Below are 57671 nucleotides of genomic sequence, written 5' to 3'. Positions count from 1 at the left end.
ACTTAGCCCCGTTACATCTTCCGCGCAGGCCGACTCGACCAGTGAGCTATTACGCTTTCTTTAAATGATGGCTGCTTCTAAGCCAACATCCTGGCTGTCTGAGCCTTCCCACATCGTTTCCCACTTAGTAGTAATTTGGGACCTTAGCTGGCGGTCTGGGTTGTTTCCCTCTCCACGACGGACGTTAGCACCCGCCGTGTGTCTCCCGGATAGTACTTACTGGTATTCGGAGTTTGCAAAGGGTTGGTAAGTCGGGATGACCCCCTAGCCTTAACAGTGCTCTACCCCCAGTAGTATTCGTCCGAGGCGCTACCTAAATAGCTTTCGGGGAGAACCAGCTATCTCCAGGTTTGATTGGCCTTTCACCCCTAGCCACAAGTCATCCGCTAATTTTTCAACATTAGTCGGTTCGGTCCTCCAGTTGATGTTACTCAACCTTCAACCTGCCCATGGCTAGATCACCTGGTTTCGGGTCTATATCCAGAGACTGAACGCCCAGTTAAGACTCGGTTTCCCTACGGCTCCCCTAGATGGTTAACCTTGCCACTGAATATAAGTCGCTGACCCATTATACAAAAGGTACGCAGTCACAGGACAAAGCCTGCTCCTACTGCTTGTACGTACACGGTTTCAGGTTCTATTTCACTCCCCTCACAGGGGTTCTTTTCGCCTTTCCCTCACGGTACTGGTTCACTATCGGTCAGTCAGTAGTATTTAGCCTTGGAGGATGGTCCCCCCATATTCAGACAGGATATCACGTGTCCCGCCCTACTCGATTTCACTGAATATGCGTCGTCAGTTACGGGGCTATCACCCTGTATCGCCAAGCTTTCCAGCTTGTTCACCTAACGCCTATAAAGCTTAAGGGCTAGTCCAATTTCGCTCGCCGCTACTTTCGGAATCTCGGTTGATTTCTTTTCCTCGGGGTACTTAGATGTTTCAGTTCCCCCGGTTCGCCTCGCTGCGCTATGTATTCACGCAGCGATACTTACTTATGTAAGTGGGTTTCCCCATTCGGAAATCCCAGACTCAAGTGGTTTTTACTACCTAATCTGGGCTTATCGCAAGTTAATACGTCCTTCATCGCCTCTGACTGCCAAGGCATCCACCGTGTACGCTTAGTCACTTAACCATACAACCCGAAGGAGTTTCGAATTGATGTTAAACAACCAAAGTTGTCTCTCATTATTTGAATGAGCGAGAGACATTCGATTTTGCCGGACTCAAATTCCAAGAACACTTGAATGTGTTTTTAGTTGTATTCCATAAAGAATACTTTGAGAACTTTACAAACAACAATAAATTGTTGTTTTGTCAGCTTTCCAAATTGTTAAAGAGCTAGATTTTCTGATGAAAACCATTTTTAAAGATTCTTTTTCAAGAACACTTAAAGATGGTGGAGCTATGCGGGATCGAACCGCAGACCTCCTGCGTGCAAGGCAGGCGCTCTCCCAGCTGAGCTATAGCCCCATCAAGGTGTGTCGATACTGTATGCCAATTCCTTGGGAAGGAAATTGGTGGGTCTGAGTGGACTCGAACCACCGACCTCTCGCTTATCAGGCGAACGCTCTAACCACCTGAGCTACAGACCCAGTATCGTCTCTTTACTTTATAAACCGTATCAATCTGTGTGAACACTCATCGCAATAATCATCGTATAAGGAGGTGATCCAGCGCCAGGTTCCCCTAGCGCTACCTTGTTACGACTTCACCCCAGTCATGAACCACAAAGTGGTAAGCGTCCCCCCGAAGGTTAAACTACCTACTTCTTTTGCAGCCCACTCCCATGGTGTGACGGGCGGTGTGTACAAGGCCCGGGAACGTATTCACCGTGGCATTCTGATCCACGATTACTAGCGATTCCGACTTCATGGAGTCGAGTTGCAGACTCCAATCCGGACTACGACGCACTTTTTGGGATTCGCTCACTTTCGCAAGTTGGCCGCCCTCTGTATGCGCCATTGTAGCACGTGTGTAGCCCTACTCGTAAGGGCCATGATGACTTGACGTCGTCCCCACCTTCCTCCGGTTTATCACCGGCAGTCTCCCTGGAGTTCCCGACATTACTCGCTGGCAAACAAGGATAAGGGTTGCGCTCGTTGCGGGACTTAACCCAACATTTCACAACACGAGCTGACGACAGCCATGCAGCACCTGTCTCAGAGTTCCCGAAGGCACCAATCCATCTCTGGAAAGTTCTCTGGATGTCAAGAGTAGGTAAGGTTCTTCGCGTTGCATCGAATTAAACCACATGCTCCACCGCTTGTGCGGGCCCCCGTCAATTCATTTGAGTTTTAATCTTGCGACCGTACTCCCCAGGCGGTCTACTTAACGCGTTAGCTCCGAAAGCCACGGCTCAAGGCCACAACCTCCAAGTAGACATCGTTTACGGCGTGGACTACCAGGGTATCTAATCCTGTTTGCTCCCCACGCTTTCGCATCTGAGTGTCAGTATCTGTCCAGGGGGCCGCCTTCGCCACCGGTATTCCTTCAGATCTCTACGCATTTCACCGCTACACCTGAAATTCTACCCCCCTCTACAGTACTCTAGTCTGCCAGTTTCAAATGCTATTCCGAGGTTGAGCCCCGGGCTTTCACATCTGACTTAACAAACCACCTGCATGCGCTTTACGCCCAGTAATTCCGATTAACGCTCGCACCCTCCGTATTACCGCGGCTGCTGGCACGGAGTTAGCCGGTGCTTCTTCTGCAGCTAACGTCAAATGAATACGCTATTAACGCATCCACCTTCCTCACTGCTGAAAGTACTTTACAACCCGAAGGCCTTCTTCATACACGCGGCATGGCTGCATCAGGCTTGCGCCCATTGTGCAATATTCCCCACTGCTGCCTCCCGTAGGAGTCTGGACCGTGTCTCAGTTCCAGTGTGGCTGATCATCCTCTCAGACCAGCTAGGGATCGTCGCCTTGGTGAGCCCTTACCTCACCAACTAGCTAATCCCACCTAGGCATATCCTGACGCGAGAGGCCCGAAGGTCCCCCTCTTTGGCCCGTAGGCATCATGCGGTATTAGCCATCGTTTCCAATGGTTATCCCCCACATCAGGGCAATTTCCTAGGCATTACTCACCCGTCCGCCGCTCGACGCCGTTATCGTTCCCCGAAGGTTCAGATAACTCGTTTCCGCTCGACTTGCATGTGTTAGGCCTGCCGCCAGCGTTCAATCTGAGCCATGATCAAACTCTTCAATTTAAGATTTTGTTCGGCTCAATGAATACTGAACATTACATAAAGTAATGTTTGAATTGACTGTGCTGAATCCGAAGATTCAATGGTCACTTCGTTTCATTGAAACCTAATTTGAAACCCCTCTTTATTAAGAGAAATTTCTAATTGGATTATCATCAACGAGTGCCCACACAGATTGATAGGTCTATATTGTTAAAGAACTTGCTTTGCGAGAAGTTTTCTCTCAAAGCGGAGGTGCATTCTAGCGATTTGGTTGTTAGTGTCAAACACTTTTTTCAACTAATTTTTCGTAGAAGCTTTTTACCTCTCCGACCCTGCTGAAGCCTTGTGGCGTCTGCCGTGTCGATGGATGCGCATTATAGGGAGAAGATTTTCTTTGGCAAGACTAAAAATACATTTTTTCTAAAAAAGCATGCCAAGTGGATACTTTCCATCCAACCTCAAAATTACCCCGAAATAACACTCAAGATTTCTACAGCTTACCCACAAAAATCTGTGGATAACTACTCATCACTATCGAAGAAGTAAGAAATGCGTGAACGCGGATTAAGATACTCTTTGATTTTCTCCGGCAATTTAGACGGATGAATCGCGTTAACTATCTTTATATCCTTTGATGCAAGATCAATGATTGGCGCCTGCGTCCTTGGCACTGATGGGTCGTAAACCAATACATTTGGGAATAATAGATGCGATGCATTCACTGAGATAACCAAGCCCACCATATTATTGGAAAGCTGAACCACAGTTCCTGGAGGAAACACGCCCATAAACTTAATCAGGATATTCAGGTTTTCTTCTTTATATAGGTGTTTACAGTTCTTATATAAATGAGAGAGTGCGGTATAAGGAATTTTTTGCTCTGAGACTATAGGTGTATGACACAAGTTATCAAATGCGTTAGCTACAGCAATAATTTGAGCAAACTCGTTGATCTCATCTCCTTTCAGACCTTTGGGATAGCCAGACCCATCTCTTAGTTCATGGTGCTGTGCAATCACAACTCTTGCAACTTCGGGAAAACCTTCTATTTGGCTCGCAAGGTCTACTCCATATTTGGTGTGCAACTTTAAGTAGTTAGTTTCTGGTTCCGTCAGCGGTGCTTGCTTTCTTAATATTGCGGTAGGAATTTTTATTTTCCCGATATCGTGGAATAGCGCTGAGAATGAAAGCTCTTTCAACTGCGCAGCTGAGTACCCCTTAGCACGGCCAATCATCATGGCGATAACAGCAACGTTCAACGAATGGAAATAAATATCTTCAAACTCATTTTTACCGTTCATCAGGTGTAGAGTGACATTATCATCACACATTAACTTCTCGACGATATCTTCAATAAGAAGCTTCGCTTCATCAACGGCAGCTGTTGGACGATTACGAATTTTCGTCATGACCGAGCGCATACGCGCAAGAGAGCGCTCAAACTCTTTTTCGCACTGGATAACGCGTCGACGATACGCACTTAACTTTTCTATGCGGTTTTGTTTTTCTTGCCAAAGTTTTTGAGTTTCATGATCTAGCGACGCTTCATTCGTTACTCTATCAGCTTGTATCTGGTCGACTGGAAGTGGTGCGGCATCACTTTGCTCTGGATTAAAGTAAACGAACTTTACACCGAGGTGACGGATCATCTCGACTTGTTCTTGATCTTTAATCTTAAAACTATTGAGTAGAAAAGGGTGATCGTTCCACTTTAGCGGAAGACGGATATGTAATCCGGGTTGAATACGATCGACCGTAAGTTTAATGGCTGCCACTTATTCACTACTGATTTACGTTGCCTAAGAGAGTTAGAATACTAGTAAATTTTGTGAATAAATTCATCAGTAAGTATCAAAACATCAGATGGTCATTTCTAATGACTCATTTAATGAGCAAAAGCAAGCTACTTTAAGGTTCGATCTGCTTTGCGTATTTTAAGCTGAGCCTCGAACGTTGGCTTATCTATTATTTCTTGATCTTTGACTAATCCCATTAATGTTTGTACCGCTACACGGGCCATATCACTGATAGGAAAGTGCACTGCCGACACTGTAGGATAAAGGCTTTCACAAAGGTCGACACTGTCAAAGCTAGTTAAAGAGATTTGCTCCGGTACTGAAATATTGTGCTCGTGTAAGTACTGCATTGCACCGACCGTCATTTCCTCACTGCAAGAAAAGACTGCAGTAACTTCAGGGTGTCGTTGTAAAATTGCAGCCATTGCATCATAACCACTTTGCCGACCATAATTCCCTTCTTCACACCAGCTTTCGTCAATATCGATACCTGCGTCCTTCATCGCATCAACGTACCCAAGCTTTCTTAATAAACTATTATGACGTTGGGATGGACCGGTAATACAGGCGATTTTTCTATGACCACCAGCTAAAAGATGCTCGACGGCAATACGGCTTGCATGATGATGATTAAAAGTAACGCAACGCTCTTCTATTCCTTCAACATAGCGATCCAGAAGAACGAAAGGCGTTGGCTGTTTTGCTAATTCACGTAAATCATCATCTGACAAATAACGACTATGGAGGACATAGCCATCACAACGCAGATCATTAAAACGCTGAATGGCTTCCTTTTCACCTTCTGCAGAATGATGTCCTTGAGCGGTAATCAGAAACTTTTTATGAATATCCAGCTCAGTCTGAACCTGCTCCATCATCTCGCCAAAGAAGCCCCCCGTATAGTAAGTCACCAATAAGCCAACCATATTACTGGATGAGGTTGCGAGTGAACGAGCAATCGCACTCGGGCGATAATTCAGTTGCGCCATAGCTTGCTCTACTTTTTTTCGAGTTTCTTCGCGAAACTTCCCCTCCCCATTAATGATTCGAGAAACGGTAGAGCGATTTACACCGGCGAGTTCGGCGACATCTTTAATCCTTGCCATAATGCTATTGAGTCCAACTGCAATTGTTATTAAATATCCGTTTGTGTAGAACGGCTGCCAGCAATTCGTAAGGTGCTCATAGGGGGCGAAGCTGGCAGCCTTTAATCATACACCGACCATTTGATTGGTAGAAACGAGCTCAGAGTAATCCGTGACAGCTATACCATGTTGAGCTAACTGTTCTTTTAAAATGGGAGAGGTAAGAACTTGTAACTCTAGCTCTCGCTGAAGCGCATAACCACTCTTTAAAATCAGCGCTTGATCGGCCTCTGCCGGGTGGCACATCACCTCAACCAAATCATAGTCTGTCTTTAGACTCAATAAATGCGCCATCAAACCATCTAAACTTACTTTTTGATCGTAAAATTCGTCACTAAAGACATACCTTGTTGTCATCGATTCTTGACACAAGCCAGTGCCCCGCAGTGGCACTCGGTATTCACTCGCTACCTCTTTAATAACGGGCAAAATTTGAGGGTGAGTATGCGCGTGATGATGGCTATCTAAGTGGCTTAGCTCTAACCCAAGCGATAAAAAATGTTCCACCTGAGCTTTTGCTTCGTCATAAATGACCTGAGTTTCGAAGTCCTGCTTACCCCACAGTTCGTCGTATTTGATAAAATGCGCTCGACCGTTGGTCAAATTAGGGTGCCCAGTTAGAGGCACTCCCGCTGTAAACCTAAGATGAACGCCAATTCTCAAGTCTGGATTATGGCGAGCCAACTCTAAAGCATGTTTCTCAGCATCCATACCGACCATCATGGTGGTTGAATGAACAACACCTTGCTGATGAGCTTTTACGATGCCGTTATTTACACCTCTCGTTAAACCAAAATCATCAGCATTAAAAATGACTTTCATTGGCGCCCTTCCTTAGTACTACAACGTCGTTAGTTTAAATTGAGGTAAATACGGAGCGTTCACCGCTAGGATATCATCCAGAATTGACTTGGCACGACCAATGTCTGGCACCAATGGGTTGTTGGTTAATGCCATGAGCGCTTTGTCATAATTACCTTCAACAGCAGCGTCTATTGTCAACTGTTCATATGCTTTGACTTGATAGAGTAATCCTTTGATATTGTTTGACAGCTCACCAACCGCAAGAGGTTTCGCGCCCCAACTACCAATCACCGCGCTACACTCAATCACAGCATCGTCGGGGAGGCCGTTAATCGCTCCGTTATTTAAGACGTTAACAACATGAATACTATTACGATTGTTATAAATTGAATCAACCAAGTTTAGTGATGCATCTGAATAATAAGCCCCACCCCGCTCTTCTAACTCTTTCGGCTTATGATCGAGATTAGGATCTTGATAGAGCTTGAATAGCGCATTTTCTGTTTCCATTACCTGCTCAGCACGAGTGCCCTTTTCACCCGCGCTTTGTTTCTCTTCAGCGAGCATAGCATCGGTTTGATAGAAATAACGATGGTAAGGACATGGTATCGCCCCCAGCGCTTTTAGAAATGCTGGATCCCACGGTTCTTCCCAGATGTTCTTCATGCTGAAGTTAGCACCATCACCGACTTTCTCTAATACTGTTTGAGTAATATCTTCTCCATTGAGCCATGCTTTGTGCACCCAAACGAGATGGTTTAATCCGGCAAACTCAAGTTGTAGCTCTTTTGGCTCGCACTCCATCATTTCTGCGATCATCATTTCCATCGAAACCGGCACATTACATAAACCAATGCTCTTTACTTTGGTGTACTTACTGACGGCTTCAGAGACCAAACCCGCAGGGTTGGTGAAATTGAGCATCCATGCATTGGGTGCCAACTCTTCAATATCTTTACATATATCAAGAATAACCGGGATGGTTCGCAGTGCTTTAGCAAACCCACCAGGGCCTGTTGTTTCTTGGCCGATGACGTCGTATTTAATTGGAATTCGCTCGTCATTAGCACGAGCAGCAAGGCCACCCACACGGAACTGCGTCATCACAAAGTCCGCATCTTTTATCGCAGCACGACGATCAAAGTCTGCTTTTATCTCAATCTTTGCACCTGCTTTATCAACCATTCGCTGCGCTAGACCTTTGATAATCTCAAGCTTCTCAGCTCCTGACTCAATGTCCACAAAATGAATCTTCTTAACGGGTAAATATTCTAAGCGCTTAATAACCCCTTCAACCAGTTCAGGGGTATAGCTACTACCACCGCCAATAATGGCAAGTTTGATCGCCTCTCTAGACATTTTTCTCCCCTTATTTGTTCGAGATTTTTTTGTTCAGTGCAACGATTTCTACAGCCATTTCTTGAGCCAAAATCGTGGTCATTAAGTGATCTTGAGCATGTACCATCACTAACGTCATCGGGACTTTCCCTTCCCCCTGATCTTCCTCAATCAACTGAGTCTGAATTAAGTGGGCTTTGTTAATGCACTCTCTTGCTTGAGAGAGCTTCTCCTCAGCCGCATCAAAATCTTGTTCTCTAGATAAACGCAATGCCTCGTAGCTCAAACTTCTAGCTTCGCCAGCATTGCAGATGATCTCCATTACAACCAATTCTTGTTCCATCATTTTCTCTCCGAGAATCGGGCCGCGGCAATTACGGCCCATTAAGCACCGTTAAGCAGTAACACCTTCGCCTGAAGGTTGCGCCTCATCTTTAGTTTCTTTCGTCGTTGGTAGTTCTTGCTCCAACATTTGCTTCTCAAACATTTTGAAGAATGGAAAGTAGATAATTAGATCAAGAATCAATAAACCAATGACGAGCAATACTGGAGCAAAGGTCCAACCGCTACCCCACGAAGCACCTATCAGTGCTGGTGTTGTCCAAGGCGTTGTAGCGACACCCATACCCACAAAGCCAACATGCACAGCAAAGTACGCAATCGTAGCGTTGATGACTGGAGCGAAGACGAACGGGATAAACAAAGTCGGGTTCATCACAACTGGGCTACCGAAGATCACAGGTTCATTGATTTGGAAGAAGCCAGGCACCGCACTCATTCGACCAATACTCTTAAGGTGAACAGAACGGCTAAATGACATCAGCATAACAAGAGCAAGTGTTGCACCAGAGCCACCGATAAAGATGTAAAAATCCCAGAAAGGCTGAGTAAATACGTTTGGAATCGGTTCACCTGCAACAAAGGCTTCGATGTTGGCACCAATGTTGGTCAAGAAAATTGGAGAAAGCAGCCCCACAACAATTGCAGCACCATGGATACCCGCAAACCAAAGTAGTTGGCAAAGCAATAGAGCGCCAATAATGGCAGGCAATGAGTTAGACGCACTAATTAAAGGCTTAAAGACTGCCATGACCGCATCTGGAATCAGCATGTCGTACTGGGTTTGCACGAAAAGGCTAAGTGGGTATAAGGTAATGAATATCGCTAAGACTGGTAACAGCACTTCAAATGATCGTGCAATCGCCGGTGGAACTTGCTCTGGCATGCGAATCGTAATGTTGTGCTTTTTCATAAAACGGTAGAGCTCTACCGAGAAGAATGCACACATCACTGCGGTGAAGATCCCGGTTCCTCCCATGTGTGACATAGACAACGCGCCATCTTTAGCAGGGGCCGCGATGAGTAAAAAAGACATCAGCGACAATACAGCACTCGTGATCCCATCCATCTTGTAAGCCTTAGCTAAGCTATAAGCAACGCCGAGCGAAACAAAAATGGTCATGATCCCCATCGACATGTTGTAGGGCATCATTATGGTATCAAAATGTGTGGTGGCGAAATCGAGCCAAATTCGACCAAAAGTAAAGGTCGTGTCTTCGGCAAATGGTGGGAATGCAAAAATCAAAATGAAACTACCGACAATAATAAACGGCATTGCAACTATAAAACCGTCTCTCATTGCTCGAACATGGGGCTGATTCCCCACTTTTGCTGCTATAGGGGCTATATGCTTTTCGACTGCGCCTATAATTGCGTCATAAAGCTTCATAGAATCCATCCTTATTTTAGGCAAAAGAATCCCGCATCAAATATTTATATTTGATGTACAGTTATCTTTTTTAAATTTAAAACTATGGTTTAGTTAATTAATTCTAATGCTTGCTCTAGTACTTCTTCTCCCTTCATCATTCCATAATGCTGAGGAGAAATCGCATCAATGTTTTTACCATGCTCTTGCGCCGTTTTTCTTAGCTCTTCTAGCTGAAAACGTACTTGAGGCCCGAGAAGACAAACATCGTACTCTTTAATTGCATCTTCAAATTCATTCACTGACATCGCATCAATTTTGCACTCAATTCCTTTATTTTCAGCAGCTTGCTCCATTTTTTTAACAAGCATACTGGTTGACATCCCTGCGCTACAGCATAAAAGGATCTTTTTCATAGCCTTACTCCCGTTGTGTAAATTTCAACCTGCAAAAACTGTAGCAAAAATAACCAAGACAAAAAAGCGCAACCGGTTGCATTATTCGTGAACACAATCCCAATTTAGAAAATACGACCTGTTTTTTAGTAATTATTTAGGTCTAGGATAAAAGTCAGGAAATAAATTAAGACACCACATTAGGTTTCAAATTATCAATATATTACTACTGACAACGTCGTTATTAATTTCTAAAAAGGAATAGAGAATGAAATTTAATAAATTGGCTATTGCAACGCTTGTAAGTGCTGCACTATCACAATACTCATTTGCTCAAACCGACTCTAAAGGCACCATTTATCTAACGTTTGATGATGGACCAATCAATGCTTCTATTGACGTTATTCAAGTACTTAACCAAGAAGATATCAAAGCGACGTTTTACTTTAATGCTTGGCACTTAGACGGAATTGGTGATGAGAATGAAGACCGTTCGCTAGAAGCCTTAAAGCTCGCATTAGACACTGGTCATATTGTCGCGAACCATAGTTACGATCATATGGTTCATAACTGCGTTGATGAGTTTGGACCTAATAGCTCAGCAGAATGTAATGCTACCGGCGACCACCAGCTTAACTCGTACCAAGATCCTGTTTACGATGCCTCAATGTTTACAGAAAACTTATCTGTTTTAGAAAAGTATCTGCCTAACATTACAAGCTACCCAAATTATAAGGCGACAGAGTTTGCAAGACTGCCCTACACCAACGGCTGGCGCGTGACTAAAGACTTCAAAGCCGATGGGTTGTGTGCAACGTCTGATGACTTTAAACCTTGGGAACCAGGCTACGTTTGTAATATCAACGACCCATCAAACAGTGTGAAAGCCTCAATTGCGGTACAAAACATTCTGGCTAATAAAGGCTATCAAACACATGGTTGGGATGTGGATTGGGCACCTGAAAACTGGGGGATAGCAATGCCAGCCAACAGTCTAACAGAGGCAGAACCTTTCCTAGGTTACGTAGATGCAGCATTGAACAACTGTGCTCCTACCACCATCAACCCTATCAATTCAAAAGCACAAGAGTTTCCATGTGGTACACCACTCCACGCAGACAAGGTCATTATTCTAACGCATGAGTTTTTGTTTGAAGACGGTAAGCGAGGAATGGGCGCAACCAAGAATTTACCTAAATTAGCGGAATTTATCCGACTAGCAAAACAAGCTGGCTATGTATTCGATACGATGGATAACTACACACCAAACTGGCAAGTTGGTCATAGCTACAACGCTGGCGACTACGTCCTACATTTAGGCACCGTTTACCAAGCAGTGACCAGCCATAACGCACAGCAGGACTGGGCACCTTCCCCAACCTCTAGCCTTTGGACCAATGCTGATCCGGCAACAAATTGGGAAGTGAATGTTTCATATAAAGAGGGAGATGTTGTGACGTACTCTGGCAAACGTTATCTCGTCAACGTCCCACACGTCTCTCAAGCCGATTGGACACCTGACTCACAGAACACCTTGTTCACAGCTCTATAAGCTGTTCCCTACTATTATCATGTAGTAGCTTGCGCGAGGTAATACCTCGCGCTTTTTTATTTTTAGAAAAGTAAAAATGGAAAGCAGTAAAGAGTGGACTGACTGGGCCTGGCATTCCTGACGCCACGCTGGATTTGAATTCACAAACCCTAGATACAACAAAGCCCCGACTTACGTCGAGGCTTTATCATATGAATTATGGTACCGGTGGGCGGACTTGAACCGCCACGCCCGAAGGCAACGGATTTTGAATCCGTCGTGTATACCAATTTCACCACACCGGCATCTTTGGGCTATTGCCCTTTGATGGTTGGCATTATACGGAAGCTTTTGACCTGCGCAAGCAGAAATACCTTAAATAACTATCGTTTGCTGATAATTTCGCCACAAAGTGTGACAAAGCCGTACTGATAAGAAACGTACACTCCATTTCCTACTACTGTTCCAGGTGGAAATGAGTATACGTAACTCTTTTTAAATTCTATTCACTGTAATATCAGAAACATAACCATTCCCGATGCTCGACAAAGCTGTATGGAGCATCTCGGCAGCATCTTCCGCTTGCATGAAGTGACTCGTGTCCATCGTGTTGCCGCTTGTTTTCCAGAATTCCGTATCCATTCCACCAGGATAAACCGCGATAATTTTCATTGGCTTTCCTTTTAACTCCAAACGAACCGACTCGATTAATCCTTTGACAGCCCACTTCACAGCACAATACGTAGACTCTTGCGCTTTAGGCTGTTGCGCAGCAGTAGACATAACCATGACCACTTTTATCGGTTGATCTTTGTAACGCTTTACTAACTCTCTTAATACATGAATGGCGGAATTCAGGTTATTATCAATCAGTTTTTGAATCTCTTCCGGCTCCTGCTCTTCCAGTTCGCCAAAATAACCACTTCCTGCACTATGAATGACCATTTCAGGCGGCTGTTTCATCCCATCAAATAGGTGTTTCACATCTTGATGCAGTGAGAGGTTGCAAGCTTGATATCCGACGTTATGAGAGAGTTGTTTAGCTAATGCGGATAGTTTTTCTGTGTTTCTTCCTATGATATACGTCTCTTTGTCTTCCGCATCATAACGCTTTGCCAGCTCTGCCCCTAAACCGCTACTTGCACCTGTAATTACAATCATGGCTACCTCTTTTCTATCACATACTTTTAATGTATCTATCAATTAAGGTAACAGAATCTTGGTAATTCACACCTCAAGAACACCGTTCTTTGAAGCAAGCGGCTTTCTTACTCTCATGATGCATGAAATTCCAAGTAGAACGAGGAAGATTTAACCTATGCTTAAGCAAGAATAACTTTCTGAATTTTCTATCGACTTTCGAGTAAGAACTGAATAGGAGCATGCGAATGACTGGGTCAAAATGGCAATGGTTACTGAAGCAAATGACGCGCAAATTGTGGGTTCGCACATCACTTTATGCCTTACTTGCTGTCGCCACCGCCCTAATATCCATTGTTTTAAACCAGTTCATTACTCTGCCTCCTGCAATCAACGTCAGTAAGGATTTGCTTAACAACATATTAAATATCCTCGCGACTTCCATGCTTGCGGTGACCACATTCTCGCTCAATATAATGGTCTCAGCGTACAGTGCCGCTAGTGCAGGGGTAACGCCGCGAGCGACAAAACTGTTGATGGAAGACAGCACAACACAAAATGCTTTGGCGACCTTTCTTGGCTCTTTTCTATTTAGTTTGGTAGGCATTATCGCGCTAGGCATTGGCGCCTATCATCAACAAGCACAAATTTACCTATTCATCGTTACCATCGCCGTGATCGTGATGATCATACTCACCTTGCTACGTTGGATTCAGCACCTTTCCGTACTAGGGAGAGTCAGTGAAACTACCTCCTACGTGGAACAAGCTTTGTTAGATGCGATAAGAAAACGTGGTCGGGAACGCTGGCTAGGCGCTCACCCATGGAGCCATCCAGAACATAAACCCAGAGGAAGCAAGCCTATTTTCAGCCAAGAAATTGGCTACTTACAGCATGTTGATATGCATCATCTCGATAGTATTGCTGAAGCAAACCAATGCACCATCTATCTTGAACGACAACCAGGAAGTTTTGTGTATGTGAGCCAACCATTGGCTTGGGTTTGTGGAGCGTTGCCAGACGAAAACGAAATAACTGCGGCCTTCACGATTCGAACGGAGCGTTCCTATGATCAAGATCCTCGTTTTGGATTAGTCGTCATGGCGGAGATCGCCTCACGAGCTCTCTCCCCCGCCGTGAATGATAACGGTACCGCGATTGATGTTCTTGGGCGTTCTGTACGAGCGCTTTCATTATGGGGAGAGTTACTCAGCGAGCCGCCTACCAAAACTCGATACCCTAGGCTATTTGTGCCCGCATTGAGCTGCCAGGATTTGTTTGATGATGTCTTTTTGCCAATCGCGCACGATGGTGCAGCGCAACTCCAAATACAGATTCGCCTACAAAAAGCCTTGCTGGCTCTTTCTAGTATGCACCCCAAGTTGTTTTTATCACCTGCAACCAAGCTATCAGAAAAAGCTTTAGAGCTCTCCTTGAGCCAGCATTATACCGAAGATGAGAAACACCAACTCTCTCATCTGTCTAATCTAGTTACAGACCAAAAAGCTAATGGTTAGGCAAGTAAAATTCAGTTGAAATAGGTTACCGAAAGGCCTTGTACATCATGGTATATATTCATAACACACAGCAGAAAAGTCACTTCGTTTATGCATAATTAAAGACTCTGTGCGTTAGGTCTCTTTTCTCTTGGTGAGGGAATCTATATTCTGACGCACAATTTTTAAGGTAAGTGATGGAATAATGACAACGTCTACAACTCTTCCACCTGCTGGTCTCTTTCGTCGACTTGCAGCGTTGATTTACGACACATTGATTATTATCGCAATTGAAATGATGGCCGCAGGTATTGTTATGGCCGTTGTATTTGCACTAAATGCAGCAGGGCTGTTGAGCTATGGCGAGTACGCAGATGCCGCTGATATGCTCGGAAAGCACCCTGTATTAAGCCCTCTATTTACACTGTATCTTGCGGTTGTGTGGATATACTTCTTTGTCTTCTTCTGGACGCGAGCAGGGCAAACACTTGGGATGCGCGCTTGGAAACTTCGAGTTCGCAATGCCAAAGACGGTGCGCCGATTACAGTCACTCAAGCCCTGATTCGCATTGCAACATCTGGCTTTGGTTTGGCAAACCTGACTGTGCCGATTGATCCCAAGAAACGTGGTTTCCACGACATTTGGGCAAAAACAGAGGTTGTTGTGTTGCCTAAAGCAAACTAACTTATCCGGGAATACAAAAAAGGAAGGCATAATGCCTTCCTTTTACATTTAGTCCGATGAAACATGGTTTATTCGGTGATACTTCAGCTACAGCTTTCTTCTCAGCAGCGCAATCGCAATGGCTAAGAACACCAGACTCGGAGCCAATGCACCAAACACTGGGGATATGCCATATACCAAGCTTAATGGGCCAAAGAACTCACTGGATATATAAAAAGTAAACCCGGCAACCACGCCCGACAATACCCTTGCCCCCATGGTCACACTTCTGAGTGGACCGAAAACAAAAGATAGCGCCATCAACATCATCACGGCAATTGAAAGCGGCTGTGTCAACTTACGCCAAAACGCCAATTCATAGCGAGACGCATCTTGCTCTGATGCTTTCAGATAGGTCACGTAATCATACAAACCGCTCAGTGATAACTCTTCAGGCTTTACCGTCACCACAGCTAGCTTATCTGGAGCCAATGACGTATGCCATTCCATCTGTTCGATGTCTTGCTTCGAAATCACGTTTTCATTTTTCATATCCGTGATTTGTACGTCTCGCATCAACCAATTGTTATCTTGTTGATAGTCGACCTCTTCAGCAAAGATAACCTTTTGTAGATTCTTATCATCATCAAAACGCCACATATTTAAAGCATAAAGCTTGTCGTCTTCGACTTTACCTATAAAGATAAAGTCGTTTGCGTCACGAGCCCAAACTCCAGAACGAACTGAGACAATACTACCTCCAGATATCGCAAAGGATCGTAGGTCACGAGCCATCTTTTGTGCTTCTGGAGCGCCCCATTGCCCTAACGTCATAACGATAAGCATAAGTGGCACCGCCGTTTTGAGCACGGATAACCCGATATCCAACTTTGAGAAACCAGCAGCTTGCATCACCACCAGCTCAGAGCTTGACGCCAACATACCCAAACCAATAAGGGCACCGAGTAATGCTGCCATTGGGAAGAACATTTCGATATCACGCGGCACACTGAGCAACACAAAGTACAACGCATGAGTGAGGTCATACACGCCTCGCCCTACTTTACGTAGCTGTTCTACATATTTAATGATGCCCGATAAGCCAACAAACGTCGCTAAAACCAAGGCAGTGGTAGAGATGATGGTTCTACCGATGTAAAGGTCTAAGATTTTGAACACAGCTTACGCGAGCCTCTTCTTACGGAATTTGTCTTTTATTCGTCGAGCAGCAACGCTGTCCATCATATTGGCCATGATTGCGACAATCAGTAACATCGCATTAATTGGCCACATGCCGATTGCCGCCGGAATGTCACCATCTTCTAATGCAGATTTTGTTGCACTAATCGCCAGGAAATACGCTAGATAAATAAGAATCGCGGGCCCCATTTTGGCAAATCGTCCCTGACGCGGATTCACCGCCGACAAAGGAATAACCAGCATCGTTAAGAGTGGAATACACACAAATAACGAAATTCGCCATTGCAGCTCTGCTTGCGCTTCTGGGTCTGGGTGTCCGATCAAATCAACCGTTGGGTACGCTTCCCAATCTCGCCCTTTCTTTTTGACCTCACGCTGGCCGATAACGCCTTCGTATTCATCGAATTTTGTGATCATATATTCAACGCGAGTAGGCACACCTTCATAACGCGTGCCTTCTTTCATGGTGATGACCTGACGGCCGTCCGACAGTTCTTTTACTTCACCAGAGGACGAGAACATCACACTCGGCAATACTGAATCTCTCGGGCGCATCTGCGCGACAAAAACGTTGCTCAATGTATTGTCTTTAATGTCATCAATGAAGACAACCGATGAACCATCTGGCGTGCCTTGGAATTGCCCTTTCTTTAGCAAGTCAACGCTGTTTTCTGCCGCCACTTGTTCATAAAGTTGCTCAACACGGTCTTGAGACCACGGCGATAACCACAATGCATTAAAAGCCGCCACAGCAGAAGTAATCAGTGCTAAGTACAAGGCCGCTTGTACCAGGAATTTGTTACCAATACCTGTCGCGTTCATCACGACAATTTCGCTCTCTGCATACAGGCGACCAAACGTGATCAATATGCCGATATACAGACTCAAAGGCAGCATTAACAACCCCATTGCTGGCATATTCAAACCAACAATCGAGAAAATCAATCCAGCAGGAATATCCCCATCAGAAGCATCAGCAAGAACACTTATGAATTTCTGGCTTACAAACACCAAAAAAAGTACGAAAAAAATCGCAAATTGGCTCTTGAGTGTTTCGCGGATCAAATATCTAACAATAATCACGCTGAAATTACCTATACAAAACTTGTTTTTTTGGTCGAATCACTATAGTTTCCCGTTGAACCATTTATTTTTTTAAAAATTATAAACTAGATGTTAGTCGCTTAATCAGCTCTGCATGTAAGCCTGGAGCTAAAATTCAACAAGTAAGCGATCATTATCTAACATTTAGAGCAATTTGTCTTCAGGATGTAGGAGTACGCATGGAGTTCAGTGTAAAAAGTGGCAGTCCAGAGAAACAACGTAGCGCATGTATCGTTGTTGGTGTGTTTGAACCACGTCGCCTTTCTCCAGTAGCCGAACAACTTGATAAAATCAGTGACGGTTACATCAGTTCACTACTTCGCCGTGGTGATCTAGAGGGTAAACCTGGTCAGATGCTGCTACTGCATCAAGTACCAGGTGTTTTGTCAGAGCGCGTTTTACTTGTCGGTTGCGGCAAAGAGCGTGAACTTGGCGAGCGCCAGTACAAGGAAATCATTCAAAAGACGATCAGCACACTTAACGAGACAGGCTCAATGGAAGCGGTATGTTTCCTAACTGAACTGCATGTTAAGGGTCGCGATACATACTGGAAAGTACGCCAGGCTGTAGAAGCGACTAAAGATGGTCTATACACATTTAATCAATTCAAGAGCGTTAAACCTGAAACTCGCCGCCCACTGCGCAAGCTTGTTTTCAACGTACCAACGCGTCGTGAATTAAACTTGGGTGAAAAAGCAATCACTCATGGTCTAGCTATCGCATCAGGTGTCAAAGCTTCAAAAGACCTTGGCAACATGCCGCCAAACGTAGCTAATCCAGCTTACCTTGCTTCTCAAGCTCGTCGTCTAGCGGACGATTACGAAACCGTAACCACCAAAATCATTGGTGAGCAAGAGATGGAAAAACTGGGTATGACCTCTTACCTAGCAGTAGGTCGTGGTTCTAAAAACGAATCTATGATGTCTATCATCGAGTACAAAGGTAACCCTGACTCAGATGCAAAACCTATTGTGCTAGTAGGTAAAGGTCTAACCTTCGATTCAGGCGGTATCTCTCTAAAACCGGGCGAAGGTATGGATGAGATGAAGTACGACATGTGTGGTGCGGCATCGGTATTCGGTACAATGAAAGCGCTAGCGAAGCTAAACCTACCAATTAACGTTATTGGTGTTCTAGCAGGCTGTGAAAACATGCCAGGCAGCAACGCTTACCGTCCAGGTGATATCCTAACGACCATGTCTGGTCAAACTGTAGAAGTTCTGAACACGGATGCGGAAGGTCGTCTTGTTCTTTGTGACGCACTGACTTACGTAGAGCGTTTCGAACCAGACTGCGTGGTTGACGTTGCAACCCTAACTGGTGCTTGTGTTATCGCACTAGGCCACCACATCAGTGGCGTTATCTCTAACCACAATCCTCTTTCTCATGAGCTAGTTAACGCTTCAGAGCAAGCGAGTGACCGTGCATGGCGTCTACCAATGGCAGATGAGTACCACGAGCAGTTAAAGAGCCCGTTTGCGGATATGGCAAACATTGGTGGCCGTCCTGCTGGTACTATCACTGCGGGTTGCTTCTTGTCTAAGTTTGCTAAAAAGTACAATTGGGCACACGTCGATATCGCAGGTACTGCGTGGAAATCAGGCGCAGCGAAAGGCTCAACGGGCCGTCCTGTCTCAATGCTTGTCCAATTCCTTTTGAACCGCAGCGGCCAAGAGACAGAAGAGTAATTTCTGAACAAAATCTAAAAGGGCCGCAAGGCCCTTTTTTATTATCCTAATTTTCTAAAATGAAAGTGGGACTTAAGATGGTCTTAGGAAGAGACCCAAGGCAAGTGAGAGAATGATGCAAACTGCAACCTTCTACATCATTAACGAAGAGAGCCCGCAAGCAACGGTGGCTGGCTTTGAAGAGTACATTGTGTTTTTGGCGCAGCACTTTGCCCGCCAAGGCGCTAAAGTGTATTTAAACTGCCAAGACAAACCACACGCCGAGCAGCTCGCTGAAGCCTTTTGGCAAGTTGATGCAGACAAGTTCATGGCACATAACCTCGTAGGCGAGGGACCGAAATACGCCACCAATATTGAGATCGGCCATAACGGTGTAAAGCCGTCTTGGAATCGTCAATTGGTAATTAATTTGGCGGAAAATGAGACAACCTTTGCGAACAAGTTTGCTCAAGTGGTAGACTTCGTGCCCTGCGAAGAAAAAGCTAAACAACTCGCAAGAGAAAGATATAAAATTTACCGTCAAGCAGGTTACCAGCTGCAAACGATCGAAATTCAATATCCTTAACGGTCAATCCTTATAGTTAAGGCGATCTTGTTAAGATCCCTCACTTATAAAGATTGACTAAGATTCAACCATCAACGTATCCATTAAAAGAGCGCTATGGAAAAGACATACAACCCAACTTCAATCGAACAAGCTCTGTATCAGACTTGGGAAGAGAAAGGCTACTTTAAGCCACACGGTGACACTACTAAAGAATCATACAGCATCATGATCCCGCCACCGAACGTCACTGGTAGCCTACACATGGGCCACGCGTTCCAAGATACGATCATGGATACGCTTATCCGTTGTGAACGTATGAAGGGTAAAAACACCCTTTGGCAAGTAGGTACTGACCACGCTGGTATCGCAACTCAGATGGTTGTTGAGCGTAAGATCGCTGCAGAAGAAGGCAAAACAAAACACGATTACGGTCGTGAAGCTTTCATCGACAAAATCTGGGAATGGAAAGGCGAATCTGGTGGCACTATCACTAAACAGCTTCGTCGTCTTGGCGCATCAGTAGACTGGGACCGTGAGCGCTTTACGATGGACGATGGTCTATCTAACGCCGTTCAAGAAGTGTTCGTACGTCTATACGAAGACGATCTAATCTACCGCGGTAAGCGTCTAGTTAACTGGGATCCAAAGCTACACACAGCGATTTCAGATCTAGAAGTAGAGAACAAAGATACTAAAGGCAACATGTGGCACTTCCGCTACCCATTAGCAGATGGCGCTAAAACAGCGGACGGCAAAGACTACATCGTTGTTGCAACGACTCGTCCAGAGACCATGCTAGGCGATACGGGTGTTGCAGTTAACCCAGAAGATCCACGTTACAAAGATCTTATCGGTAAAGAAATCATCCTTCCTATCGTTGATCGTCGCATCCCAATCGTGGGCGATGAGCACGCAGATATGGAAAAAGGTACTGGCTGTGTGAAAATCACACCTGCGCACGACTTCAACGACTACGAAGTTGGTAAGCGCCACCAGCTACCAATGATCAACATTCTGACTTTCGACGCGAACATCCGCGACGCAGCAGAAGTATTCAACACTAACGGCGAAGCAAGCGACGCTTACAGCACTGAGCTACCAGCTAAATACCACGGTATGGAGCGTTTTGCCGCTCGTAAAGCTATCGTTGCTGAATTCGACGAGCTAGGTCTACTTGAAGAAGTGAAAGATCACGATCTACAAGTTCCTTACGGCGACCGTGGTGGCGTGGTTATCGAACCAATGCTAACTGACCAATGGTACGTACGTACTGCGCCTCTAGCGAAAACCGCAGTTGAAGCAGTAGAAAACGGCGACATCCAATTCGTTCCTAAGCAATACGAAAACATGTACTTCTCTTGGATGCGTGACGTTCAAGACTGGTGTATCTCTCGTCAGCTATGGTGGGGTCACCGCATCCCAGCTTGGTACGACAACCAAGGTAATGTTTACGTAGGTCGCACTGAAGAAGAAGTTCGCAAGAACAACAACCTAGAGTCAGTAATTGAGCTGCACCAAGACGAAGACGTACTGGATACATGGTTCTCTTCTGCGCTATGGACGTTCGGTACTCAAGGTTGGCCAGAGCAAACTGACGATCTGAAAGTATTCCACCCTTCAGACGTTCTAGTAACTGGTTTCGACATCATCTTCTTCTGGGTTGCGCGCATGATCATGATGACCATGCACTTCGTGAAAGACGAAAATGGCAAACCACAAGTACCATTTAAGACAGTTTACGTTACCGGCCTAATCCGTGACGAAAACGGCGACAAGATGTCGAAGTCGAAAGGTAACGTACTTGACCCAATCGACATGATCGATGGTATCGATCTAGAGTCTCTAGTAGAGAAGCGTTGTGGCAACATGATGCAGCCTCAGCTAGCGAAGAAGATCGAGAAGAACACGCGTAAGACGTTTGAAAACGGTATCGAAGCATACGGTACAGACGCACTACGTTTCACTCTTGCAGCGATGGCATCAACAGGTCGCGATATCAACTGGGATATGAAGCGTCTTGAGGGTTACCGTAACTTCTGTAACAAACTATGGAACGCAAGCCGTTACGTAATGATGAACACAGAAGAGCAAGATTGTGGTTTTGGTGAAGGTGAGATCGAGTACTCTCTAGCAGACAAGTGGATCGAGTCTCAGTTTGAACTCGCAGCGAAAGCGTTCAACAACCATATCGACAACTTCCGTCTAGATATGGCTGCGAACACGCTATACGAATTCATCTGGAACCAATTCTGTGACTGGTACCTAGAGCTAACTAAACCCGTTCTATGGAAAGGAACTGAAGCACAACAGCGTGGTACTCGCCGTACACTAATCACGGTACTTGAGAAGACGCTACGTCTGGCTCACCCAGTGATTCCTTACATCACAGAAACTATCTGGCAAAGCATCAAGCCACTAGTTGACGGTGTTGAGGGCGAGACAATCATGCTACAAACTCTGCCTCAGTTTGACGAAGCGAACTTCCACCAAGAAGCGCTAGACGACATCGAGTGGGTGAAAGCGTTCATCACTAGCATCCGCAACCTACGTGCTGAGTACGACATCAACCCAGGCAAGCCTCTAGACGTTATGCTGAAAGCAGCGAATGAGAAAGACGCCTCTCGTCTAGAAGCAAGCAAACAAGTATTGATGTCTCTAGCGAAGCTAGAAGCAGTACGCGTGCTTGAAGCTGGCGAAGAAACCCCAGCGTGTGCAACGGCACTGGTTGGCAAGTCTGAGCTGATGATCCCAATGGCGGGTTTGATCGACAAAGATGCAGAGCTTGCTCGTCTAGATGGCGAAATCAAGAAGACGCACGGCGAAATCAAGCGTATCGAAGGCAAACTGGGCAACGAAGGCTTTGTAGCGAAAGCACCTGAAGCGGTTGTTGCTAAAGAGCGTGAGAAGCTTGAAGGCTACAAAGAGACACTAGCTAAGCTAGAAGAGCAGAAGACAACGATCGCTGCACTTTAAGCCTCAGTGAAAGAGAAGAACTAACACTTCTCACTTTGAATCCAAAGGTTGGCCATCATGGTCAACCTTTTTTGTATATCTTTCACCAAAAACTATCATCAATAGCTTTCCCCTATCGCAACAATACTCATCATCCATTAGCATTAATGAGAATTATTATCGACAATAAACTCATCGAAACAAACACGATTGAGTAATTATCATGAAAAAGACACTAACTTTCGCAGCACTGCATTTTACTATCGCATTTAGTGTCGCTTACGTACTCACAGGCGACATTTTAATTGGTAGTTTAATTGCCATGATTGAGCCTTCAGTGAACACCGTAGCCTTCTACTTTCATGAAAAGGCATGGGCAAAAGTCCCAGCACTTAAAGCTCGTCAGTGGATGACCAAATTAAAAACCGCAAGCTTTGCGACCGTGCACTTCAGCGTCGCTTTTACCGTGGTTTACTTACTAACAGGTGATGCATTTGTCGGCGGCGTAATGGCGATGCTAGAGCCGAGTTTGAATACGGTGGCTTACTACTTCCACGAGAAAGTATGGATGCGTAAATCATCAGCAAAAACTCCAGCACCGCAGTTTTGTTTACATCACCACGCTTAAACATGGAGGCTCACTACATCTCCTAACGAGCCAAATGACATTTATCATTGACAAAGTTGCGCACCGCAATTAATTTAATTGCGGTGCGCAACTTTATTTTTAGAGGTAAGTGATAATGAACGCTCGTCAACTCCGACACTACTCCCGTCAAGCCGTCCGATTGCTTGGTATGCTCGATAAACAATGCGGCGATGTCGCTCTTACCCCAGTACAAGCGCACGCGTTAGGTGAAATCCAATTGCAGCCATTGACCATCAACCAACTGGCGCAGCAGCTTAGTGTCGACAAGTCCAATGCAAGCCGCACCATTACTGGTTTGATTAAATTAGGTTTGGTTGAGAGCATCGAAAACCCGAAAGATAAACGAAGCCAACTCGTAGCACTCACAATTCAAGGACAGCAGGCGTTAGCGCAACTAGACCAACAACAAAACAGCTTTTTTGAGCAGTTACTTACACAACTTGATGACTGTGAGCAAGAACAACTCAAACTTGGTTTAGAGACTTACCTAAAAGGGCTAACAAAAGTGTGTCAGGCTGAGGAATACGTTCTTCGACCTCTGACTAAAGCAGACAACCCGCAAGTCGCAGATGTGATTCGTAAAGTCTCTGCTGAATACGGCTTAACCGCAGACAAAGGTTATGGTGTGGCCGATCCAACGCTTGATGATATGTATTCGGTTTACAATCAATGCGGCGCCGCCTATTGGGTCATTGAACATCGCGGAGAGATCGTTGGTGGCGGTGGCTTTGCCCCTTTAGCTGGTGAGCCAAATGTGTGTGAGCTGCAAAAGATGTACTTCTTACCTCAAACACGAGGACACGGTTTAGCCAAACGCATCGTCGCATTGAGCTTACAACTGGCGAAACAGTTTGGGTATCAGCAGTGCTATTTAGAAACAACCGAATGTCTAAGAGAGGCGGTAGGCTTGTATGAAAAGCTAGGCTTTGAGCACCTCAATGCCCCGCTTGGACAAACAGGGCATGATGCATGTGAAGTCGTAATGCTTAAGGTACTGTAATAAAAAATATTATCAGACGTTAAAGCACAACGTGGGTAACGCAAAGCTCCTGGCTCAATGCAACAGTGAAGTTTTGGCGTTGCCCATCCAATTCAACAGACAACTGATAGAGATCATTTGGATCAGGGTCATTAAGATCAGCATACTTTGGCGCTTCAATCTGGAATAAAGCGCTCGCATGCTCCGCTCGGACATCAATAGGAATATGGTAAGTCATGCCATTAAACTTTACCGCTGCTGACACTAGTCCTGGCGCAAATGTCTGGTAATACAAATCGACCTTAAATTCACACCCGCCACCATGGTGCCAAATCTGCTCGGTTGCCACGCGATCTAAACGCACGTTGCGAATAAACTGCAAGTACGGTTCTTGCCACACGCCCAGTCGCTCATCACTTTTCTTATATTGATGTTCAGAAAGCGGGCACAGCTCTGGCTTATCCTCATCGAATAAAAGATCTTCTTCTTCCTCTAGGAACAATATCTCAAAACGATTACGCCCCATTTGCATGTATGGGCGAATGTCTTTCTTATACACACTTTGCGAGCCATCACAATCAAACACAGCCACGCCGTTCAAACGTACCTCCGCATGGTAATCAACACCACCCATTACCATTTCCACTGCAGGAAATGCCATCATCGCCTCATCCACTTCAATGTCATGCATCAGGTGCCACTCTTGCTGACGAATTGCTTCTTCCGTCAATTCATCAGGCAGGACCAGACTTAAAGGGGCGGGAAAAGTGATGTCATCCTGTGGAATCGAGAGGTCCGTCAGTGGAGAGACTTGCCATAAACCGGCGAGTGAGAGTTGCATATACACCTTGCGCTAGATCAATTTTCACGCATTATAGGGAGAAATCCCCTATAAACTCAATGTGAATTATTTATCACCTCCACATACATCTGTTGTTGGATGCCATTTTCAAGGTATAAAAAACCAGCGTTAAACGCTGGTTTTTCTAAAAGAGGTGAGCTTTGATTACTCGTCGTCTTCATCTTCTTCAGGGTAAAGCGCATCTTCCCCTTCGTAGTACGTACCCCAACCGTCATAGATGATGTCGTATTTTTCTGCCAAGTGAATCAGTTTTTCAACTTGCGCATCAATGGCTTCTGCGTCTAATGCTGATTCCATGGTTGCGTCACAGCAAAGCAACTTGTTGCCATCTTCATCTTCAGTTTCTTCCGCTTCAAGCACTTCAAAGCCCATCTTGAATGCTTCAACTACCGCTTTTTCTAGCGTGTCAAAATCTTCTGCAAACAGGTGGTGCTCGATTTCGTATAGCGAATCTGGATCGCTGCCATCTTCTAGCAATGCTGCAATGATATCGCGAGTCTCTTCCTTTTGAATCTCAATTAATTCTTCTACTGATAGATATTCATCTTCGTGAGACATGTTTTGGCTCCAGATTAGTTACTTGATAGAAACACTATACCCGATACTGAGTATGCTGATCCGGTGAAATATGGCATGGATTGCGATGAAAAGCCACAAACAAACATCATACTACCGCGATTCTTATCGGTTATTTGAATATAAATATTAAACCGACCATGCAAAGAAACAAAAAATTAACAAAAAATGGCATTTTTTAATATTCAGAACATCCTAACTGACACTTAATGCGGTTATTTTCTCTTTCTGTGCGTGTTTATGGCGCTTTCTTGAATACACTCACGTGTAAAACGAAGAAGCATAACGAATAAATTTACTTCAATAATGCATAATTGAGAATAAAAATGCACGTTTTATGCACTGTGCATGTATTCTTTCTCAATGGGAAAATTAGAATAAAAACGCACGCTCTCCACATTTCACAAAATAGAATTTAAACCCAAACCAAAACTTCATTAGCAAAACAAACAAAACTAAAATCTAAAAAACAATAAAAAATCAGAATATAGGCAAAGCGTAGTAATTTGCATCTTTCTAGGAAGCTTGTCATAACTAACGGCTGGAAAATTTGTAAGGATACAAAATGAGCAAGCTGTACGTTGGATCAGAAGTTGGTCAACTTCGACGAGTTCTATTAAATCGCCCAGAGCGCGCCCTAACCCACTTAACTCCATCAAACTGTCATGAATTACTGTTTGATGATGTTCTTGCTGTAGAAGCGGCAGGTGAAGAGCACGATGCGTTCGCACGCACGCTACGCGATCAAGATGTAGAAGTGCTTCTCCTCCACGATTTACTGGTCGAAACCCTCGCCGTTCCAGAAGCAAAACAGTGGCTGCTAGATACTCAGATTTCTGACTTTCGTTACGGGCCAACCTTTGCGCGAGACCTACGCCAATATTTTTCAGAAATGGATGATGAACACCTTGCCAGCATATTTTTAGGTGGCTTAGCTTACTCAGAGCTGCCGATCACCTCATCTTCTATGCTGCCAAAAATGAAGCGTCCGCTGGATTTTGTTATTGAGCCACTACCTAACCACCTATTTACGCGTGATACCTCATGCTGGGTTTATGGTGGTGTATCGCTCAACCCAATGATGATGCCTGCACGCCAACGTGAGACAAACCACTTACGTGCGATTTATCGTTGGCACCCAATTTTTGCTGGCCAAGACTTTATCAAATACTTCGGTGATGATGATCTGCATTATGATAATGCGAATGTCGAAGGCGGTGATGTGTTGGTTATTGGTAAAGGTGCAGTTCTGATCGGTATGTCTGAGCGCACGACCGCGCAAGGTGTAGAAAACCTTGCAGCGAGCCTGTTTAAGGCAGGACAAGCAACCGAAGTGATTGCGATTGATCTGCCTAAACACCGTTCATGCATGCATTTAGACACCGTTATGACCCATATGGATGTGGACACGTTCTCTGTTTACCCAGAGATCATGCGCAAAGATCTCGACACATGGCGCTTAACACCAAAAGGCAATGGTGAAATGCATGTTGAAGCATCTCATAACTACCTGCATGCGATTGAATCTGCTCTTGGCTTAGATCAGCTGAAAATCATCACCACTGGTGGTGACAGTTATGAAGCTGAGCGCGAACAATGGAATGACGCCAATAACGTTCTTACCGTAAAACCGGGCGTTGTGATTGGTTACGAACGCAATGTATACACCAACGAAAAATACGACAAAGCTGGTATCAAAGTACTGACAGTCCCAGGTAACGAGCTTGGCCGTGGCCGTGGTGGCGCCCGCTGCATGAGCTGTCCGATAGAGCGAGACGATATATAACCAATTCGTCCTTTTACATTAAATGAATAAAAACTAAGGTTGATGTGAGTGCATCAACCTTTTTTAGTTTCACGCAAAAATAATTATTCACAAATAAAGCATTTATATGTTTTAATGCATTCTATTAATTCAATCACACGTACTAAGGGACGAGCTATGGCTTTCAATTTACGTAACCGCAACTTTTTGAAGCTATTGGATTTCTCAACCAAAGAAATCCTGTTCTTGCTCGAACTGTCTGCAGAGCTAAAAAAAGCAAAATATGCAGGAACAGAGCAGAAGACACTTCAAGGTAAAAACATTGCACTCATCTTTGAGAAATCTTCGACTCGTACCCGATGTGCGTTTGAAGTCGCAGCTTTTGATCAAGGCGCTCAAGTCTCTTACATCGGCCCTTCTGGTTCTCAGATTGGCCATAAAGAATCAATGAAAGACACCGCACGCGTCTTAGGTCGCATGTATGACGGCATCGAATATCGCGGCTTTGGCCAATCCATTGTTGAAGAGCTTGGCACTTATGCTGGTGTTCCAGTGTGGAATGGTTTGACTGATGAGTTCCACCCAACCCAAATCCTTGCCGATTTCCTTACCATGCAAGAGCACGGACGCGGTAAGCAGCTGCATGAAATGACCTTCGCTTACCTAGGCGATGCACGCAACAATATGGGCAACTCGCTCATGGTGGGTGCCGCTAAAATGGGCATGGATATTCGCCTTGTCGCGCCAAAAGCGTTCTGGCCTGAAGAAGATTTGGTGGCAACTTGCCAAACTATCGCGCAGCAAACTGGTGCAAAAATCACATTAACTGAAAGCGTGGAGGAAGGCGTGAAGGGTTGTGACTTCCTTTACACCGATGTTTGGGTATCTATGGGTGAATCCGCTGAGGCATGGGATGAACGTGTGGCTTTAATGACACCATATCAAATCAATATGGACGTGATTAAACAAACGGGTAATCCACATGTGAAGTTCATGCACTGTCTTCCGGCTTTCCACAATGATGAGACCACCGTCGGCAAAGAAGTCGCTGAAAAATACGGCATGAAAGGCCTTGAAGTAACAGAAGAGGTATTTGAGTCAGAATACTCCATCGTATTCGACGAAGCTGAAAACCGTATGCACACTATCAAAGCCGTGATGGTAGCAACATTAGGAAGCTAAACTAGCAAGCCAAAACAGCCGCTAAAAACCATGATGTAATCGCTTGCGCTCACGAAAGTTAAGCGTATAATGCTCGGCAATTTGTCTGAGGATTAAGAAATGACCAAGCTAATTGCCGACATGAAAACGCGATTTGCTCTAGCTAAGCGACTACGCTTACGTGGTGTTATTTTCGTTAATTCTATTGAATTTTAAAACCTCCCCATTTGGGGAGGTTTTTTTATGTCCAAAATTCCTTTCGGCAATTTGGATGTAGTCATCAATGTTATAGGGAAGAAGATCATGGCGAACTCGCTTTACCAGAAGCACATCATCTCTATTCCAGAGCTTTCACGTGAAGAACTGGAACTTATCGTAGAAACAGCAGGCAGCCTTAAAAAAGCACCTCGACCAGAACTGATTAAAAACAAAGTCGTTGCCAGTTGTTTCTTTGAACCATCAACACGTACACGTTTATCGTTTGAAACAGCGATTCAACGCATTGGTGGTGACGTGATTGGCTTTGATAATGATGGTAATACCTCTCTGGCGAAAAAAGGCGAAACACTCGCAGATTCAGTACAGGTCATCTCTTCTTACGTCGATGCCTTTGTGATGCGCCATCCACAAGAAGGCGCCGCTCGCTTGGCCTCTGAATTCTCAAATGGCGTGCCAGTGATCAACGCTGGTGACGGTGCAAACCAACACCCAACTCAAACGCTACTCGACCTATACACCATCGCGGAAACACAAGGTCGTCTAGACAACTTGAACGTCGCGTTCGTCGGTGACCTAAAATATGGCCGCACGGTGCACTCTCTGACTCAAGCCTTAGCGAAGTTTAATAACATCCGCTTCTTCTTTGTTGCACCAGAAGCATTGGCAATGCCAGATTACATCTGCGAAGAGCTAGATGAAGCTGGCATTCAATATAGTCTGCACACGGACATGGAGAGCGTGACTCCTGAACTAGATATTCTGTACATGACACGAGTACAGAAAGAACGTTTTGACGAATCGGAGTACGCGCACATTAAATCGGCGTATATTTTGACAGCTGCCTTACTCGAAGGGGCGCGCGAGAATCTAAAAGTACTCCACCCACTACCACGTGTGGATGAAATCACAACCGATGTTGATAAAACGCCTCATGCTTACTTCTTCCAGCAAGCTCAAAATGGCGTATACGCTCGCCAAGCACTGTTGGCGCTTGTTCTAAACGAAACACTGTAATCGAGGAGAAAACCCATGGCTAAAGAAACTCAATTGCAGGTAGAAGCAATCAAAAATGGCACGGTCATCGACCACATCCCTGCGCAAATCGGCATCAAAGTACTAAGACTGTTCGATATGCACAATTCATCACAGCGCGTTACGATTGGTCTGAACTTGCCATCATCAGCACTCGGTCATAAAGATCTACTCAAAATCGAAAATGTGTTTATTAATGAAGAGCAAGCGAGCAAGTTGGCGCTGTATGCTCCTCACGCGACCGTGAACCAAATCGAAAATTATGAAGTGGTGAAAAAGCTCGCATTAGAGCTTCCAGAGCGCATTAACGATGTCTTCGAATGCCCAAATTCAAACTGTATTTCTCACAATGAACCAGTAGAAAGCAGCTTTAGCGTATTCGAAAAGAAACAAGAAATCCGCCTAAAGTGTAAGTACTGCGAGAAAGTGTTCTCACGTGAGATCGTAACCGAACGATAAACACACCGTACGACTAGTTTAAAATACCCCGCAATGCCGGGGTATTTTACTCTTTACCTACCACGGGTTTAGAGGCAAACTGAGAATCTTTATTCCCTACAACTGATGGAAAAATCAAATGACGAAAGTACTTCACACTGAATCTGCACCAGCAGCAATCGGTCCTTACGTTCAAGGCGTAGATCTAGGTAACATGGTTCTTACTTCAGGCCAAATCCCAGTAAACCCAGCGACAGGTGAAGTGTCTGCTGATATCGCAGAACAAGCTCGTCAGTCTCTAGAAAACGTAAAGGCTGTAGTTGAATCTTCAGGTCTTAAAGTATCTGATATTGTAAAGCTAACGGTTTTTGTTAAAGACCTAAATGACTTTGGCACAGTGAACGAAGTTTACGGCAAGTTCTTTGATGAGCACGGCGTAGCAAACTACCCTGCACGCTCTTGTGTAGAAGTGGCTCGCCTACCAAAAGATGTTGGCATCGAGATTGAAGCAATCGCTGTTCGCAAATAATTGCACTTGCTGACAAACATAAAAAAACGGGTAGCTCAGGCTACCCGTTTTTTATTGTCTTTTCGTGATGATATCGCAGTAAAACTTAAGCAGCGTTGCGCTGTTTGACTTCTTCATCTAACGATTCAAGCTTCTCTTTCATCTGTTCACGACAGATATTCGCTAACTCGCGAATGCCCTCTTTACCATAGCCTTCAGTGCTGATTGGAGGTAGCATTTCAACAATCACATGACCATTGTTCCAACGGTTCAGCTTAATTTTATTCGTCGAGCTACATACGATAGGAATGATTGGCACACCTGCACCAATTGCCGCATGAAAAGCACCTGTTTTGAATGGCAGCAAACCACGCCCACGAGAACGCGTGCCTTCTGGGAACATCCACACCGAAACATCACTTTCTTTCATGCTGCTCACGACCTGATCGATAGTACCTTTTGCTTTAGAGCGATTCGCTCGGTCAATCAGGATGTTACCCGTAAGCCAGTAAAGCTGACCAAACAGTGGCATCCAAGCCAAGCTCTTTTTACCTACTGTCACAACTTTCGGGGTCACAGCAGCAGAAACAGTAAACATGTCCCAGTTGTTCTGGTGGTTAGCAATGTAAACATGTTGTCCGCGTGAATACGCATCTTCAGGGATACGCAGCTCTAACTTAATCCCAAATACACGAGACATCTTGGCAAACAAGCGGCCAAAAGTGAAAACGTGCTTAGGGTTTCGGGGGCTTAACAGGCAGTAACCACAACCACCAATAAACATAACAATCGCAAAGATAGCGACAGCAAATACACGTAACAGTGCAATCATTCTTGTTCTCCAGGAACCGGCTTTTGCCAGATACAGCTATTAATTTCTCTCTTTCCATAAAGGATAACTATGGTCATGAGAGTGATATAAAAAAGCCGAAACTCAGGTTTCGGCTCTCTTGATATCCAAGTTACCTGCGGTGCAGTTTAACTTGCCTCGCTCACTCGCTCAATATTTGCGCCAAGTGCAGCCAGTTTATTTTCGATTTTGTCGTAACCGCGGTCGATATGGTAAATACGATCAACGATGGTTTCGCCTTTAGCAATACAGCCCGCAATTACCAAACTAGCCGAAGCTCGTAGGTCGGTTGCCATCACTTGCGCACCACTTAATGACTCAACATCACCACAGATAACGGTGTTGCCTTCAATCTCGGCTTTCGCGCCCATACGCATCAATTCTGGTACGTGCATAAAGCGGTTTTCAAAGATAGTCTCAGTGATCACGCCGCCGCCTTTAGCCATCATGTTTAGTAGCGTAAATTGCGCTTGCATATCGGTCGGGAAGCCTGGATGCGGCGCTGTACGTACACTCACTGCTTTCAGCTCGCGATCAGTCATATCAACTGAAATCCAATCTTCACCCGTTTCGACAAGCGCGCCAGCTTCTTCTAGCTTGGCTAAAACCGCTTCAAGCAAATGAGCGTTAGTGTTACGACATACTACTTTACCGCCAGATACCGCGGCAGCGACAAGGAATGTTCCCGTCTCAATACGGTCGGCAACCACGTTGTGTTTACAACCACCTAGGCGCTCAACACCCTCAATCGTGATCGTATCTGTGCCTGCACCAGAAATTTTTGCACCAAGCTTATTTAGGAAATCCGCGGTGTCTACAATTTCAGGTTCACGCGCCGCGTTGTCTAGCGTTGTAGTGCCTTCAGCAAGTGCTGCAGCACACATGATGGTGATCGTCGCGCCTACGCTGACTTTATCCATCACGATGTGCGCACCTTTTAGACGACCATCAACCTCAGCTTTAACGTAACCATCTTCAAGCGTAATCGTTGCGCCAAGCTGCTCTAGGCCAGAAATATGCAGATCAACAGGACGAGCACCGATAGCACAACCGCCAGGTAGAGAAACCTGACCTTGACCAAATCGCGCTACGAGCGGACCCAAAGCCCAAATAGAAGCACGCATGGTTTTCACCAAATCATACGGTGCGCAGTATTCAGTAATGCTACTAGGATCGACGTGAACAGAACCATTACGGCTTACTTTCGCGCCTAAACGCTTAAGCAGTTCCATGGTTGTATCGATATCACGAAGGTGTGGCACGTTTGCCACTTCTACAGGCTCTTCCGCCAAGATAGACGCAAATAAAATCGGCAGTGCTGCGTTTTTTGCACCGGAAATGGTCACTTCACCAACGAGTGGTTTATCTGACCCAATAACTCGAAACTTTTCCATCAATAAACCTTAAAGCGACATCAGTTTCTTATCACGAGCCCACTCTTCTGGTGTGAACGCTTTAATTGATAATGCGTGAATGTCGTTACGCTGGATGTATTCCATCAGAGGACCATAAATTAACTGCTGCTTCTTAACGCGGCTCATTCCATCGAAACAAGCATCAACAGCAACCACCTCATAGTGGCTACCTTCACCTTTTACATGCACTTCTTGAAGGTTTAGTGCTTCTTCTAATAACTGTTGTACTTTTGCGCTATCCACAATTTACCCCTGATAATTCTGTATGTGTTTGGCCACTAAAGATTCAACATTGCTAAGTTGAAACAAAGTGCGCAGTTGCGCCGGCACGAAACTGAGCATTATATGACAGTTTTGCTTTTTTGCATGCTCTAATAAGTGGATTAACATCACCATTCCTGCAGAGTCGACGCGCTCTATCTCTTTTAACGAGCATTCCAGCTCAGCTTGAGCTGGTTGCCATTGCTGAGCATACGCCCACAATGAGGGTACTGTATCTCTATCAAGTGCCCCTGTTAGCTTAAGAATGTTTTGATCTAATTGCCACTGAGCGGGAGTCTGGGCCATTATTTCTTCGCCTCAAAGCGAATCGGTTCCGCAGCTAATTTCTCTAGATCTTTCGCGACAGATAGAATGCCTTCTTGACGAATTTTGCTATTCCATTCTGACTGTTTGCTAGAGAGTAAACTAATGCCTTCCGCAATCATATCGAACGCTTCCCACTCACCAGATTTGTTGTCTTTACGCAATTTGAACTCTAACTTGATGTTTGGACGCGGCGTATCGATGATATCAACTTTAATGCTGGTGATACGCTTAGAGTCATCAATGCTAGGCTCAGGACCAAATTCAATTTGTTGATCACTGTATTGCGTTAGCACTTGGGCATATGAAGCAATTAAATACGCGCGAAATGCATCGATAAACTCAAGTACATCCTCACGTTTCGCTCCTTTTAGGTTTGGACCTAGGAGCTTTAACCCAGCATAGCGGTAGTTGACGTAAGGCATTAGCTCTTCTTCGACAATCACCTTGAGTAAATCTGGGTCTTGTTTGATTTTCGGCTGCTCGGCTTTTAATCTTTCGAAAGTGACTTCAGCCACTTGCTTCATCATCTTATAAGGTTCAGTTTTATCCACTTCTGCTGCACTTGTACCAAACGCGCTAAACACAGCACAAACTGAAAGTAATAATCTCGCTAACATAGTTATTCCTTACTTGAATCGTCTGAACCACCTACGCTGTAAAGCACTTGACCAATTAAGTCTTCAAGCACGAGCGCTGATTTGGTGTCTTCGATGGTATCGCCATCGACCAGCATGACTTCATCGTCAAAAACAAAGCCTGGTACTAAACCAATGTATTGCTCACCAATCAAGCCAGACGTCAAAATTTGTACGCTTGACGTTTCTGGGAATTGATTGTATTTGCTATTGATCGATAGACTCACAACAGGTAATAAGTTATCTGGGTTAAGCGAAATATTGCTTACCCGGCCAATTACAACCCCACCCACTTTTACTGGCGAGCGAACTTTTAAACTACCAATATTATCGAACTCAGCTTTGAGGGTGTAAGTATCACCAGAGCCAATGCTTTTTACGTCAGCAACTTGAAAAATCATCACAAGAATCGCGCAAATTCCCGCTAATACAAAGCTGCCAACCCATAATTCAGTTTTACGTGTTTGTTGCATGATTAATTCCCAAACATCAATGCGGTCAGTACAAAGTCTAGTCCTAGTACTGCTAAAGAAGAATGCACAACAGTGCGCGTAGTTGCTCGGCTGATCCCTTCCGAAGTTGGAATAGCATCATAACCATTAAATAGAGCGACCCAAGTAACCGTAATTGCAAACGCAAAGCACTTGATCATACTGTTACCAATATCCTGTCCTAGTTCAACTGAGGACTGCATCGCTGACCAAAAACTGCCATGGTCAACACCTTTCCAGTCAACACCAACAAGCTGGGCGCCCCAAATACCCACCGCCATGAAAATCATAGCCAGTAATGGCATTGAAATAGCACCAGCCCAAAAACGTGGCGCGATCACTCTTTTCAAAGGATCTACCGCCATCATTTCAAGGCTAGAAAGTTGCTCCGTCGCTTTCATCAAGCCTATTTCTGCAGTTAACGCAGAGCCTGCACGACCAGCAAACAGAAGTGCAGTGACAACGGGCCCTAATTCACGTAGCAATGAGAGCGCCACCATTTGACCCAAACTGCCCTCTGCGCCGTAATCCACCAGCACAACATAGCCTTGTAGGCTCAAGACCATACCAATGAACAACCCAGATACGACGATAATCGCCAGAGACTGGACGCCTACGGAATAAAGTTGTTTAACGAGCAGAGGAAAGCTTTTGAGCGGTTGTGGCTTAGTAAACAGTGCCCCGATCAGCATGAAAGTCGCACGACCAAATGCTCCGCAGATGGAGAGCGTTCGTCTACCTAGTGAGGCGACAAAATGCATAAAGTTATCGACCATCAAATAAGTCCTTTTCGATACTTTGAGAAGGAAAGCGAAACGGTACCGGACCATCTGCATCACCTTGTAAGAACTGCTGAACGCGAGGGTCAGGATTCTGATTAAGCTCTTCTGGTGTGCCAAAAGCGATAATTTTGCCATCGGCCATCAGATAAACCCAATCGGCAATACTCATCACTTCAGGCACGTCGTGAGAAACGACTATAGAAGTTAAACCTAACGCATGATTTAGATTACTAATGAGCTCAACCAAGACACCCATGGTGATTGGGTCTTGTCCGACAAATGGTTCATCATACATGATTAAATCAGGATCCAGGGCGATCGCACGCGCCAACGCAGCGCGTCTAGCCATGCCACCCGATAGCTCGCTCGGCATCAATTGTGCCGCGCCGCGTAGACCGACGGCTTCAAGCTTAAGCAACACCATGGTACGAATCAGCTCTTCAGATAAATTCGTATGCTCTCGCAATGGGAAGGCGACGTTATCAAAGACATTCAAATCAGTGAATAAAGCTCCTGATTGAAACAACATGCTCATTTTCTTTCGAGCATGGTAGAGTTTTTTACGCGAGAGAGAGGGAATATTGTCGCCATCAAACCAGATCTCTCCTTGCTCGGGATACAACTGACCACCAATTAAACGCAGCAGTGTAGTTTTACCTATTCCCGATGGTCCCATAATGGCCGTCACTTTGCCCTCAGGAACATGCAGATCAATACCATCAAAGATCTTGCGCTCTCCCCGTGAAAAAGTGAGGTTGTTCACGGTGACTAAATCGTTGTTCGACATATCATCTCTTCTACTGTCGGAGCGTTGCAACTCACGGCATCATCAACCAGACACACAACGGAGTTGAATTTCACGTTTAATAAAGTAACGTCGGTACATTTATTAGGCTGCAATCATAAGCACATTGGCTTTGAATTTAAAGCACTGTTCAATTAAATAAAGTCGAGTATATACCTGCAATTTTTTGTGGATTACGATCAAATCAGCGCAAAGTGTTTAAATCCTAGACAAGAATTGCTGATTTAAATGAACGACATTTGCATACATTTTCGTTACTAACCTTTAATTTATTCGTCGTTTATCTTCCATTTTAGGCCGCAAAAGGTCAAAATTAGCGGTTATTCATTTTACTTATTTAATACTTAGGAATTCTCATGCTCGAAGCCGTAGCGTTGCTTATAGTCGGTCTTGTTTTGCTCGTATGGAGTGCAGATAAACTTGTTTTTGGTTCTGCAGCGATAGCCCGCAACGTCGGTATTTCACCTCTTGTCATCGGCATGACAATCCTTGCGATGGGCTCTTCTGCGCCAGAGATGATGGTTTCTGCAACCGCAGCCTGGGACGGAAAAACCGATACTGCAGTGGGTAACGTTTTAGGCTCAAACATCGCGAACATCGCGTTAATCCTAGGTATTACAGCACTCATAAAGCCTCTGTCGATTAGCTCCGCGGTCATCCGCCGGGAACTGCCATTAATGATTGCAGTAACAGTACTCGCCGGTATTCTGCTTTGGAATAGCCATCTCGGTTTTTATGAAGGTGTCTTATTGTTTGTACTCTTTGGGGCATTTTTATTTGCTATGTTGCAGATCAGCCGCAAAGAACAAAAATCAGGTGATGTTTTTCTTGATGACCAAGAGTCAGAGATCCCAGAAGGCGTCAGCAACCCTAAAGCGATCATGTGGGTGGTTATTGGCCTGATACTGCTTCCTTTGGCAGCAAGCATGCTAGTGGATAACGCGGTGATTATTGCAAAGTATTTTGGCATGAGCGATCTTGTCATCGGTCTGACTATCATTGCCATCGGCACTAGTCTACCTGAGCTCGCAGCATCGCTTGCTGGTGTTTTAAAAGGTGAAGACGACATGGCCGTCGGTAACATTATTGGCTCGAATGTGTTTAATATTCTGGCCGTAATGGGCATTCCCGGCATCATTAATCCATCGGTACTGAGTGAGTACGCGATGGGACGTGACTTCTGGGTCATGTTAGGCGTTTCACTGTTACTTGTCGCGATGTGTTTGGGTAAATCACGCAGTATTAACCGTATTGAAGGTGCAATCTTGTTTGCATGCTTCCTAGGTTATCAAGTGTACTTATTCGCAAACATGGCCGCTTAATTACCACGATAAATAAGTAGAGAACTGATATGTCCAATCAATTTGATTTTCGCGCTGCTGCTAAACAAGTTCTTGATATCGAAGTTGCTGCTCTGCAAGAGCTGGATACCTACTTTGATGATCAATTTGAGAAAGCGTGCGAACTGATCCTTTCCAACAGCGGCAAAGTAGTCGTTATGGGTATTGGCAAGTCAGGCCACATTGGTAACAAGATTGCTGCGACTCTGGCAAGCACGGGGACTTCTGCGTTTTTCGTTCACCCTGGCGAAGCAGCACATGGCGACTTGGGCATGATCAGCCCTGGAGATATTGTGCTCGCAATTTCTAACTCTGGTGAGTCAAACGAAATTCTGTCTCTATTTCCGGTATTAAAACGCCTGAACATCAAGATAATTAGCATGACAGGCAAGCCAGAATCCAATATGGCAAAACTGTCTGACTTGCACCTGCAAATCACGGTACCTCAAGAAGCTTGCCCACTAGGGTTGGCACCGACCAGCAGTACCACGGCCACATTAGTAATGGGAGACGCATTAGCCGTAGCCCTACTTCAAGCGCGTGGTTTTTCTGCCGAAGATTTTGCCCTATCTCATCCAGGTGGCGCGTTAGGGAGAAAACTGCTGCTTAAGTTGTCTGATATTATGCACTTTGGAGAAGCGTTACCTAAAGTTTCTCCAAACGCATTGATTCGCGATGCCCTGCTTGAAATTTCAGAAAAAGGGCTAGGCATGACCGCTATCGTCGATGAACACGATGCTATGCTTGGTATATTCACCGATGGTGATTTACGTCGCACCTTAGACAAACGCATTGATATTCATACGACCGCGATTGGCGAAGTCATGACGACAAATCCAACCACAGCGCACCCTGATATGCTAGTGGTTGAAGGTTTGAACTTGATGCAGAATAAAAATATTAACGCTCTGATTTTATGTAAAGACGAAAAAATTGTGGGCGCACTGAACATGCACGATTTACTAAAAGCTGGCGTGATGTAATATCAGCACAAACATTTAAATCATTTATTACACAAATAAAGGCAATGGTCAGGGAAGTACTGAGCTAAACGATAGGCCTTCATTATATGAGTTTTACTCGCCTTATTTATTTGCTCTTGATCTTCGTTGTCGCATGGTGCGGTTATTACCTACTGACCCCAAAAGGCAACGACGCAATTCAAGTAGCACCAGATTCTGAACTGCCCATGTTCAGTGGTACTGGACTGGAAAACATCACCTATGGTGAAGATGGTGTCCGCAGTTACATCATCCGCTCCACGAACTTAGACCATTATGCTAAGAGTGGAGATACCATTTTTAATAACCCGACTTTGATGGTTTACCGTGAAGGTAGCGTCATTGAATGGAAGGTGACGGCCACAAGAGCCGTGTTAGATGAAGACCAAGTTTTGACTTTATATGACAAGGTCTTAATGCAAAATCTTCTGCCGGGTGCGAGTTTTGATACCATGGCAACAGACAAGTTAGTCATTAATCTAACCAATCGTGATTTTAAAGCTGATCAACAGGTCATGTTGGTTGGGCCACAATTTGAAACTACTGGAGGCGCAATGCAAGGCAACTTAAAGCAGCATACCGCAACTCTGACAGACGAAGTTCAAGGTCGATATGAAACCGTTACACCTTAGCCTACTGGCACTGGTATTGGCGGCGCCTCAAGCGCTGGCACTTAAGTCGGATACTCAACAACCGGTTTACATTAACTCTGACACCCAACAAGTGGATATGAAGAGTAACCAGGTTATTTTTAAAGGCGATGTATCTCTTAAGCAAGGTAGCATCAATATCGATGCTGATAGAATCGTGGTAACGCGCGATCCTAAAACCGAAGCAATCAAACAGATTCAAGCATTTGGTAAACCTGCCAAGTTTTCTCAGCTGATGGACGATGGTAAAACACTGAGTGGTCAAGCTGTGGAGCTGGATTACCGTATTTCTACAGACGAACTGACCATGAAAGGTCAAGCGCAACTGGCACAAGACAACAACACCATTAAAGGTTCTTCGATTCGTTACCAAATTGGTAAACAAAAGCTAGTCGCCGATAGCTCTAAGGAAGAGCGCGTTACGACCATTTTGCAACCCAATCAGATAGAGAACTAATATGGCAGTACTGAGTGCGAAAAACTTGGCGAAAAGCTACAAAAAGCGCAAAGTCGTAACCGATGTTAGCTTGGAAGTTGAATCTGGTCAGATTGTTGGGCTGCTAGGCCCAAACGGCGCAGGTAAAACCACCTCGTTTTATATGATTGTCGGCTTGGTGCCACGAGATGAAGGCACCATTACCATTGATGATAAAGACATCAGTATTCTGCCGATGCACAGTCGTTCGCGTCTCGGGATTGGCTACCTTCCGCAAGAAGCGTCGATTTTCCGTAAGCTGTCGGTGGAAGATAACATCATGGCCGTACTCGAAACTCGTCAAGAAATGACACGTGAAGAGCGCCAAGATAAGCTGGAAGATTTGTTGGAAGAATTCCACATTCAGCACATCAGAACCAGTGCAGGTATGGCACTATCAGGGGGTGAGCGACGCAGAGTGGAAATCGCTCGCGCTTTAGCAGCCAACCCTCAATTCATTTTGTTGGATGAACCTTTCGCAGGTGTTGACCCAATCTCGGTTAATGACATCAAGAAAATCATCGAGCATCTACGCGATCGCGGCCTCGGAGTGTTAATCACTGACCATAACGTGCGTGAAACACTGGACGTATGCGAAAAAGCCTATATCGTAAGCCAAGGGCACCTAATTGCATCGGGAACTCCGGCAGAAGTTCTCAATAATGAACAGGTGAAACAAGTTTATCTCGGCGAACAATTCCGTCTATGATTATATTAGGAACGGTAAGATTCTGAGCATTACAAGGTAAGTAACACTGAATGAAACCTTCATTACAACTCAAGCTAGGTCAACAGTTAGCCATGACGCCACAGTTGCAACAAGCGATTCGCTTACTGCAACTGTCGACACTCGATCTTCAACAGGAAATCCAAGAAGCATTGGATTCAAACCCATTATTGGAAGTTGAAGAAGGCCAAGATGAGCCTCTAGCAAACGGTGAAGATAAATCAGCGGTCGAGGCTGCTGATAGCAACAGTGCTAACGAACCAGCAGACATTGACGTTCCAGACAGTTCAGACGTAATTGAGAAGTCAGAGATCAGCTCTGAACTTGAAATCGATACCACTTGGGATGACGTCTACAGCGCGAATACCGGTAGCACTGGCTTAGCTCTTGACGATGATATGCCCGTCTACCAAGGCGAAACCACGGAATCATTGCATGACTACCTAATGTGGCAGCTTGACCTGACACCATTCAGTGAAACCGATCGTACGATTGCATTAGCGATTATTGACGCTGTTGACGACTACGGTTACCTAACCCTATCTCCTGAAGAAATTCATGAGAGCTTCGATAACGAAGAGATTGAGTTAGACGAAGTAGAAGCCGTTCGTAAACGTATTCAGCAGTTCGATCCACTCGGTGTGGCATCACGCAACTTACAAGAGTGCCTACTGCTACAGCTAGCGACTTTCCCAGAAGACACACCGTGGCTTGCTGAAGCCAAAATGATTCTTGCGGATCATATTGATCACCTGGGGAACCGTGATTACAAGCTCGTCATCAAAGAGACTAAGCTGAAAGAAGCCGATCTCCGTGAAGTACTCAAACTTATCCAGCAGTTAGATCCTCGTCCCGGTAGCCGTATCACACCGGATGATACCGAGTACGTAATTCCAGATGTGTCCGTTTTTAAAGACAACGGCAAATGGACCGTTTCTATCAACCCAGATAGCGTTCCAAAATTAAAAGTAAATCAACAATATGCTCAATTAGGCAAAGGCAATAGCGCGGATAGCCAGTACATCCGCAGCAATTTGCAAGAGGCAAAATGGTTAATTAAGAGCTTAGAGAGTAGAAACGAGACGCTACTCAAAGTTGCAAGATGTATTGTTGAACATCAACAAGATTTCTTCGAGTATGGTGAGGAAGCCATGAAGCCAATGGTACTAAATGATGTAGCCTTGGCAGTGGACATGCATGAATCCACGATTTCTCGTGTAACAACACAAAAATTTATGCATACACCACGTGGCATTTTTGAATTGAAGTACTTCTTCTCTAGCCATGTTAGTACTGACAACGGCGGAGAATGTTCGTCAACAGCAATTCGCGCACTCATTAAAAAACTGGTCGCAGCAGAGAATACTGCTAAGCCATTGAGTGATAGCAAGATTGCTGCTCTTCTGGCTGACCAAGGGATTCAGGTCGCGAGACGTACGATAGCCAAATATCGAGAATCCTTGGGAATTGCCCCTTCAAGTCAGCGTAAACGCCTATTATAAGGCACTAACTGAAAAGGAAAGTCTATGCAAATCAATATTCAAGGCCATCACGTTGATCTTACCGATTCAATGCAAGACTATGTAAATTCTAAGTTTCAGAAGCTCGAAAGGTTCTTCGACCATATCAATCAAGTACATGTTGTACTAAAAGTTGAAAAAATCACTCAAATCGCGGAAGCTACGCTTCATATAAATCAAGGCGAAATCCACGCATCAGCTGATGACGAAAATATGTATGCCGCGATCGATTCGCTGGTAGATAAATTGGTTCGCCAACTCAATAAGCACAAAGAAAAACTAAACAGTCATTAATCATGCAACTGAGCGAAATACTGTCATTGGACTGCACCAAGAGTGCGGTCCACTGCACGAGTAAAAAACGCGCCCTTGAAATGATCAGCCGCATCGTGGCTGATCAAACGGGCCAAGATTCTACCGAACTGTTCGAGTGCATGCTCAACAGAGAGAAAATGGGCAGTACTGGTATCGGAAACGGTATTGCGATCCCACACGCTAGAATGCAATCGAGCGACAAGGCTATTGCTGTCTTGCTGCAATGTGATGAAGCAATTGAATTCGATGCGATTGATAATCGACCTGTCGACCTTCTTTTTGCGCTCCTTGTACCAGAAGAACAGTGCAAAGAGCACCTCAAGACTCTATCCTCTATGGCAGAACGTCTGAGCGATAAGCAAGTATTGAAACTACTGCGCAATGCTCAGAGTGATGAAGAACTTTACGACATCATGATTCACCAATAAGCAGGACGGACATCATGCGACTAATCGTGGTTAGCGGGCACTCAGGTGCCGGTAAGAGTATTGCGCTGCGCGTACTGGAAGACTTAGGTTATTACTGTGTTGATAACCTCCCAGTGAATTTGCTGGACGCATTTGTTCACTCTGTTGCTGACAGCAAGCAGAATGTTGCGGTAAGCATTGATATTCGCAATATCCCTAAAAAGCTAAAAGAACTGACTGGTACACTGGAGCAGTTGAAAACAGAGCTTGATGTGACCGTGCTTTTCTTGGACGCCAATAAGGAAACGCTACTCAAACGCTACAGCGAAACACGCCGAATCCACCCTTTATCTTTAGGTGGCACCTCTCTCTCCCTTGACCAAGCCATCGAGCGTGAGAAAGAAATTTTAACACCACTTAAAGCGCATGCCGATCTTGTACTGAACAGCAGCGGACAATCTTTGCATGAGTTGAGTGAAACCGTGCGTATGCGTGTTGAAGGCAGAGATCGCAAAGGGCTTGTTATGGTATTTGAGTCTTTTGGCTTCAAATATGGCCTGCCTTCCGATGCCGATTACGTATTCGACGTTCGCTTCTTGCCCAACCCACATTGGGAACCAGCGTTGCGCCCACTTACGGGTTTGGATGCTCCTATCGCCGCATTTTTGGAGCAGCACCAATCGGTGTTAAGTTTGAAATACCAAATTGAAAACTTTATAGAGAATTGGTTACCTCTTCTCGAGAAAAACAACCGCAGCTATTTGACCGTTGCAATAGGTTGTACCGGTGGTAAACACCGTTCGGTGTACTTAACTCAGCAAATCGGAGAGTACTTCGCCAATAAAGGACACCAAGTGCAAATTCGCCATACCTCACTAGAGAAAAACACTAAGGAGTAGCTGTGGAGTTAAGTCGTAAAGTATTGATTCAAAATCGCCTTGGCTTACATGCTCGCGCAGCCGTCAAACTGGTCGAACTGGCCCAGAGCTTTGAAGCGGTCATCACTATCGACAATGAAGAAGACAAAACCGCCACAGCAGACAGCGTAATGGGTTTATTAATGCTTGAGTCTGCTCAAGGACAGTACGTCACAATCCACGCTGCGGGTGAGCAAGCAGAAGAAGCACTGGATGCCGTTTGCCACTTAATCGAAGATAAATTTGATGAAGGCGAGTAATTTACTCGCTTTTTTATTACCTCTCACTCCCCTTCCCCTGACTGCGCCAATAAATAAATTTGCTTAGTATCATAAGTTGTTATTAAAAGGCGCCTAGAATTAAGTTATTATTCAACGCATTGTAAATATCAGGAATTGGGAGGAATGAATGGCAGAGCAAATTGAATTCGACCAAGCTCACCAAGCCCTCCAAGAAGTCACAGAAGCGCTAGAAAATGGCCGCTTCGTCCATGTTCGTCGTCAGTTACAGGACATGGAACCTGAGGATATCGCTCACCTTTTAGAAGCCTCTCCACGAAAAAGCCGTGAAGTTCTCTGGCAACTCACCGACCCTGAAGACTACGGTGAAATCCTCGACGAACTGAACGAAGACGTCAAAGATAGTCTCGTATCCAAAATGGCACCAGAAGCGCTTGCAGAAGCGACAGAAGGCATGGATACCGATGACGTGGCTTATGTACTGCGTAGCTTGCCAGACAACCTGTCACGTGAAGTCCTGTCGCAAATGGACTCCTCTGACCGTCTGCGTGTCGAAACCGCCCTGTCCTACCCAGAAGACACTGCAGGTGGACTGATGAACACCGACGTTATCACGATTCGTGGTGACGTAGATGTGGACGTGGTTTTACGTTATCTGCGTATGAAAGGTGAACTACCAGAAGCAACGGATGCACTTTATGTCATTGATGAAGAAAGCAAACTGATTGGTGAACTACCCATTACTCTGCTGATCACGACCCAGCCTGATGTCAAAATTGTCGACATCATGGAAGATGCTGACGAAGCGATTACTGTCGATACCAGTGATTCAGATGTTGCTAGTCTGTTCGAACGTCGTAACTGGGTCTCTGCTCCTGTCGTAGACGAGAATCAGCATCTCGTTGGCCGTATCACTATCGATGACGTAGTTGACGTTATCCGTGAAGATGCCGAGCACTCGATGATGAGTATGGCAGGTATGGACGATGACGAAGATACCTTCGCACCCGTTGTAAAATCAGCTCGCAAACGTAGTATCTGGCTTGGGGCTAACGTGTTGGCCGCACTCGCTGCCGCTTCTGTTTCTAACATGTTTGAAGCCACGCTAGACCAGATGGCTGCCATTGCCGTATTGATGACGATTGTTCCTTCCATGGGTGGTGTCGCTGGTAACCAAACCGTCGCACTAGTGATTCGTGGTCTTGCTCTTGGTCATATCGGTGACTCGAACAAACGAGAACTGTTGATGAAAGAAGCCTCGATCGGTTTACTCAACGGCATCATGTGGGCGCTGATTATTGGCGGCATTGTTGTCGCTTGGAAAGGTAACTGGATGCTAGGGGGAATCATTTCCGCAGCGATGCTGACCAACTTATTGGTCGCTGGGGTTGCCGGAGTAACGATTCCAATCCTCTTAAAGAAAATGAACATCGACCCAGCTTTAGCTGGTGGTATGGCGTTAACGACCGTAACGGATGTAATTGGTTTATCAGTATTCTTAGGGCTTGCCACAATACTGATTACCTAACTGCAAAAACAAAAAAGCCTGATGAACACATCAGGCTTTTTTTAATTCTGAATTGGGAGAACTTACTCACCCGCCACTTTCATCGCATCCAGTAAGATTGAACCCGTTTGAATTTGCGAGCGCGTTTCAACGTCGCTACCTACGGCAACAATCTTATTGAACATGTCCTTCAGATTACCAGCGATGGTAATTTCCGATACTGGGTATTGGATTTCACCGTTCTCAACCCAGAAGCCTGCAGCACCGCGAGAGTAATCACCTGTTACCACGTTCACGCCTTGTCCCATCACTTCTGTCACTAGAAGACCAGTACCGAGCTCTTTAAGCATTTGTTCGAAGTTTTGGCCTGTCGACTTCACGTACCAGTTATGAATCCCACCAGCGTGACCTGTCGGCGCCATCTTCATTTTACGTGCGGCATAACTGGTTAACAGATAAGTTGCTAGCACACCGTCAGTAATGATCTCACGGTCTTGAGTATATACGCCTTCGCTATCGAATGGGCTTGACGCCAAACCACGTAATACATGTGGACGTTCCGAGATATTGAACCACTCAGGAAGCACTTGCTTACCAAGGTGATCAAGTAGAAAAGAAGATTTACGGTACAGGTTACCACCGCTGATCGCCATAACAAGGTGACCAATCAAGCCAGTTGCAACATCAGCGGCAAACATGATTGGGTATTTACCTGTCTTTAAGCGCTGCGCATCTAAGCGGTTAATCGTATTCTCTGCCGCCTTACGACCCACTGTTTCTGGTGTCCATAAGTCATCGCGATGACGTGCCACTGTGTAGCTGTAATCACGCTCCATTTCGCCATTTTGACCAACGCCAATCACACAACAGCTGGTACTGTGGCGGCTAGACGCATAGCTTGCTAATAAGCCATGGCTGTTACCATACACTTTTACACCGTAGTGACTATCATAACTCGCGCCATCACTTTGCTTGATTGCACTGTCATAACTTAACGCTTCTTTCTCAGCGGCGATCGCCACATCGGCAGCATAATCGGGATCAGGGGCGTCTGGATGGAAAAGATCAAGCTCAGGGATCTCTTGCACCATGTATTCTTTGGCTGCGGGCCCTGCAAATGGATCTTCAGATGTGTAATGCGCAATATCCAGCGCCGCAATAACGGTTTGCTCGATAGCAGCTTCACTTAAATCAGACGTGGAAGCACTGCCTTTACGTTGACCTCGGTAAACGGTAATGCCCAGCGCACCATCGCTGTTGAACTCGACATTTTCTACCTCGCCCATGCGAGTAGATACACTTAAACCAGTGCTTTTGGTAATTGCGACTTCGGCGGCGTCAGATTTTGCCGATGCAAGCTTTAAGGCTCTTGCGACGGCTTGCTCTAGCTCGGTACGTTGCTCAGCAACCTGCTGTTTAATATCCATTGTCTTTCACATCTTGTCTTTGATGAACAATAGGATAACAAGAATTTCGCTTTCTCCCCACGATTCTTGTTAAAATAGTCATAATATTAATCAAAACACAGGCAACTGAAATGGCACGTAAGAATCAAAAAGCGCCATGGGAACCAGAAGAAGAGATCATCTGGGTAAGCAAATCCGAGATGAAGCGAGACATGGAAGAACTGCAAAAGCTAGGAGAGGAGCTTGTCGGCCTCAAACCTGCAGTTCTCGAAAAGTTTCCATTGAGCGAAGACCTGCGAGAAGCAATTGCAGACGCACAACGCTTTAAAAACGAAGCGCGTCGTCGCCAATTACAACGTATTGGTAAGTTGATGCGTTATGAAGATCCAGAGCCAATCCAAGCGGCGTTGGATAAGATTCGTAACAAGCACTCTCAATTAACGGCGGTATTCCACAAGCTTGAAGCTCTGCGTGATCGCGTAGTGGAAGAAGGCGACAAAGCCATTGATGACGTAATGGAAATGTATCCAGAAGCGGATCGTCAGCGTCTACGCCAATTGGCTCGCCAAGCAGCGAAAGAGAAAAAGGCTGGGAAACCAGCAAAAGCGTACCGCGAAATCTTCCAGATCCTAAAAGGTCTGAACGAAGAAGAGTTTTAATTAGACGGTTCGATGCCAACGAGCATTCAATTAACGAAAAAAGCAGACATGATGTCTGCTTTTTTATCTTTTACTTAAATGTCAGCGTTACACCAAGCGATTAATACGCTCTCCGCGCTCGAAAGCGTTAATGTTCTCAATCAAGATTTCCACTAAACGTTGAATCGATGAGTCGCTGCCCCATGCAACATGCGGTGTAAGTAGCAAATTGGGTAAATTCATATTGGCAATCAGCGGATTGCTTTCATCAGCTGGTTCTTGTGTAAAAACATCAAAACCAGCCGCAGCGATTTCTCCCTGTTTTAGGGCATCCACCAACGCTTCCTCATCCACCAAGCCTCCACGCCCCGTATTAATTAGAATGGCGTTGGGCTTCATTTGCTGCAATTCTGCTTTGCCAATCAAATTCTGAGTATGCTTGTTGAGCGGACAATGCAAAGTTAACGCATCAGAGCGTTTCAATACTTCCTCAAACGGCACATAACCAGGTCGGCATTCTGATGCACCTTTACGCTCAGCAAAGATCACCTGCATGCCTAGCGCATCAGCTAACTGTGCTGTCGCTTGCCCTAAAGCGCCGCTGCCAATAACACCTAGCGTGCTACCACCTATATCCCCGATTGGGTGCGTAAAAAAGCAAAACTGCTTATTACGCTGCCATTCGCCAGCGGCAATATCTTGATGGTAACCAAATAAATTTCGGCGTAAAGCAAACAGCATCGCAATCACGTGCTCAGGTACCGAACGCGTCGCGTAACCACGTACATTGGCAGCCGCAATATCATGCTTAGCACAGTAGTCCACATCGACGTTGTTAAAACCAGTCGCGGCAACCGCGATCATCCGCAATTGTGGTAGTTGCTCTAATATATTTTGGTCAAGCAGGACTTTATTGCTAATCACGATATCTGCACCTGCTAACCTTTCTATTACCTGCTCTGGCGCGGTTAAGTCGTACTCACACCAGTAGTGCTGAAAGCTAGGTCGTGGGATCTCAATATGTTCTGGGATGGTCGCACGGTCCAAAAATACGATGGTCGGCAAAGACATAACAACTCCTTGTTCACGGCTGAAAGACAGGATACATCAACCACAGTAACGAAATAGCGAACTAGAAAGAACCGTTGTTGACTGCGGTTGGCATTAAGGGTGTGGCAACGTTTTATAATCAGGCAATGTACGTTCTGGCGAAAAATAGTTAAAGATCGCCGCCTCGGCTTCAGGATAAAAGTCACAGGGTACAAAAATACTGCTCAGCTGATCCGTAGCTGGATGATAAAAACTTAGCTCCGCAGCGTGCAACTCTAAACGTTCTGAAAACTGATACGCCTCTTCGCTTGCATAAAACTCATCACCCACAATCGCATGACCAATCGCCATCAAATGCACGCGTAACTGATGCGATCGACCAGTAATGGGCAGTAGTCGCACAACGGTCGTATGGGTGCCATCAGGGTGCACTTCACGCTTCACCACTTGGAATAAAGTTTGAGATGGTTTGCCGTCGTCGAAGCATACTTTTTGTCGCGGACGATTTGGCCAATCACAAATTAATGGATGGTCAATATTCCCTTCTTGCGGCTCGACATGTCCCCAGACACGTGCGTAATACACCTTGTGGGTGAGACGATATTGGAACTGCTTTTTTAATGCTCGCTCCGCAGGTTTGTTTTTCGCCAGTAGCATCAACCCTGATGTCGACATATCCAAGCGGTGCACAACTTGGATTTCTGGATGCTCCTCCTTGAGGCGGCTCCACATGCTGTCGTAATGCTCTTCAAGGCGACCAGGGACAGACAGTAACCCAGATGGCTTATTCACTGCCAGAATGTCGTCATCCTCAAAAACGATATCGACCCAAGGGTCGGTGGGAGGGGTATATTCAAGCATTGCCATGGGAGATCTCTACAAAATAAAAACGCCGCGATTATATAACCAAATAGCACCCAAATGCAGGGTTATGACGAAAAGTTCAAACCAATAAAACAAAGTCAATCCTTTAGCATAAAAACTAAAAATAGCACGTTGTAAATTTAGTTTGACAACAAGACGCGTAACTGAATAGAGTGCTAGATGCACACAGCATGATATTCGCAAAGAATACTTAAAATAAATACATCAAAACACAGCATTTAAAAGACATTACCGTTGCGCAGTATAGGGCAAGCGCTCAGCTTGTCATGTACTGCGGTATGTATCTCTTTAGAAAGGTACATAAGATAAAAAGGACAATAAGCAATGGACTCCGCCGTTATAGATAAACCCCAATCCAAACTTTCCTTATTTTTTCGTTCGCTAGGCCCCGGCATATTAATGGCATCTGCTGCGGTGGGTGGCTCTCACCTCGTCGCATCAACCAAAGCGGGGGCGATTTATGGCTGGCAACTGGCGGCGCTGATTCTGCTCGTAAACCTGTTTAAATACCCTTTTTTCCGAGCGGGCGTACAGTACACCATGGGGACAGGGCTCACCTTGGTTGAGGGCTACGCGAAATTAGGTCGGCCTTATCTATGGCTATTTCTATTTCTGAGCGTGGTCTCAGCCGTAATCAATACCGCCGCTTTGTTGATGTTTAGTGCTAGCTTGCTGGGCTACTTCATTCCGTTTTCACTATCAATGGCATCACTCAGTATCATTGTGATTGTCACCTGCCTGATCATATTATTTGCTGGACATTACAAAGCGCTCGATACGTTATCTAAGGTGATCATGTCGGTGTTAACCATCGCGACTTTACTTGCCGTTTCTATCGCCTTTGGTAACCCTGTTGAGCAAGTGGCCAACTTCGAGCCACCGTCACCTTGGTCTATTGCGGCAATTGGCTTTATCGTCGTAACAATGGGGTGGATGCCTGCACCGATAGAGATCTCCTGTTTAACCTCTGCGTGGTTAAAACGCCAATCAAGCCAGCAAGAAGTAACGTATCGCTCTGCTCTATTTGACTTTAATGTCGGTTACATTGGCACGGCTTTTCTTGCCATTATCTTTGTATCGTTAGGTTCTTTGATGCTCTATGGCTCTGGCGTTGCACTTGAAAGCTCAGGCGTTGGCTTCTCCCACCAATTGGTTGGCTTATATGCGGCAACAATTGGCGAATGGTCTCGTTATTTGATCGCGGTAATTGCGTTTTTCTGTATCTTTGGCAGCACGATTACCGTTATTGATGGCTACTCACGCGTTATTTCTGACTCTCAACGTCTACTGCGCTCACAACCAGACACTAACCCTAAAACCACATCAGCGATCATGCTGGTGGTCGCCTTACTTGCATTAGGTATTGTGGTTTTCTGGGCTTCTGCGTTATTGCCTATGCTGAACTTTGCGATGATCCTCGCCTTTATGACCACGCCATTCTTTGCTCTGCTAAATTACACATTAGTGAGCAAAACCGAGTTACCTGAGCCTTTGGCTGTTGGACCTAAACTGAAGTGGTTGTCGATTGCAGGCCTGATTTACTTGTTTGGCTTCTTGGCTGTGTTTATCTGGTGGAAGTGGTTGATGTAAATGAGGTAGCTATCAGTGATTAATGCATTCCGCATAAAGAAACTAAACCGCAAATAAAGAAAAAGGTCTTCAACTGAAGACCTTTTTTAATGAACAATAAATGCTTACTTAGTTGTGGCTCACCACAATCAAACGTAGCGAGTCGAGCTGCACTTGAGCTTGGTTGATGTAACCAGTGAGCTCCTTAATTTGTGCATCAATGGCTTCAATTTCTTCGTCACGAATATTTGGGTTTACCGCTTTCAGTGCTTGCAAACGCTCAAGTTCTGCATTCAAGCTATGCTGCATATCTTGATGAGCTTGCTTGCGTACTTCCTCAACCTTCGCTTCGATAAGATTGTCCCCCGCTTCGATCAAGCGGTGTACGTCTTTCTGTACCGACGTGACCAACTTGCTGCCTAAGTGACGGTTTACAGGGCTGAGCTGGCGGTTAAAGCTTTCAAATTCCACTTGAGCAGACAAATCATTACCACGCGAGTCCATCATCAAACGGATTGGCGTTTTCGGTAAGAAGCGCGCGATGCCACTACGTTTTGGTGCTTGCGCATCTACCGCATAAATCAACTCAAGAAGAATGGTACCTACTGGTAGCGCTTTGTTTTTCAAAAGAGATACCGCAGACGTACCCACTCCTTCACTCATCAGAAGATCGATACCACCCTGGATCATTGGGTGCTCCCAACTGATAAAGTGCATATCTTCACGAGATAAAGCCGTATCACGATCAAACGTGATCGTCGCCCCTTCGTATGGCAGGCCTGGGTAGCTTGGTACCATCATGTGCTCAGATGGGGTCACAATCAGTGCGTTTTCACCTTTGTCGTCTTGGTTCAAGCCAATCGTATCAAAAAGAGAAAGTGCGAAGGTGACCAAATTGGTATCACCGTCGGTTGATTCAATTTTCTCAACGATTTGTTGTGCTTTTTCTCCGCCATTTGAATGCATTTCTAACAGGCGATCACGGCCTTGCTCCAATTGGGATTTCAGCTCTTTATTCATTTTTGCTGACGCTTCAATGATCTCATCTAGCGTGCTGGTGTCACCAGAAGCAAGGATTTCAATCAGATCATCAGAGTACTTATCGTAAACGGCACGGCCTGTTGGGCAAGTTTCTGCAAAAGCGTTTAAACCTTCATCAAACCAGCGAGCAAGAATGGCTTGCGAGGTACCTTTCAGGTAAGGAATATGAATGTCGATGTCGCGGTTCTGGCCGATACGGTCCAAACGACCGATACGTTGCTCAAGCAAGTCAGGGTTGAACGGCAAGTCAAACATGACTAATTGGTTGGCAAACTGGAAGTTACGGCCTTCAGAGCCGATTTCACTACAGATCAGAACCTGTGCACCACCTTCTTCTTGCGCAAAGTAAGCGGCTGCTTTGTCACGCTCAAGGATCGACATACCTTCATGGAAGACGGTCGCACGAATGCCTTCACGCTCACGCAGCGCTTGCTCCAGTTGCAGAGCCGTACTTGCACGAGAGGCAATCACCAGAATTTTCTCGCTGCGCTTCTCCTTTACCTTTTCAAGTAACCAATTCACGCGCGAGTCAAACTGCCACCAGCTTGCATCATCGCCTTCAAATTCTTGGAAAATTTCTTCCGGGTAAAGGTTCTTCATCGCACGTGCTTCAGAACTCATCTTACCGCCGATCATCCCAGCAACACGCATTGACGTGGTGTATTGCGGTGGAATATCCATTGGCATCAGGTGCACGTTACGCGCAGGGAAGCCTTTGATAGCCGCACGTGTGTTACGGAACAGAACTCGTCCCGTACCGTGACGATCCATCAAGTTGTCGATCAACTCTTGGCGCGCTGACGCTTTCGCTTCTTCGTCCGCTTCACTTTCGATAATGCGGAAAAGTGGTTCTACGTCTTGTTCAGACAACAACTCAGTAATCTGGTTTTTCGCTTCATCAGGCAGTTTTTCACCAGAGAAAAGTGAAGTAATCGCATCCGCTACAGGTGCGTATTGCTCTTCTTCCTCGACAAACGCTTCATAATCGTAGAAACGGTCAGGATCCAGCAAACGCAGACGAGCAAAGTGGCTCTCACGACCAAGCTGTTCTGGCGTTGCCGTCAGTAGCAGTACGCCCGGAGTACGTTCAGCTAAACCTTCTACCACTTGGTATTCACGGCTCGGTTTATCTTGGCTCCACTCAAGGTGATGCGCTTCATCGACAACTAATAGGTCCCATTCGCCTTCCAGTGCTTGTTCAAAACGCTTGCGGCTCTTGCGTAGGAAGTCTAAAGAACACAGCACGTATTGCTGGGTATCAAATGGGTTTTCTGCATCCGCAAAAGCTTCGATACAGCGCTCTTCGTCAAAGATAGAGAAATGCAGATTGAAACGACGCATCATCTCAACCAGCCATTGATGCTGCAGTGTTTCAGGCACCACAATCAAAATACGTTCTGCACGGCCAGACAGCACTTGCTGGTGAATGATCATGCCCGCTTCGATGGTTTTACCCAAACCAACTTCATCCGCCAGTAATACGCGTGGCGCGTGGCGACGGCCAACTTCGTGCGCGATGTAAAGCTGATGAGGGATCAAACCAGCACGCATACCACACAAGCCACGCATTGGGCTCTTATGCTGCTCAAACTGGTTGGTTAGCGCACGGTAACGCAGAACAAAGTTGTCCATTCGGTCGATTTGACCGGCGTACAACTTATCTTGAGGTTTATTAAAACGAATTTGGTTGCTCAGAAAAATCTCACGCAGAACAACGGCGGTTTCTTGCGTGTCTTCACGAGTACCGAAATAGGTGTATAGACCTTCGTCTTCCAGTACTTCTTCAACTTTTAGAGACCAACCTTCTTGGCAGTCGATGACATCACCAACATTAAAGGTGACTCGGGTAACAGGTGCATCGTTACGTGCGTAAACTCGGTTTTCCTCTGACGCTGCAAACATCAATGTCACAGTACGAGCATCCATTGCTACAACGGTACCTAAACCTAAATCGCTTTCCGTATCGCTAATCCAGCGCTGCCCCAAAGCAAATGTCATGAATTGACTACCTCGTTATTAGTTCTTGATTCGTGTTTCTTGTTGGTCTACTCATGCCCGTAGGCATGGATAATAGTTTAGATCTGATTCTGGCTTCTGCTATGCCGATAGCATTCGTCATTCCAGTATGAACTGAGTATTTTTAAGCCAGTTCAACATGATAAATCGGACGTAGCCTATAAGCAGAAAAAGGTCGCTAATCTTACTTGAAGCTGTGATTTAGGTCACGCCGAAACCGCATCAAGCGGAAACTTTTTTTCCCAAACTATAAATGCAATCAAATTGTAAAATACTCATGCCAATTATTAAGTTGTAGAACGTAAATATTACGTATACTTCTAGTGAGGGGCGTTTAAAACCATTGCATATGATTTAAGCGCGTTAGTACACGATTAGGATCAACACGGGTTTGCAGTAAGTTGTCTTGCTACTCGGTTGCACACTAACCGACATCAGCCCGACAACCTCTATTGCAAGCAATCAGAGTTAGGCCGCTTCACACCTATTTGAGAACGACCTAACCACTCGCATGCAGAGCCGTATTACGGCAAGGAGACGCTATGGGCGATACCGATCGGAAACTGTTTGTACTTGATACCAACATTCTTCTTCATGAACCCTTTGCCATCTTCTCTTTCCAAGAACACGATGTCGTTATCCCCATGACCGTGTTGGAAGAACTCGACCGAATCAAAGACAGCAAACGCGATGTCGCAAGAGATGCTCGCGTGGCTATTCGCGCTTTGGAAGATTTGTTTAAAGAAGCAACGCCCGATGAAATTTCTGAAGGTATTCCTGTTTCGAAAGACAGCCCCGACCAAGGCACCATTTCCATTTTGGCGGATTTTGAACTGCAGGAAACCGTCAAAGCCTTCGCCGACAAAGCCGGTGACAACCGTATACTCAATGCGGTGCTTTATCTGCAAAACAAACGAGCACCACGTGAAGTGGTACTGATCACGAAAGACATTAACATGCGTCTGCGCGCCAAAGGCGCTGGCGTACGTTTTGTTGAAGACTACCGAACCGATCAACTGATTGACGACATTCAATACCTCACCAAAGGCTTTCAACTGCGTGAGGGGGACTTCTGGAGTGATATTGAGGAAGTAGAAAGTTATGCGCTGGGCGGAAAAACCTATCACAAGCTCAGTCGTGAACCTTTTGAACCAACCTTTATTAACCAATATGTGATTGATGAAGACAGCGACTTTGCTGGCCGCGTGGAAACCATCAATGAAGACAAATTAACGCTACTCGACCTGAGCCGAGAACGCATGATGCACCGTAAGGCTTGGGACATCACACCAAAAAACATCTACCAAGGAATGGCGTTGGATGCCTTACTTGACCCGGATATTGACCTGGTGATTTTAACTGGTGCAGCAGGTAGTGGTAAAACGCTATTAGCCATGGCAGCAGCACTGGAGCAAACCATTGAAAAAGGCATGTTCGATAAAATTATCGTGACGCGTAACACGCCAGACATCGGAGAATCCATCGGCTTCCTACCCGGCTCAGAAGAGGAGAAAATGATGCCGTGGTTAGCGGCGGTGACCGATACCTTGGAAGCGCTACATAAACACGATCACTGCACTGAAGGCTCATTGAAGTACATCTGCGATAAAGCCAATATTCAGTTTAAATCGATCAACTTTATGCGTGGCCGTTCTATTCAAAATGCGTTTGTGCTGCTTGATGAGTGTCAAAACCTCACCGCTTCACAAATCAAAACCATCATCACCCGCTGCGGCGAAGGAACCAAAATCGTCTGCTCCGGTAACTTGGCGCAGATTGACTCCCATTACCTCACCCCTGTGACCTCTGGTTTGACCTACATGGTTGAACGCTTCAAGAACTTTGAAGGCAGCGCGAATATTCACCTTAACGGCGTGGTTCGTAGCCGCTTGGCAGAGTTTGCCGAAGAGAACCTGTAGTCGACATCGACTCACAAAAACAACAGAGCGCTCTAATAAGCGCTCTTGTTATAACGATTCGAATGAGTTACTCAGTGCCACCCACCGTCAGTGAGTCTAATTTCAAGGTCGGCTGACCAACACCAACTGGCACACTTTGACCTGCTTTACCACATACGCCAACGCCCTTGTCGATACTTAGGTCGTTACCAACCATCGACACTTGTTGCATGGCTTCAATACCAGAGCCAATCAACGTCGCACCTTTAACAGGGCGCGTAATTTTGCCATTTTCAATCAAGTACGCTTCCGATGCGGAGAACACAAACTTACCCGAAGTAATGTCCACCTGACCGCCACCAAAGTTTGGCGCATACAACCCTTTCTCTACCGTCGAGATGATTTCTTCTGGCGTATGTTCACCTGGAAGCATGTAGGTGTTGGTCATACGCGGCATCGGCAAATGTGCATAAGACTCACGACGACCGTTACCTGTTGGGTTCACACCCATTAACCGCGCGTTTAGCTTGTCTTGCATGTAACCTTTCAGCACGCCATTTTCGATGAGCGTGTTGTACTGGCCATTCACCCCTTCATCATCCACATTGAGTGAACCACGAAGGTCTTTTAATGTACCGTCATCAACAATGGTACACAGTGAAGACGTCACTTGTTGACCCATTTTGCCAGAGAAAACCGAAGATTCCTTACGGTTAAAGTCACCTTCTAGGCCATGACCTACCGCCTCATGTAGCAATACGCCTGGCCAACCTGAGCCCAATACCACTGGCATCATGCCTGCTGGTGCGGCTTCTGCTTCAAGGTTAACCAACGCCATGCGAATCGCTTCGTCTGCATAATGGAAAGCTTGTTTCACACCATTGCTTTCCGTTAAAAAGAAATCGTAACCAAAACGGCCACCGCCACCAGCGCTACCTCGTTCACGTCGTTCACCTTTTTGAGCGAGCACGCTAATAGACAAACGTACCAAAGGACGAATATCGCCTGCATAAGTACCGTCTGTTGCCGCAACAAGCATCTGCTCATGCACACCGCTGATGCTGATCGAGACTTCTTTAATCAATGGTTCTTTAGTGCGGATGTAAGCATCTAGAGACTTAAGTAATTCTGTTTTTTGCTGCTTTTCCCATTCAGCTAGTGGATTCACAGCCGCGTAGTACGCTTGGTTCTCCGTACGTTTAAACGCATGAACTTTGCCATTTTGCCCTTGCTGAGCAATACCGCGCGCCGCCATTGCACTCTGCTTCAGGCCTTCAGGCTGGATTTGATCAGAGTAGGCAAAGCCTGTTTTTTCGCCAGTTACGGCGCGGACACCAACACCACAATCAATGTTAAAAGAGCCATCTTTGATGATGCTGTCTTCTAGAACCAGAGACTCATGCCAGCTGGACTGAAAGTAAATGTCCGCATAATCGATCTGGCGTGTCGCAATGCTGGCAAGCGTATCAGCAATGTCTTGTTCTGTCAGACCATTTGGGGCAAGGAGTGCCTGTTCTATTTGGTTTGTGCTCATAGTTAGCTCTTTTATTTCCGTCTCAATTCATTTTGAAAGCGACTGTGTTGAGTCAGCGGCATATTCTGCCTTACTTGTTGGCT

At 45.5% G+C, this 57671-nt stretch carries 54 protein-coding genes, 3 tRNA genes and 2 rRNA genes (2 of these 59 cut by a window edge); 28 read left to right on the top strand and 31 right to left on the bottom strand.

The features are described 5' to 3' along the window. The 11 genes from FR741_RS02480 to FR741_RS02430 all read right to left on the bottom strand — a co-directional run. Positions 1 to 1132, bottom strand: a 23S ribosomal RNA gene (locus tag FR741_RS02480) (it extends 1759 nt beyond the left edge of the window). Positions 1133 to 1394: 262 nt separating this feature from the next. Beyond that, a tRNA-Ala gene (locus FR741_RS02475) sits at positions 1395 to 1470 on the bottom strand. Between the two features lie 45 nt (positions 1471 to 1515). Next, positions 1516 to 1592, bottom strand: a tRNA-Ile gene (locus tag FR741_RS02470). A 66-nt stretch (positions 1593 to 1658) separates the two neighbouring features. Beyond that, positions 1659 to 3211: ribosomal RNA gene (locus tag FR741_RS02465) — 16S ribosomal RNA — on the bottom strand. Together the 16S and 23S rRNA genes with 2 tRNA genes alongside form the textbook arrangement of a ribosomal RNA operon. 500 nt (positions 3212 to 3711) lie before the next feature. Continuing rightward, positions 3712 to 4965, bottom strand: a complete 1254-nt coding sequence (locus FR741_RS02460) for an HD-GYP domain-containing protein (RefSeq protein WP_012841389.1) — start codon at positions 4963 to 4965, stop codon at positions 3712 to 3714. A 128-nt stretch (positions 4966 to 5093) separates the two neighbouring features. Further along, positions 5094 to 6092 (bottom strand): LacI family DNA-binding transcriptional regulator, encoded by a 999-nt coding sequence (locus FR741_RS02455; protein ID WP_046873620.1) that lies wholly within the window; start codon positions 6090 to 6092, stop codon positions 5094 to 5096. Between the two features lie 105 nt (positions 6093 to 6197). Next, entirely contained in the window at positions 6198 to 6953 is a 756-nt protein-coding gene (gene chbG, locus FR741_RS02450; RefSeq protein WP_167426230.1) for a chitin disaccharide deacetylase, read from the bottom strand. 18 nt (positions 6954 to 6971) lie between these two features. Further along, complete coding sequence (locus FR741_RS02445) at positions 6972 to 8294, bottom strand: 6-phospho-beta-glucosidase (protein WP_005397437.1); 1323 nt, start codon at positions 8292 to 8294, stop codon at positions 6972 to 6974. Between the two features lie 10 nt (positions 8295 to 8304). Further along, entirely contained in the window at positions 8305 to 8616 is a 312-nt protein-coding gene (locus FR741_RS02440; RefSeq protein WP_031780628.1) for a PTS lactose/cellobiose transporter subunit IIA, read from the bottom strand. 51 nt (positions 8617 to 8667) lie between these two features. Beyond that, positions 8668 to 10002 carry a PTS sugar transporter subunit IIC gene (locus FR741_RS02435; protein WP_005397441.1) on the bottom strand — a complete coding sequence of 445 codons (1335 nt, stop codon included), beginning with the start codon at positions 10000 to 10002 and terminating at the stop codon, positions 8668 to 8670. An 89-nt stretch (positions 10003 to 10091) separates the two neighbouring features. Then, entirely contained in the window at positions 10092 to 10397 is a 306-nt protein-coding gene (locus tag FR741_RS02430) for a PTS sugar transporter subunit IIB (RefSeq protein WP_167426229.1), read from the bottom strand. A 247-nt stretch (positions 10398 to 10644) separates the two neighbouring features. Here FR741_RS02430 and FR741_RS02425 point away from each other — a divergent pair, with 247 nt between their 5' ends. After that, on the top strand, positions 10645 to 11928 hold the full coding sequence (locus FR741_RS02425; RefSeq protein ID WP_167426228.1) for a carbohydrate-binding protein: 1284 nt from the start codon (positions 10645 to 10647) through the stop codon (positions 11926 to 11928). Positions 11929 to 12127: 199 nt separating this feature from the next. Here FR741_RS02425 and FR741_RS02420 read toward each other — a convergent pair. Next, positions 12128 to 12212: transfer RNA gene (locus tag FR741_RS02420), tRNA-Leu, on the bottom strand. A 190-nt stretch (positions 12213 to 12402) separates the two neighbouring features. Then, positions 12403 to 13068, bottom strand: coding sequence for an SDR family NAD(P)-dependent oxidoreductase (locus tag FR741_RS02415; protein ID WP_065646883.1), 666 nt, complete (start codon positions 13066 to 13068; stop codon positions 12403 to 12405). A gap of 227 nt (positions 13069 to 13295) precedes the next feature. On the opposite strand from FR741_RS02415, the gene FR741_RS02410 reads away from it, so the two are divergent. Together FR741_RS02410 and FR741_RS02405 are read left to right on the top strand one after the other, a co-directional pair. Beyond that, positions 13296 to 14564 carry a DUF2254 domain-containing protein gene (locus FR741_RS02410; RefSeq protein WP_005397451.1) on the top strand — a complete coding sequence of 423 codons (1269 nt, stop codon included), beginning with the start codon at positions 13296 to 13298 and terminating at the stop codon, positions 14562 to 14564. Positions 14565 to 14748: 184 nt separating this feature from the next. Further along, complete coding sequence (locus tag FR741_RS02405; protein ID WP_005397453.1) at positions 14749 to 15228, top strand: RDD family protein; 480 nt, start codon at positions 14749 to 14751, stop codon at positions 15226 to 15228. A gap of 87 nt (positions 15229 to 15315) precedes the next feature. Here FR741_RS02405 and lptG read toward each other — a convergent pair whose 3' ends face one another. Next, positions 15316 to 16386 (bottom strand): LPS export ABC transporter permease LptG, encoded by a 1071-nt coding sequence (gene lptG / locus FR741_RS02400; RefSeq protein ID WP_005397455.1) that lies wholly within the window; start codon positions 16384 to 16386, stop codon positions 15316 to 15318. A gap of 3 nt (positions 16387 to 16389) precedes the next feature. Continuing rightward, complete coding sequence (gene lptF / locus FR741_RS02395; protein ID WP_006742363.1) at positions 16390 to 17490, bottom strand: LPS export ABC transporter permease LptF; 1101 nt, start codon at positions 17488 to 17490, stop codon at positions 16390 to 16392. A 200-nt stretch (positions 17491 to 17690) separates the two neighbouring features. On the opposite strand from lptF, the gene pepA reads away from it, so the two are divergent. The 5 genes from pepA to FR741_RS02370 all read left to right on the top strand — a co-directional run bounded on the left by pepA (position 17691) and on the right by FR741_RS02370 (position 24347). Beyond that, positions 17691 to 19199, top strand: coding sequence for a leucyl aminopeptidase (pepA, locus tag FR741_RS02390; RefSeq protein ID WP_005397459.1), 1509 nt, complete (start codon positions 17691 to 17693; stop codon positions 19197 to 19199). A 115-nt stretch (positions 19200 to 19314) separates the two neighbouring features. Continuing rightward, on the top strand, positions 19315 to 19764 hold the full coding sequence (locus tag FR741_RS02385) for a DNA polymerase III subunit chi (protein WP_046873623.1): 450 nt from the start codon (positions 19315 to 19317) through the stop codon (positions 19762 to 19764). A gap of 96 nt (positions 19765 to 19860) precedes the next feature. Beyond that, a complete protein-coding gene (locus tag FR741_RS02380) occupies positions 19861 to 22719 on the top strand; it encodes a valine--tRNA ligase (protein WP_109170275.1) in 2859 nt (952 codons plus the stop codon). A 202-nt stretch (positions 22720 to 22921) separates the two neighbouring features. Further along, complete coding sequence (locus FR741_RS02375) at positions 22922 to 23326, top strand: DUF2061 domain-containing protein (protein WP_005397464.1); 405 nt, start codon at positions 22922 to 22924, stop codon at positions 23324 to 23326. Between the two features lie 115 nt (positions 23327 to 23441). Further along, the gene (locus FR741_RS02370; RefSeq protein ID WP_167426227.1) at positions 23442 to 24347 is read left to right on the top strand and encodes a bifunctional helix-turn-helix transcriptional regulator/GNAT family N-acetyltransferase; all 906 of its coding nucleotides are present in this window, start codon (positions 23442 to 23444) and stop codon (positions 24345 to 24347) included. Positions 24348 to 24366: 19 nt separating this feature from the next. On the opposite strand, the gene FR741_RS02365 is transcribed toward FR741_RS02370, so the two are convergent. Next, positions 24367 to 25167, bottom strand: a complete 801-nt coding sequence (locus FR741_RS02365) for a glycosyl hydrolase 2 galactose-binding domain-containing protein (RefSeq protein WP_046873612.1) — start codon at positions 25165 to 25167, stop codon at positions 24367 to 24369. Positions 25168 to 25332: 165 nt separating this feature from the next. After that, positions 25333 to 25746, bottom strand: a complete 414-nt coding sequence (gene rraB, locus FR741_RS02360; RefSeq protein ID WP_005381081.1) for a ribonuclease E inhibitor RraB — start codon at positions 25744 to 25746, stop codon at positions 25333 to 25335. Positions 25747 to 26329: 583 nt separating this feature from the next. On the opposite strand from rraB, the gene arcA reads away from it, so the two are divergent. From arcA to FR741_RS02330, 6 genes are all read left to right on the top strand, one after another. Continuing rightward, complete coding sequence (arcA, locus tag FR741_RS02355) at positions 26330 to 27550, top strand: arginine deiminase (protein WP_006742359.1); 1221 nt, start codon at positions 26330 to 26332, stop codon at positions 27548 to 27550. A gap of 156 nt (positions 27551 to 27706) precedes the next feature. After that, positions 27707 to 28711 carry an ornithine carbamoyltransferase gene (locus tag FR741_RS02350; protein ID WP_167426226.1) on the top strand — a complete coding sequence of 335 codons (1005 nt, stop codon included), beginning with the start codon at positions 27707 to 27709 and terminating at the stop codon, positions 28709 to 28711. 99 nt (positions 28712 to 28810) lie between these two features. Continuing rightward, complete coding sequence (locus FR741_RS02345; protein ID WP_031780631.1) at positions 28811 to 28906, top strand: hypothetical protein; 96 nt, start codon at positions 28811 to 28813, stop codon at positions 28904 to 28906. An 87-nt stretch (positions 28907 to 28993) separates the two neighbouring features. Then, positions 28994 to 29923: an aspartate carbamoyltransferase gene (pyrB, locus tag FR741_RS02340; protein ID WP_167427058.1), complete on the top strand. Its 930-nt coding sequence runs from the start codon at positions 28994 to 28996 to the stop codon at positions 29921 to 29923. A gap of 15 nt (positions 29924 to 29938) precedes the next feature. Further along, positions 29939 to 30400, top strand: a complete 462-nt coding sequence (gene pyrI, locus FR741_RS02335; RefSeq protein ID WP_005381086.1) for an aspartate carbamoyltransferase regulatory subunit — start codon at positions 29939 to 29941, stop codon at positions 30398 to 30400. 118 nt (positions 30401 to 30518) lie between these two features. Further along, complete coding sequence (locus tag FR741_RS02330) at positions 30519 to 30908, top strand: RidA family protein (protein WP_005381087.1); 390 nt, start codon at positions 30519 to 30521, stop codon at positions 30906 to 30908. A gap of 85 nt (positions 30909 to 30993) precedes the next feature. Here the strand turns inward: FR741_RS02330 and FR741_RS02325 are convergent, their stop codons facing one another. The 8 genes from FR741_RS02325 to mlaF form a co-directional block, all read right to left on the bottom strand. Next, positions 30994 to 31719 (bottom strand): 1-acylglycerol-3-phosphate O-acyltransferase, encoded by a 726-nt coding sequence (locus tag FR741_RS02325; protein ID WP_005381088.1) that lies wholly within the window; start codon positions 31717 to 31719, stop codon positions 30994 to 30996. A 146-nt stretch (positions 31720 to 31865) separates the two neighbouring features. Then, on the bottom strand, positions 31866 to 33131 hold the full coding sequence (murA, locus tag FR741_RS02320; RefSeq protein WP_046873610.1) for a UDP-N-acetylglucosamine 1-carboxyvinyltransferase: 1266 nt from the start codon (positions 33129 to 33131) through the stop codon (positions 31866 to 31868). A 9-nt stretch (positions 33132 to 33140) separates the two neighbouring features. Next, a complete protein-coding gene (ibaG, locus tag FR741_RS02315; protein WP_005396230.1) occupies positions 33141 to 33395 on the bottom strand; it encodes a BolA family iron metabolism protein IbaG in 255 nt (84 codons plus the stop codon). Positions 33396 to 33398: 3 nt separating this feature from the next. Next, entirely contained in the window at positions 33399 to 33719 is a 321-nt protein-coding gene (locus FR741_RS02310) for an STAS domain-containing protein (protein WP_005396231.1), read from the bottom strand. Further along, on the bottom strand, positions 33719 to 34357 hold the full coding sequence (mlaC, locus tag FR741_RS02305) for a phospholipid-binding protein MlaC (RefSeq protein WP_046873609.1): 639 nt from the start codon (positions 34355 to 34357) through the stop codon (positions 33719 to 33721). Before mlaC ends, FR741_RS02310 begins: the two co-directional genes overlap by 1 nt. Positions 34358 to 34359: 2 nt before the next feature. Continuing rightward, positions 34360 to 34848: an outer membrane lipid asymmetry maintenance protein MlaD gene (gene mlaD, locus FR741_RS02300; protein ID WP_005396233.1), complete on the bottom strand. Its 489-nt coding sequence runs from the start codon at positions 34846 to 34848 to the stop codon at positions 34360 to 34362. Between the two features lie 2 nt (positions 34849 to 34850). Then, positions 34851 to 35642, bottom strand: coding sequence for a lipid asymmetry maintenance ABC transporter permease subunit MlaE (mlaE, locus tag FR741_RS02295; protein WP_005396234.1), 792 nt, complete (start codon positions 35640 to 35642; stop codon positions 34851 to 34853). Further along, positions 35632 to 36435: a phospholipid ABC transporter ATP-binding protein MlaF gene (gene mlaF / locus FR741_RS02290; RefSeq protein WP_048626854.1), complete on the bottom strand. Its 804-nt coding sequence runs from the start codon at positions 36433 to 36435 to the stop codon at positions 35632 to 35634. The genes mlaE and mlaF overlap by 11 nt, the downstream gene beginning before the upstream one ends. Positions 36436 to 36809: 374 nt before the next feature. Here mlaF and FR741_RS02285 point away from each other — a divergent pair, with 374 nt between their 5' ends. The 11 genes from FR741_RS02285 (at position 36810) to mgtE (ending at position 45572) form a co-directional block, all read left to right on the top strand. Further along, a complete protein-coding gene (locus FR741_RS02285) occupies positions 36810 to 37775 on the top strand; it encodes a calcium/sodium antiporter (RefSeq protein WP_005396236.1) in 966 nt (321 codons plus the stop codon). Positions 37776 to 37804: 29 nt separating this feature from the next. Continuing rightward, positions 37805 to 38776 carry an arabinose-5-phosphate isomerase KdsD gene (gene kdsD / locus FR741_RS02280; protein ID WP_167426225.1) on the top strand — a complete coding sequence of 324 codons (972 nt, stop codon included), beginning with the start codon at positions 37805 to 37807 and terminating at the stop codon, positions 38774 to 38776. 86 nt (positions 38777 to 38862) lie between these two features. Then, entirely contained in the window at positions 38863 to 39426 is a 564-nt protein-coding gene (gene lptC, locus FR741_RS02275) for an LPS export ABC transporter periplasmic protein LptC (protein WP_005396238.1), read from the top strand. Next, the gene (gene lptA / locus FR741_RS02270) at positions 39407 to 39901 is read left to right on the top strand and encodes a lipopolysaccharide transport periplasmic protein LptA (protein WP_005396239.1); all 495 of its coding nucleotides are present in this window, start codon (positions 39407 to 39409) and stop codon (positions 39899 to 39901) included. Before lptC ends, lptA begins: the two co-directional genes overlap by 20 nt. Position 39902: 1 nt before the next feature. Beyond that, positions 39903 to 40628: an LPS export ABC transporter ATP-binding protein gene (gene lptB, locus FR741_RS02265; RefSeq protein WP_005396240.1), complete on the top strand. Its 726-nt coding sequence runs from the start codon at positions 39903 to 39905 to the stop codon at positions 40626 to 40628. 50 nt (positions 40629 to 40678) lie between these two features. Next, on the top strand, positions 40679 to 42148 hold the full coding sequence (locus tag FR741_RS02260) for an RNA polymerase factor sigma-54 (protein ID WP_005396241.1): 1470 nt from the start codon (positions 40679 to 40681) through the stop codon (positions 42146 to 42148). 24 nt (positions 42149 to 42172) lie between these two features. After that, positions 42173 to 42460, top strand: coding sequence for a ribosome hibernation promoting factor (gene hpf / locus FR741_RS02255; RefSeq protein ID WP_005381114.1), 288 nt, complete (start codon positions 42173 to 42175; stop codon positions 42458 to 42460). A 2-nt stretch (positions 42461 to 42462) separates the two neighbouring features. Continuing rightward, positions 42463 to 42909, top strand: coding sequence for a PTS IIA-like nitrogen regulatory protein PtsN (gene ptsN / locus FR741_RS02250; protein ID WP_005381116.1), 447 nt, complete (start codon positions 42463 to 42465; stop codon positions 42907 to 42909). A 14-nt stretch (positions 42910 to 42923) separates the two neighbouring features. After that, on the top strand, positions 42924 to 43787 hold the full coding sequence (rapZ, locus tag FR741_RS02245) for an RNase adapter RapZ (protein WP_006742353.1): 864 nt from the start codon (positions 42924 to 42926) through the stop codon (positions 43785 to 43787). Positions 43788 to 43789: 2 nt separating this feature from the next. Then, the gene (locus FR741_RS02240) at positions 43790 to 44065 is read left to right on the top strand and encodes an HPr family phosphocarrier protein (RefSeq protein WP_005396244.1); all 276 of its coding nucleotides are present in this window, start codon (positions 43790 to 43792) and stop codon (positions 44063 to 44065) included. Between the two features lie 148 nt (positions 44066 to 44213). After that, the gene (mgtE, locus tag FR741_RS02235; protein ID WP_006742352.1) at positions 44214 to 45572 is read left to right on the top strand and encodes a magnesium transporter; all 1359 of its coding nucleotides are present in this window, start codon (positions 44214 to 44216) and stop codon (positions 45570 to 45572) included. A gap of 62 nt (positions 45573 to 45634) precedes the next feature. Here the strand turns inward: mgtE and pmbA are convergent, their stop codons facing one another. Further along, positions 45635 to 46978, bottom strand: coding sequence for a metalloprotease PmbA (gene pmbA / locus FR741_RS02230; protein ID WP_005396252.1), 1344 nt, complete (start codon positions 46976 to 46978; stop codon positions 45635 to 45637). Positions 46979 to 47088: 110 nt separating this feature from the next. Between pmbA and yjgA the strand changes: the two genes are divergently transcribed. Further along, positions 47089 to 47616 carry a ribosome biogenesis factor YjgA gene (yjgA, locus tag FR741_RS02225; RefSeq protein ID WP_005396253.1) on the top strand — a complete coding sequence of 176 codons (528 nt, stop codon included), beginning with the start codon at positions 47089 to 47091 and terminating at the stop codon, positions 47614 to 47616. A gap of 87 nt (positions 47617 to 47703) precedes the next feature. On the opposite strand, the gene FR741_RS02220 is transcribed toward yjgA, so the two are convergent. Together FR741_RS02220 and rluA are read right to left on the bottom strand one after the other, a co-directional pair. After that, positions 47704 to 48666, bottom strand: a complete 963-nt coding sequence (locus FR741_RS02220; RefSeq protein ID WP_150919491.1) for a D-2-hydroxyacid dehydrogenase — start codon at positions 48664 to 48666, stop codon at positions 47704 to 47706. Positions 48667 to 48759: 93 nt separating this feature from the next. After that, on the bottom strand, positions 48760 to 49512 hold the full coding sequence (gene rluA / locus FR741_RS02215) for a bifunctional tRNA pseudouridine(32) synthase/23S rRNA pseudouridine(746) synthase RluA (protein WP_167426224.1): 753 nt from the start codon (positions 49510 to 49512) through the stop codon (positions 48760 to 48762). Between the two features lie 342 nt (positions 49513 to 49854). On the opposite strand from rluA, the gene FR741_RS02210 reads away from it, so the two are divergent. Beyond that, positions 49855 to 51120 carry an NRAMP family divalent metal transporter gene (locus tag FR741_RS02210; RefSeq protein ID WP_164666940.1) on the top strand — a complete coding sequence of 422 codons (1266 nt, stop codon included), beginning with the start codon at positions 49855 to 49857 and terminating at the stop codon, positions 51118 to 51120. Between the two features lie 108 nt (positions 51121 to 51228). Here the strand turns inward: FR741_RS02210 and rapA are convergent, their stop codons facing one another. Beyond that, entirely contained in the window at positions 51229 to 54138 is a 2910-nt protein-coding gene (gene rapA, locus FR741_RS02205; protein ID WP_006742347.1) for an RNA polymerase-associated protein RapA, read from the bottom strand. Positions 54139 to 54698: 560 nt separating this feature from the next. Here rapA and FR741_RS02200 point away from each other — a divergent pair. Then, complete coding sequence (locus tag FR741_RS02200) at positions 54699 to 56075, top strand: PhoH family protein (RefSeq protein WP_006742346.1); 1377 nt, start codon at positions 54699 to 54701, stop codon at positions 56073 to 56075. 67 nt (positions 56076 to 56142) lie between these two features. On the opposite strand, the gene tldD is transcribed toward FR741_RS02200, so the two are convergent. Together tldD and FR741_RS02190 are read right to left on the bottom strand one after the other, a co-directional pair. After that, positions 56143 to 57588 carry a metalloprotease TldD gene (tldD, locus tag FR741_RS02195; protein ID WP_047009150.1) on the bottom strand — a complete coding sequence of 482 codons (1446 nt, stop codon included), beginning with the start codon at positions 57586 to 57588 and terminating at the stop codon, positions 56143 to 56145. A gap of 11 nt (positions 57589 to 57599) precedes the next feature. After that, a protein-coding gene (locus FR741_RS02190; RefSeq protein ID WP_167426223.1) for a carbon-nitrogen hydrolase family protein crosses the window boundary here: on the bottom strand, positions 57600 to 57671 show its final stretch. 750 nt of this gene lie beyond the right edge of the window; only the last 72 of its 822 coding nucleotides appear in the window; its start codon lies beyond the right edge, outside the window; it ends in the stop codon at positions 57600 to 57602.

This window comes from Vibrio diabolicus (assembly GCF_011801455.1).
GTDB lineage: Bacteria > Pseudomonadota > Gammaproteobacteria > Enterobacterales > Vibrionaceae > Vibrio > Vibrio diabolicus.
Note: the sequence above shows the minus strand (reverse complement) of the source record. Positions and strands in the feature narration are given on the sequence as shown.

Coding starts and splice junctions, on each gene's coding strand:
- FR741_RS02455 (WP_046873620.1), bottom strand. CDS start 6,092: ATGGCAAGGATTAAAGATGTCGCCGAACTCGCCGGTGTAAATCGCTCT.
- chbG (WP_167426230.1), bottom strand. CDS start 6,953: ATGAAAGTCATTTTTAATGCTGATGATTTTGGTTTAACGAGAGGTGTA.
- FR741_RS02445 (WP_005397437.1), bottom strand. CDS start 8,294: ATGTCTAGAGAGGCGATCAAACTTGCCATTATTGGCGGTGGTAGTAGC.
- FR741_RS02440 (WP_031780628.1), bottom strand. CDS start 8,616: ATGGAACAAGAATTGGTTGTAATGGAGATCATCTGCAATGCTGGCGAA.
- FR741_RS02435 (WP_005397441.1), bottom strand. CDS start 10,002: ATGAAGCTTTATGACGCAATTATAGGCGCAGTCGAAAAGCATATAGCC.
- FR741_RS02430 (WP_167426229.1), bottom strand. CDS start 10,397: ATGAAAAAGATCCTTTTATGCTGTAGCGCAGGGATGTCAACCAGTATG.
- FR741_RS02425 (WP_167426228.1), top strand. CDS start 10,645: ATGAAATTTAATAAATTGGCTATTGCAACGCTTGTAAGTGCTGCACTA.
- FR741_RS02415 (WP_065646883.1), bottom strand. CDS start 13,068: ATGATTGTAATTACAGGTGCAAGTAGCGGTTTAGGGGCAGAGCTGGCA.
- FR741_RS02410 (WP_005397451.1), top strand. CDS start 13,296: ATGACTGGGTCAAAATGGCAATGGTTACTGAAGCAAATGACGCGCAAA.
- FR741_RS02405 (WP_005397453.1), top strand. CDS start 14,749: ATGACAACGTCTACAACTCTTCCACCTGCTGGTCTCTTTCGTCGACTT.
- pepA (WP_005397459.1), top strand. CDS start 17,691: ATGGAGTTCAGTGTAAAAAGTGGCAGTCCAGAGAAACAACGTAGCGCA.
- FR741_RS02385 (WP_046873623.1), top strand. CDS start 19,315: ATGCAAACTGCAACCTTCTACATCATTAACGAAGAGAGCCCGCAAGCA.
- FR741_RS02380 (WP_109170275.1), top strand. CDS start 19,861: ATGGAAAAGACATACAACCCAACTTCAATCGAACAAGCTCTGTATCAG.
- FR741_RS02375 (WP_005397464.1), top strand. CDS start 22,922: ATGAAAAAGACACTAACTTTCGCAGCACTGCATTTTACTATCGCATTT.
- FR741_RS02370 (WP_167426227.1), top strand. CDS start 23,442: ATGAACGCTCGTCAACTCCGACACTACTCCCGTCAAGCCGTCCGATTG.
- FR741_RS02365 (WP_046873612.1), bottom strand. CDS start 25,167: ATGCAACTCTCACTCGCCGGTTTATGGCAAGTCTCTCCACTGACGGAC.
- rraB (WP_005381081.1), bottom strand. CDS start 25,746: ATGTCTCACGAAGATGAATATCTATCAGTAGAAGAATTAATTGAGATT.
- arcA (WP_006742359.1), top strand. CDS start 26,330: ATGAGCAAGCTGTACGTTGGATCAGAAGTTGGTCAACTTCGACGAGTT.
- FR741_RS02350 (WP_167426226.1), top strand. CDS start 27,707: ATGGCTTTCAATTTACGTAACCGCAACTTTTTGAAGCTATTGGATTTC.
- FR741_RS02345 (WP_031780631.1), top strand. CDS start 28,811: ATGACCAAGCTAATTGCCGACATGAAAACGCGATTTGCTCTAGCTAAG.
- pyrB (WP_167427058.1), top strand. CDS start 28,994: ATGGCGAACTCGCTTTACCAGAAGCACATCATCTCTATTCCAGAGCTT.
- pyrI (WP_005381086.1), top strand. CDS start 29,939: ATGGCTAAAGAAACTCAATTGCAGGTAGAAGCAATCAAAAATGGCACG.
- FR741_RS02330 (WP_005381087.1), top strand. CDS start 30,519: ATGACGAAAGTACTTCACACTGAATCTGCACCAGCAGCAATCGGTCCT.
- FR741_RS02325 (WP_005381088.1), bottom strand. CDS start 31,719: ATGATTGCACTGTTACGTGTATTTGCTGTCGCTATCTTTGCGATTGTT.
- murA (WP_046873610.1), bottom strand. CDS start 33,131: ATGGAAAAGTTTCGAGTTATTGGGTCAGATAAACCACTCGTTGGTGAA.
- FR741_RS02310 (WP_005396231.1), bottom strand. CDS start 33,719: ATGGCCCAGACTCCCGCTCAGTGGCAATTAGATCAAAACATTCTTAAG.
- mlaC (WP_046873609.1), bottom strand. CDS start 34,357: ATGTTAGCGAGATTATTACTTTCAGTTTGTGCTGTGTTTAGCGCGTTT.
- mlaD (WP_005396233.1), bottom strand. CDS start 34,848: ATGCAACAAACACGTAAAACTGAATTATGGGTTGGCAGCTTTGTATTA.
- mlaE (WP_005396234.1), bottom strand. CDS start 35,642: ATGGTCGATAACTTTATGCATTTTGTCGCCTCACTAGGTAGACGAACG.
- mlaF (WP_048626854.1), bottom strand. CDS start 36,435: ATGTCGAACAACGATTTAGTCACCGTGAACAACCTCACTTTTTCACGG.
- FR741_RS02285 (WP_005396236.1), top strand. CDS start 36,810: ATGCTCGAAGCCGTAGCGTTGCTTATAGTCGGTCTTGTTTTGCTCGTA.
- kdsD (WP_167426225.1), top strand. CDS start 37,805: ATGTCCAATCAATTTGATTTTCGCGCTGCTGCTAAACAAGTTCTTGAT.
- lptC (WP_005396238.1), top strand. CDS start 38,863: ATGAGTTTTACTCGCCTTATTTATTTGCTCTTGATCTTCGTTGTCGCA.
- lptA (WP_005396239.1), top strand. CDS start 39,407: ATGAAACCGTTACACCTTAGCCTACTGGCACTGGTATTGGCGGCGCCT.
- lptB (WP_005396240.1), top strand. CDS start 39,903: ATGGCAGTACTGAGTGCGAAAAACTTGGCGAAAAGCTACAAAAAGCGC.
- FR741_RS02260 (WP_005396241.1), top strand. CDS start 40,679: ATGAAACCTTCATTACAACTCAAGCTAGGTCAACAGTTAGCCATGACG.
- hpf (WP_005381114.1), top strand. CDS start 42,173: ATGCAAATCAATATTCAAGGCCATCACGTTGATCTTACCGATTCAATG.
- ptsN (WP_005381116.1), top strand. CDS start 42,463: ATGCAACTGAGCGAAATACTGTCATTGGACTGCACCAAGAGTGCGGTC.
- rapZ (WP_006742353.1), top strand. CDS start 42,924: ATGCGACTAATCGTGGTTAGCGGGCACTCAGGTGCCGGTAAGAGTATT.
- mgtE (WP_006742352.1), top strand. CDS start 44,214: ATGGCAGAGCAAATTGAATTCGACCAAGCTCACCAAGCCCTCCAAGAA.
- pmbA (WP_005396252.1), bottom strand. CDS start 46,978: ATGGATATTAAACAGCAGGTTGCTGAGCAACGTACCGAGCTAGAGCAA.
- yjgA (WP_005396253.1), top strand. CDS start 47,089: ATGGCACGTAAGAATCAAAAAGCGCCATGGGAACCAGAAGAAGAGATC.
- FR741_RS02220 (WP_150919491.1), bottom strand. CDS start 48,666: ATGTCTTTGCCGACCATCGTATTTTTGGACCGTGCGACCATCCCAGAA.
- rluA (WP_167426224.1), bottom strand. CDS start 49,512: ATGGCAATGCTTGAATATACCCCTCCCACCGACCCTTGGGTCGATATC.
- FR741_RS02210 (WP_164666940.1), top strand. CDS start 49,855: ATGGACTCCGCCGTTATAGATAAACCCCAATCCAAACTTTCCTTATTT.
- rapA (WP_006742347.1), bottom strand. CDS start 54,138: ATGACATTTGCTTTGGGGCAGCGCTGGATTAGCGATACGGAAAGCGAT.
- FR741_RS02200 (WP_006742346.1), top strand. CDS start 54,699: ATGGGCGATACCGATCGGAAACTGTTTGTACTTGATACCAACATTCTT.
- tldD (WP_047009150.1), bottom strand. CDS start 57,588: ATGAGCACAAACCAAATAGAACAGGCACTCCTTGCCCCAAATGGTCTG.